Raw genomic sequence first — 49174 nt, 5'->3', positions numbered from 1 at the left:
CCGCCGTTGTAAAGCCATTCATCTAAGCTGGCTGCTTCCCAAATCGGGTAGAAGTGCAGGCCGATGGCGTTAGAGGAGGGCACGACTGCGCCGGAGATGATGTTGTTGCCGTATAGCAGTGAGCCGGCAACGGGTTCGCGGATGCCATCGATGTCCACGGGAGGGGCAGCGATGAAGGCGATGATGAAGCAGGTGGTTGCGGTTAGGAGGGTGGGGATCATCAGGACGCCGAACCAGCCGACATAAAGCCGGTTTTCGGTTGATGTGACCCACTCGCAGAACCGTTCCCAAACGTTGGCGCTTTCGCGGCGTTGAAGGGTTGTGGTCATTGATTTATGATTGCTATTGATTTTTCGAGGTACTTATGATGGGCAGGTGTTTGCCTGCTTGAATATCATATTACTCAGTTTTCTTTACATTTAGCAACATCCTGCTGATAATTTTTGTTTATCAAACAGTTCATGTAAACTGATTGCCTATCATTGATGCCGGCTAGTCCCCTGTAGCCGCTTGAGGGTGAGTAGCTGAATTGCCGGCAGCGCATGAAACGTTGATTGTATATAGATTGCCGTAGAATTTCTGGAGGCCGGCTCATAATAATGAAGGTTGAGGATTCTTAACAGTGACCCTCAACCGCATCTTCTTGATAAAAATAGCGCTTCATTCTTTTAGAAAACTGCCGCTTCAACAGCATCTCACCAATTCTCTTCTTCTGGATCAGTCGATTGACTCCAGATTTTTACATCCAATTGATTAAGGTAGATGAGAGCGCGTTGAATTTGCTTGTTCGTTCCCCGCAGTTCTAAATCAAACCAACCATCATTTGGAGCATTTGCCGCGAGTAGTGCTGCATTAACATTCACATTCAAGCTGTACTCAGAAATCAAGTGAGAAATCACCGGCTCGTGATAATATTTTTGAGAAACTCGAATGCGAATACGAATTTGAGTGGGTCGATTATCTCCAACCCCATTAACCAACTCGGCTGTTGATTGTGCCGGCTGCATCAGAGTAAATTGCGAATCGTCTTTAATTTCAGCAATCATCTAATTTTACCTTTTTACTCACCAACTATCGCCATCGGGATTAGGTTTTCCCCAAATCTTTACGTTGAGATCCTGAAGATATGCCAGAGCGTCTTGAATTTGTTGAGGAAGCCCGTGTAATTCTAAATCAAACCACCCTTCCTCATAGCTATGCGCTCCTAGCATCGCTCCAGTAATGTTCACTGTCAAGCCGTGTTCTGAAGTTAGCCTAGAAATCACCGGCTCTTTCATGCACCTTTTGGGAATTTGGATTTTAATTCGCGTCATGATGGGACTACTGCGACTTAATTGTTTACCAATCATTTGCATTGTCAGACTCATGCCAAACTTCGAGATCTAAATCATTCAAGTAGATTAAAGCACTGTTAATCTGCTGACTTGTTCCTTGAAGTTGTAAGTGAAACCAGCCATCATCTCTGGCGTTTGCTCCCAAAAGAGCAGCAGCAATATTGACCGTTAAGCCATACTCAGAAACTAACCGTGAAATGACAGGTTCTTGATGATATTTTTTAGAAATCCGAATTCTAATCCGGGTAAGAAGGATCGGATTATCTTCAGGATCGCTAGCTTCTGCTAGTTCCGGGTTTTCCTGTAACTCATTTAAACGCTCGCTATGGGAATCTGTGGGATTTTTAATAACCATGTAGCCCTCCTAATCCACGTTTTTAATGCGAGTTTTTTGTTCAAGAAGTTCCTTCAAGATAAGGGTGACAACGGCTAGAAACGCCAACAAAACCGCCGCTGAATAAGCAGCTTGTGTCTGGTATTGCTTGTAAGCTTCTTCAACAAATAAAGGCAGGGTTTGAGTTTTACGGGCAATATTTCCAGATACCACTGATACTGCGCCAAACTCGCCCATAACTCTGGCATTTGTTAAAATCACCCCGTAGAGTAAACCCCAACGGATATTTGGCAGTGTCACACGCCAAAATATTTGCCAATCATTTGCACCCAAAGTTTTGGCAGCTTCTTCTTGCTCTGAACCGGCTTCTTCTAAAACCGGAATGACTTCACGAGCTACAAAAGGTAAAGTGATAAATGCACTCGCCAGTACCATTGCCGGCATCGCAAAAATAATTTTTATGTTGGCTGATTCTAGAAGTGGGCCAAACCAACCATTCCGTCCGTAAAGTAGCACAATCATCAGTCCAGCGACTACAGGAGATACGGCAAAAGGGACGTCTAAAATGCTAATCAGTAAGGTTCGTCCCCGAAAGTGGTTCCGCGCAATGACCCACGCCGCACAAAGTCCAAACACTGTATTAATCGGCACAACAATTAAAGCGATTAAAACAGTTAGCTTGATGGCATGAATAAAAGCTGGTTCTGTTAGGTTCTTTAAAAATGGCCCCATACCAGCTTTAAACGCTTCCACAAAAACATTCAAAGATGGAATGAACATAACTAATGATAAGTAGACAATTGTCACGCTTATCAAAACTATCTTGACCCAGTTCACTTCATTTGCCGGTTTTGCGGGTGCCGATGGCTCAGAAGGTTGTAAATCTGGATAAAAAGACTTTCCCGCGACATTATAGTTCATACCGTCGTCCCCAAGCTTGTAATAGATTAATCGCCAGCAGAATTCCTAGAGAAATGAGTAACAGAACGGTGCCAATCACAGTTGCTCCAGAATAGTCATATTGTTCCAATCTTTGGATAATCAGAACTGAAGCAATTAAATCTTTAAACGGAACATTAGAAGCAACAATTACAACTGACCCATATTCGCCAACTGCACGGGAAAAACCTAATGAGATACCCGTCAAAATAGCCGGCAATAAAGGTGGCAGAACAACGCGCCAAAATGTTTGCCATCGAGAGGCACCCAATGACCACGCTGCTTCTTCTATTTCCTTCTCCATATCCTGCAATACCGGCTGCAAGGTTCGCACCACGAAAGGCAAGGAAATAAAAATCATTGCAACTCCCACCCCTAACCGAGTAAAAGCGACTTTAATCCCGAAGGGTGCTAGCAATGATCCAATCCAGCCGTTATTGCTGTAAACAGATGCGAGTGTCAAACCGGCAACGGAAGTAGGTAAAGCAAACGGCAAATCAATGGCCGCATCAATTACCCGCTTGAATGGGAAATCATACCGCACTAAAACCCAAGCAATTAAAGTGCCAAAAACTCCATTAATTAATGCTGCAATGAGCGAGGTAACAAAGGTGACATCATAAGTTGCAAGCGCAACAGGACTGGTGGCAATTCTCCAAAAATCAGCAGGATTTTCAGTGCTTGCTTTTAAGATCAGCGCGGACACGGGTAGCAGTAGCATTATCGTCAGGTAGCCCAAAGTAATGCGCCAAGGCCAAGACAGCTTGCTAATCTGATTCAGAGGATTTTTCTTAATAGGAGTAGGAGAGGAGGGAGTAGAGACAGTCATAAGCTGCTAGGCATTTAATTTCTTGTTGAGATTGAGAAAGAGTTGTAGGGGCGCAAGAGCGTGTACGCCCTATTTAACGGAGAGGGTGGCTCCTATTTTTGTCAATTTGTAGTGCGGGCATCTTGGGTGCTGGCTATTATCTCAGGAACCAAGATGCTGCCGCTACTCATATTTTTCCTAATGTGGGATGCAGTGAGAAATGGGCGATTTTTAGCTGCTCAACTACCATAATAAATAGATGCGCTTTAGCCTATCGCCCAGACGAGTTACAGTGTTCAAGCTTAAACTTGAATTAAGAAATTTTCAATTCTCAATCAAGGTTAATTGACTATTTCTTAGTGTCAGCCTGAACTTTGTCAAAAACTGCCCCATCATCAAAAAATTGTTTCTGGATAGTATCCCAGCCCCCTAAATCTTGCGCTGTAAAGAGGGTTTTGAGCTTTGTAAACTTATTAGCCGTTTCTTCGCCGACTGTGGCGTCAACAGGTCGGAATCCTAATTTAGCAAATTCTCGTTGGGCTTCTGGTGTGTAAAGAAACTGCACAAATGCTTCGGCAACTTCTCTAGTTCCGTGCTTATCAACGTTTTTGTCTACAACGGCAATCGGATTATCAATGGAAATGTTGACTTCGGGGATCACATAAGGCAACTTTTCGCCATTTAAACCCGCGAGAATCACTTCATTTTCGTAGTTGATTAAGACATCTCCCTGGCCTTGTTTGAAAAATACATCGCTTGCCTCACGGGCATCTTTAGGCAGCACCGGCACATTTTTAAAAACATTGGTAGTAAATTCCAGGGCTTTGGCTTCATCACCCCCAGTTTTGGTGATTGCACCCCACAAAGCCAAGAAATTCCATCTTGCTCCACCAGAGGTTTTAGGGTTGGCAGTAATAACGCTAACGCCTTCTTTTGTTAAGTCTGCCCAATCTTTGACGCCTTTGGGATTGCCTTCGCGAGTCACCAAAGCTGCAACAGATTTACTGACAATTGCACCGTTGGGCGCTTCATTTTCCCAACCCGGTTCAATCAAACCGGCTTTCTCAACTTTCTCTGTGTCTAGAGCAAGTGCCAAGTGTAGAACATCTGCTTCCAAACCATCAATCACAGCGCGGGTTTGGGAACCTGAGCCACCATAACTTTGGTTGAAGGTGACGGTTTGGTTATGTTCTTGCTTCCACTTTTCTATAAATTTGGGAATGATTTGCTCGTGAGCTGCACGGGTAACAGCAAAGGAAACGAGGGTAAGTTCAACATCTTTGGCAGCTGAGCTGGAACCGTTAGCCGAACCGGCATTGGAATTGCCCGCATTCCCGCCACCGCCGCCGGTATTCCCTCCGCCGGTGCAGGCAGCGATCGTCAAACTTAACGTTACCCCCATCAAGAAGAGGGACACCCAGCGTGTTAAAGAATCGCGTTGCCAGAGATGTTTCAAGGAGAGCCTAATCATAATCTACGGTTATTCGGTCGGGATACCGTTGTTTGTTTTTTCACATATTACACGGGAATCAATGAAAACGCAATTTTTTTCCTTGAAGCCGGTAACTCCCTTGGAGGCTGGGGTTAGGGCACCAACGGCAGGTTTACAATCCTTCACCGGCATTCAAAATTAAATGAGGGGTTTCACCCTTATTGACAGATAATGTATCTTGTGAAACTAAGACTTTTGCGGAAGGAACTTCTGTGATTGGCACAAGTGAGGGGAAAAGGACTGTGAAAACAAGATTCCTAGTAACCAGCGCACTGCTGCTTGCACTCTGCTCAGGCTGTTGGGCGCAGCCGGCACACATGAAGCGGTTGCTGAAAAATAAACAATGCCAGGGTTGCAGCCTAGCCGGTGCCAACCTCCAAGGGACGAGCCTAGGGGGAGCAAACATAAGGCGATCCGATCTTAGCCGTGCCGATCTCAGCAATGCCAATTTATTTTCTGCGGATCTCAGTGGTGCTGATTTGAGGAGTGCTAACCTGCGAGGAGCTGACTTGCGAGGAGCTGACTTGCGAGGTGCCAACTTGAGAGGTGCCTATTTAAAAGGGGCTGATTTGAGTGGCTCAGATTTAAAAGAAGCTGATTTTAAAGGAGCCGATTTAAGTGCTTCTGATTTATCTAATGCTAATTTATTAAATGCTCATTTAAGCGGTGCCAATCTTAAAGGTGCGAACTTAGTAAATGCTCAACTGGAGGGTGTGATTGGATTGGTCATAGAGACGCCGGCAGCCAAATAAACTAACTCCAAATAACTGTTCATCAGAACGCAAAATTTGCAAAGCTTGCCGGACTGTTGATTGCTCATTCCCTCCCTTCAACACCGGCACCAACAAAATCCGGGAAGGAAGCAGTTGTTGAAAAGCGATTTTAGCAGCGTGCCGGTGCCCGACTAATTAATCGCTTGCTGCCGAGAGCTGCTGCTTTTGCCATGAAAAATTGAATTTTTTTGATTGAGCAAATCTGATGCTGCCGGCATCCTCACACCCTCACCGCTACTTATGCCGGCACGCCAATCAAATCCCCATTACCCTCAACCACTTCCCCAATAACATAAGCAGAAGCAAACCGGCGAATTGTCTCCTCAGCTTGGGCTGCCGGCACTAATAGCACAAACCCAATTCCCATATTAAAAGTGTTATACATATCCGGCAAACTCACATCACCGGCATCTGCTAACCACTGAAAAACTGCCGGCACTTCCCAGCGGCTCACATCGATCTGAATCGATTGTCCCGCGCCCAAACAACGCGGCAAATTCTCTGGCAACCCGCCTCCTGTAATGTGAGCCATGCCGTGAATTTCTACACCACCTCGTAGCGCATCTAAAACCTCTTTCACATATATCTGTGTTGGTGTCAATAGCACATCCCCTAGATTGCCATTTAACCCCTCTGGGCAGTCATCCCAGCTAAAGCCACCATCGCTGACAATCTTCCGCACCAAACTAAACCCATTGCTGTGAGCCCCGGAACTCGGCAATCCTATCGCTAGATCCCCGACTCGCACCTGAGATCCATTTAGCAGTCGGCTTTTCTCGGCAATTCCCACACAAAAACCGGCTAAATCGTACTCACCAGGCTGGTAAAATCCCGGCATCTCCGCCGTTTCTCCCCCCAGCAGCGCACACCCTGCCTGCCGGCACCCTTCTGCAATTCCAGCCACCACTTGAGTTAACTGCTCTTGATTCAGCTTCCCCGTTGCCAAATAGTCCAAAAAGAACAGCGGTTCCGCACCAGATGTCAGTACATCATTGACACACATTGCGACTAAATCAATGCCAACCGTATCGTGCCGATTGAGGGTGTGAGCGAGCTTCAGCTTTGTCCCCACCCCATCTGTCCCCGACACCAAAACCGGCTCTTGATAACCAGCCGGCATCTGAAAACAACCACTAAAACCGCCCAAACCGCCTAAAACCTCCGGACGGTGCGTGCTCTTCACCAAACTGCGAATTCGCCCCACAAAAGCCCGACCGGCCTCAACATCTACACCCGCTTCCCGATAATCCATGCCTGAAAATCCCACAACAGCACTGATTGCAGGAAGTATTGTACTTGCCAATCGAGCGAGTTGATCCTGCTAGATTCCACAAGAGTGCCGGCAACAGCCAGCCGCAGAAGCCGATTTCTCGACGGCAAAGGGCAACACATCGCTCACATAAAGTTTATGTAAAATTTTGATAAAGTTTTAATAAAGTTTTGGGAAACCTAAAAAAGGCGAAAAACCTATATTTTAAAAGGTTCTTGGCTTTTTTTTAGCAACTTCAAAATTTAAATTTTACATAAAGTTACGGAACTTCTAAGTAAGTTCACGATCCGCAATTCAAAACCTTCATGGTAATCTGTTGCAGTTTCAAACTTTCAGCACGAACACAGAATGAGTATGAGTTATCCAGTCAATTCCCCACATAATGGCGGCACATTGACAGCTCAAATCTCAATTTGCAATTGCTCCTCACAAGTGGACGTATGAATCAAAGACTTTGGACTAGCCTGACGACAGCCTTGCTCATGACTGCCATCTGGCCAATGGCATATACTCGTGCGGCGCAAACTCAGACAGCTAACAAAGGCACCCAAGCAAATTACGCGCCGGCGCAGAAACGCACCCAACAAAACGCCGGCACTTCCCCTCAAGTCAATCAAGTCGCTCAGTATCAGCCTCAAGCAAACACAAAAGCCGGCACTGCCGCCATTGCCAAAATTTACCCTCATGAAGTGGCAGGGCGACAAGCCGCAACCCTTTATGTCCGCAACATTCCGATTTTGACATTCCTCAGTCCGAGTGCCGGCTCAAATAGCGCCTCCCCAGCCGGCAAAAGTGGAAGCAAAATGGGCGAGTCCAGCCCAAGCAAAACCACAGCGGTTCGCCCAGCCAATTCCGCTCAAAATAGCACTCAGCCTGGATCTGCAATTGTTGCAACCGGCAAGCAATCCGAAACTAACCGCAATCTAACAACAGCAGCCGGTCAGAGCCAGCAGAACGATCCAATTTTCCGGGCAAATGCCGTAGCAGCCAAGCTCAATCAGCTGAGTCGAAATAGCTTAGATGCCGGCAGCATCACCGTCACGCCGGATGAAGGCGATACCTACCTGATCAAAGTCAGCGGTAAAGATTTAGTCGCTATCGACGCAGTTACCATGCTCGCCAACACCACTGGCAACCGGGCAGAAGACGCACTGCAAGCCACAAATCGTCTGCGGCGACAAATGGGCAATGCAACCCCACTCGCCGAGATTCCCGGAATGCCCCGCCGCGTTGCCGTTGCTAAGCCCAAAGCTCCAGAAATTTCTACCAGGCCAATTTTATACCGGCTGACTGGTTGGGCCTCCTGGTACGGCCCTGGTTTTGATGGCAACACGAGCGCCAGTGGTGAAATATTTAACCAAAACGATTTAACCGCCGCCCATCGCGACTTACCCTTTGGCACCCGCGTGAAAGTGACCAATCTCGACAACGGTACATCTGTGATCGTCCGGATTAATGATCGCGGGCCATTCATCGAAGACCGGATTATCGACTTGTCTGCCGGTGCTGCTGAAGTCCTGGGGATAACGCACTCAGGAGTCGCCCCAGTCAGTTTAGAGGTGTTGGGATCTCAAAACACCGCCGCAGTCCAATAGGAACCAGAAAGAAGGGAGATGACTGAAGTGGCAAGGAGCAAGGCTGCGGCAAACTAAAGGAACAAGCTGAAGAATTAAGAATAGAAAGTTGAAAATTTTCTTAATTCTTGATGCTCTCCCAATTTCAGCACCCTCCCTCTAGCCAATCAATCGGGATTATCTAATCAACCTGCTAATTTGCTATCGAACACCCCCCGCCGTTAACCCCTCTATTTATGCCTGCGGCAGGCTACGCCATCATCTGTGGTTAAAAAAAAGACTTTTGCAACAAGTCTCATTAGTCCCTCGTTAAAAAAGACTTTTCCAAGAACTCTCGTGAGTCCCCACTCTCTGAGAATATACTGACGGTGAAGAGAGTTAAGCAAATACTTGGGGGATTTGGTGCGCCTGTTTACTACGGTCGCTGCATTGCGCTGCTACTTAGGTCTACACCGGCCTGAACAACATCTGGGCCAGGAAGTAGGCTTTGTCCCAACAATGGGAGCGCTGCATCAAGGCCATTTAAGTTTGATCCAGCGGGCCAGACAAGAAAATGAAATCGTTATCGTCAGTATTTTTGTCAATCCGCTGCAATTTGGCCCAACGGAAGATTTCCAAAAGTATCCTCGCACTCTAGAACAAGACCGGCAGTTATGCGAAGCAGCCGGTGTTGATGTGCTTTTTGCTCCCACGGTTGAGGAAATCGGAGTCAGAGGGCGAGAGAGCGGCAGATCTGGGGATTTAGCGCAAAATTTACCCTCTCACCTCCTTACTGAGGTCATTCCCCCAGCATCCATGACCTCGGTAATGTGCGGTCGCTCTCGAATTGGCCATTTCCAGGGAGTCACAACAATTGTCACCAAGCTTTTGAACTTGGTACAGCCGAATCGCGCTTATTTTGGCCAGAAAGACGCTCAGCAGGTCGCCATTATTAAACGGCTAGTGGCAGATTTAAACTTGCCGGTGGAGATTGTGCCCTGTCCGATTGTACGGGAGACATCCGGACTGGCAATGAGTTCTCGGAATAAGTACCTGAACTCAGAGGACAAAGAGCAAGCAACTGTGTTGTATCGCAGTTTACAAAAAGCCGAAAAAGCTTTTATTGCAGGGGAACGCACCGGCACTGTTATGATGGCATCTGTTAAAGCGGAGTTGGCAAAAGTGCCAAGCGTCCAGCTGGAATATGTTGAACTTGTCGATCCCACTACTTTGATGCCTTTAGATAAAGTTGAAGAGGTCGGGCTATTAGCCGTTGCTGCCCGCCTCGGTTCTACCCGCTTAATTGATAATATTGTCCTGCGTGATCGGCAGCCAATTGTCGCCATTGATGGGCCTGCCGGTGCCGGCAAATCTACTGTCGCAAGCCTTGTCGCCCAAGCTTTAGGGCTGCTGTATCTCGATACGGGCGCGATGTATCGCGCAGTAACGTGGCTCGTTTTGCAAGCCGGTATCCCGATTAACGACGAACCGGCTGTGGCAGAGTTGGTTGCCGACAGCGAAATTAGTTTTGCCGGTTTAGCAACTAACGACTGGCAAGCATCAAGAGAAACAGATGCTTCCCAATCTTCAATGCCCAACGCCCAAATTCTCATTAACGGTGAAGATGTAACTGGGTTCATTCGGAGTTTAGAGGTAACGGCTAATGTTTCAGCCATCTCTGCACAGCCGGCAGTGCGTCAGTTACTCGTTAAACAACAGCAGAATTTTGGCAACAAGGGCGGCTTAGTTGCAGAAGGGCGCGACATCGGCACTCAAGTTTTCCCAGATGCTGAACTCAAGATTTTTTTGACGGCATCCGTTCAAGAACGGGCACGACGCCGGCATCAAGATATTGAACAGCAGGGCGACAATATCATTAGTTTGCAGCAGTTGGAACACGACATCTCTGAACGTGATCGAAAAGACACTAACCGAGCAGTTTCACCCCTTCGCAAAGCAGCCGATGCCATTGAAATTCAAACAGATGGTCTTAGCATTGCTGAAGTTGTCGAGCGCATTGTTCGGTGTTATTACAATCGATTACCGGCATCTGTCTAAACAATTGCTTTTTTAAGTTCTATTTAATGCCAGGGAAAAATGAGCGGCAGGTATTGGGCGTAAAAAAATGGATGCCTGACTTAAAACCTTTCCGCTCTCCCTGCTTTAATAACAACGCTCATTAAACCCATTAATTCTAATCGGCTTATAAACAAAATAATTGCGGGAGAAATTACATGGCAAACCTTGCTTCCTTGGTTGGTCAGCAAAAAATATTTTTCATCATAGGGGCAGCCTTTGGGAGTTTTATGCTGGGTGTGATTATGCCGGCTTCCCCACCTTATACTGAAGAATTTAAGCTGCCGGCTCCTCAACTAACCAGTGTAGGGAAGAAAGAGAAGCAGGATTTACTTAATATAAAAACGGCTGTTAATCAGCGAATTGAAGGCTTCACCACCAAGGCTGCACAAATACAGGAACAATACAAAAAACGCTTCAATTTTTCAGTGCCGGCTCGATTTCAAGGCGCAATCACTTATGAAATAAAACTGAGCGGGAAAGAAAAAGTTGTTGCCCTGACGTTTGATGATGGGCCTTGGCCAGATACCTTACCGATTTTAAATATTCTTAAGCAGAATAAGATTAAAGCAACTTTCTTTTGGATAGGCCGGCATCTGCAAACTTATCCAGAAATTGGCAAAAAAGTTGTTGCGGAGGGTCATGCCGTTGGCAACCACACCTGGAATCACCAATATCATCAAGTGGATCACTTCACTGCCACCAGAGAAATTGAAGACACCGGCTCACTCATTTACAAAATTACAGGTGTTAAAACCGCAATGTTTCGCCCACCGGGAGGCATTTTAAATAATGGCTTAGCTGCTTACGCCCAAGCGCAAAAGATGGTAGTTGCTATGTGGTCTACGGATACTAAGGAGTCCTATTCTCCCAGCCCAGAGGAAATCATTAACACTGTACTTAGTAACGCGCAGTCAGGTGCTGTTGTGTTGATGCACGATGGCGGAGGCAATCACTCAAACACCCTAAAAGCTTTACCTCAAATCATTGCTGGGCTAAAGAAGCGGGGATATAAGTTTGTAACATTACCTGAACTGCTAGAAATGCAAGATAAGGAACTCGTAGCACAAGCAAAATCTGCCAATTTACCCACCGAGAAGCCGTAAAAATTGGGCTATGCCGGCAGCCGATGCAGCAGTCAAGTGTGGAATCCCCTACTTTAGTGCCTGGTTAACCGCCTATGCACAATCTTGAATCTTGTTAAAACTTTCGTTACATTTATTTACATAACTTAATGAATCTTTAGGAAAAACGAAAAATGGCACTACTAATTGCGCTATTTATCGTTGGTTGGGTTGCTGTAGCTGCGTTAGGGACTCAAGCTTATTTCAGAGGTGAACAGTCGAAGCCGATCCACGAACGTAACTGGAATTCTGACTCTTTTGAGCAGCTAGCTGAGTCTATTACTGCAACAAAAACCGATTACTCTGAACGAGTTCCCGGCTATCCAGTTGATGCTTTTGCTGCAACAAATCAATAAGCTGAAGTTCTCTATCTTTCTCCCCCTTCTTAGAAAGGCGAAAATTTAATAAGGAAAAAAGAGGCGATTTTTGTCGCCTCTTTTTAATTAATTCGTTACATTCCCTAGAGAATGGATTCCTAAATTATGCGTTGACCGCAACCTTCTCAGTTGGGGCTTCAGCACTTGCTTCAGGACTGTCAGCCTCAGAAGGCGGTACAACCTGATAGAACTTGGGCAGGTACTCTGACCAATTTTCCAAGATTGTCTTCGCCTTTTGACTGCCGGTGCGATCTGCGTGCAACTCAATCAATTCCTTGAGCTGCTGCTCACCGGCATCTGTGCAGATCCGCTGAATCTTAACAATTTCGTAATTGACTTTTTGTGGGAAGCTACCATCTTCATCTAAGAAGTAGCCCATCCCGCCTGTCATGCCGGCACCCACGTTGCGGCCAACCCTGCCGAGGACAACGATCGCACCGCCCGTCATGTATTCAGCGCAGTGATCACCGGCACCTTCAATCACAGCTTTCGCCATTGAGTTCCGCACCGCAAACCGCTCACCGGCTTGACCATTGGCAAACAAAAAGCCGCCGGTCGCACCATACAAGCAAGTGTTGCCAATAATCACATTTTGTGAGGGGTCATAGGTTGCCTCAGCCGGCGGCTTAATAATAATCTCGCCCCCGTGCAGTCCTTTACCCACATAATCATTGGCTTCACCCTCTAGGCTCAGCGTCATGCCGGGAAGATTAAATGCCCCAAAACTTTGGCCGGCACTTCCGGTGAAATTGAGTGTAATTTGACCCTCAAAGCCGGTGTTGCCGTACTTTTGAGCAATTGCACCCGATAGCCGTGCGCCCACGGTTCGGTCTGTATTCACCAGCCGGTAAGTTTTCGTCACGCTGCCCTGATTTTGGATTGCCCCTTGAATTTCCGAGTCTGCCAATAACTCATCATCCAAAACCGGCCCGTTGCTGTGAACCGGCTCATGGTGCAACCAGTCGCGATTTTCTCGGCTATCCGGTAACTTGAGCAGACAATCTAAATTCAGAGACTTGGTTTTCGTCAGAGGCACGCCTTCCTTCACCTTCAGCAGATCCGTACGCCCGATAATCTCATTGAGAGATCGGTAGCCTAACCGCGCCAGCAAAGAACGCACTTCCTCTGCCACAAAGTAGAAGAAATTGACAACGTGTTCGGGGATGCCGGTGAACCGCTGGCGCAGCTTTTCTTGCTGAGTCGCCACCCCAACCGGGCAGGTATTAGTGTGGCAGATCCGGGCCATAATGCAGCCTTCCGCAATCATGGCAATCGAACCGAAGCCATACTCTTCGCCACCCATCAAAGCGCCCATCAGCACATCCCACCCGGTTTTGAAGCCGCCATCAACCCGCAACAGAACGCGATCACGCAACTGGTTGTCCATCAGCACCCGATGCACTTCCGTCAGTCCCAATTCCCAGGGCGAACCGGCGTGCTTAATCGAACTCAGGGGAGACGCGCCGGTGCCGCCATCGTGGCCAGAAATTTGGATAATATCCGCATTCGCCTTCGCCACACCGGCAGCCACCGTGCCAATCCCGATTTCTGCCACCAATTTCACAGAAACCCCAGCCTTGGGATTAATTTGGTGCAGGTCAAAAATCAACTGGGATAAATCCTCAATCGAATAAATATCATGGTGAGGCGGCGGCGAAATTAGCGTCACTCCCGGCTTCGACCGGCGCAACATGGCAATATAGGGGCTAACCTTCTTCCCAGGCAATTGGCCACCTTCACCGGGCTTCGCACCCTGAGCCATCTTAATTTCAATCTGCTTGGCATTCATCAAATACTCAGGCGTCACCCCAAATCGGCCCGACGCCACCTGCTTGATTGCAGACGATGCCGTATCGCCATTCCGCAAACCCTTGAGGTGCGGCATTAACTGAGAATGCCCTGTCTCATCCACATCATCGAGTACCTTAAACCGCACCGGATCTTCCCCACCCTCACCGGAGTTAGATTTACCGCTGATGCGATTCATGGCGATGGCCAGCACCTCATGGGCTTCCGGGGACAGCGCCCCCAAGGACATCCCGCCGGTGCAGAAGCGGTTCATAATGTTTTCCACCGGCTCAACTTCGTCAATGGAAATCGAGGGGCGATCAGCATTGAAATCCAGCAAATCCCGCAAAGCTGTTACCGGGCGTCCTTGCAGAGATTTTTGATACAGCTCATAGTGGTCGTGCGCCTTATTTTCCACCGCCTTGTGTAGTGCCTTTGCCATTTCGGGGCTGTTCATGTGATACTCGCCACCGGGCCGGTACTGAACAAAGCCATAGTTTTCTAGCTTCTTGATATTCAGTTCTGGGAAAGCCTTGCTGTGGAAGGCCAAGACTTCCTGAGCCAGTTCGCTGACAGACAGCCCGCCAATGCGAGATGTGGTGCCGGTGAAGCCCAACTGAATTAAATCTGAGCCAATCCCGATCGCTTCAAAAATTTGCGCCCCTTGGTAGCTGGAAAGCAGGGAAATGCCCATTTTCGAGAGAATTTTCAGCAAGCCACCTTCTATTGCCTTGCGATAGTTCTCCTGAGCTTTGTCCACGCTCACCGAAGCAATCTTGCCCCGTTCCATCAGATTTTGAGTTCTGGGATTAAACACCCACTGCCGCACACTTTCCCAGGCTAAGTAGGGGCACACAGAACTCGCGCCGTAGCCGATCAGGCAGGCAAAGTGGTGGGTACTCCAGCATTGGGCGGTATCGACAATTAAAGAGGTTTTCATCCGCAACCCTTGACGTATCAAGTGGTGGTGGACAGCACCCACCGCTAACAGAGGAGGAATGTAGCTCAGCTCATCCGTAATTTTTTGGGTGCGATCACTGAGAATTAGAATCTTTTTCCCGGCACGTACCGCTTCTGCGGCTTCTTCCCGCAGCCGGTTAACTGCTTCAGCCAGCCCTGGAGGGCCGGCAGCGATCTCAAATAAAGTGGATAAGGTTGCTGACTCCAAACCCGATGTGCGAATCACGTCCAATTCAGCATCATTGATCACCGGCGTGGAAATCTTGAGCCGGCTGGCATATTCTGGCTTCGCTTCCAGGATATTTCCCCGTTCACCGAGCTGCATACTTAAAGACATCACCATCCCTTCCCGCAACGGGTCAATGGGAGGGTTTGTGACTTGGGCGAAGCGCTGTTTGAAGTAGTCGTAGAGCAAGTGAGGGCGTTCTGACAGTACAGCTAAGGGAATGTCATCTCCCATGCAGAACGTTGGTTCCTTGGCACTGACAGCCATTTCCTCGATCACCATCTCTACGTCTTCAGCGGTGTAGCCAAAGGCAGTTTGATAGCGCAATACCTCACAGGCCTCCATTTGGGCGGCTTCGGGGAACGGTTGCAGTGTTAATTCGCGGCGGTGTTGCTGCAGCCACTGTCCATAAGGCTGGGTTTTGGCAATGCGCTGCTTAATCTCCCAGTTCTTGATAATTTCCCCGGCTTCTAGGTCAACGGCAATCATTTGCCCAGGACCCAACCGGCCTTTTTCTACGATGTCTGCTTCCGGCAACTCCACCACACCGGCTTCTGATGCGACAATTACCATCCCATCGCGGGTGAGGGCGTAACGAGCCGGCCTCAGTCCATTGCGATCAAGGGTGGCTCCCACCAGCTTGCCATCACTGAATACCAGCAGCGCAGGGCCATCCCACGGCTCTTGCAAGCCGCTGTAATATTCGTAGAAATCCACAATTTCTGGATACTCATCCAAAGCCGGCTGATTTTTGTACGCTTCTGGCACCATGATCATCAGCGCTTCTTGAGGACTGCGTCCTGAGCGCACCAACAGTTCCATCACGTTATCCAGTGTAGCCGAGTCACTGTTATCTGGCTTCACTAACGGTTTGAGATCCTCAATCCGACCGTCCCAAAGCGGATGGGACAAGCTGCCTTCCCGCGCCATCATCCAGTTAATGTTGCCCAAGAGCGTATTAATTTCGCCGTTGTGACCTAACAGACGCATCGGCTGTGCTAGGGGCCAACGGGGCATAGTATTGGTGCTGAAGCGCCGGTGATAGACCGCAAAAACGCTCTTGTAAGCTGGGTTTTGTAAATCGAGATAAAACTCGCCCAGCACGGCTGAGCGCACCATGCCTTTATAAACGATGGTGCGGCAAGAGAAGGAACAGACATAAAAATCATCTCCCCATTTGCCGTCTTCCAGGCTGTGCAGGGTTTTGCCAAATGACCGGCGGGCAAGATAGAGTCGGCGTTCGAGTTCATCTCCGCGCCACTGCTTAGACTGAACAATTACTTGTTCGATATGCGGTTGGTTTTCCCGCGCTTGCATCCCCAGGATCTCTGGGCGCACCGGCACTGTGCGCCAGCCGAGCAGCGTCAGTCCTTCTTCAACTAAAACTTTTTCGACAACTTCGCGGCAAGCTTTTGCCTGGGCTGCGTCTTGGGGCAAAAATACCATCCCCACTGCGGTTTCTGCACTCGGATCGCGTTGAATACCCCCCTCGTTCATCCACCCATCAAACAGTTCCCAGGGGATTGCTGTCATCACACCCGCCCCATCCCCTGAATCTTGATCGGCGCTACAGGCTCCCCGGTGTTCCAAACAGGTGAGCGCGGACAAGGCGTTGGCCACAATTTCATGGCTCGCTTGCCCTTTTAAGTTGGCAATGAAGCCGACACCACAGGCGTCTCGTTCCTCTACTAGCCAGCGCTGCCCGAAAAGGCTTTTATCTTCGTCTTGATTTCCCTGATTTTGTGTGCCGTTGTGATTCACGCTCGAATTGTTCATGGGATGGATCATTCTTTTCCTTGTCTGATATTCGTAGATGGGTTTTACGGATTAATTTTGCGGGGCGTACCGCCCTAGTGCCGGTTGTAAAGGAGGGGAATTCCTTTATTTGCCAGAAAGTAAGTAAGTAAAAATTCTTATGGCTCGGCAAGTATCCTAGTCTTTGATCGTTAAAGAGGCGCTAAGGCTCATCTCTACTGACATGGCTCGCCGTATAATCGCTAACGACATAGCTTCATACCTGTCGATTTAAACCTTACGTTGCCATCCCCTCTTAATTGATAGATGGCTCTTTTCTGCCTCGATCTTAAGTCTCAGCCTTACAAAACTTTCCCTTAAAAACTAGAATTAGGCGGGCAGAGGTTAAACTCGAAACATCGCATAACGATCGCCAATCGATCGAGGTATCCGGTTTGCTTGGAGTTTGACCTACAGATAAAGAAACGCGCTCCTGGCTCTGATTCCCCAAAACGGTATCCTAGCAGGACGGCAGAAAAATCTTACAGAAAATCCTGTATTCTAGCAATCCCTATATCTACCACTTTGCCGTCTTGCCAGACGTAGCGAATCGGTGATTATGCTTTAGCCACCGAAGACCCTCATATCTAGGATAAACAAAAAAACCAACCTGGGTTCCACCATATCTGGCAAGCTTTAAGCAAGTTTTGGCAATTTTATCCTGTTTTAACCCAGGGGCCGAATCCACGCCGGCACTGGAATTGGCTAGGCTGTTCTTTGGGGAATCGCTCCGGAAGCGATGCAGCTAGGCATCAGTGACAAGTCATGGTTTCTTGATAGGGGCCACTTTCAACGGTGCTGAGTTCAGAGCAAAGCGCTGGAGGAGGAAGCCCAGTTTTAGCATTCCAACGAGAAAACCGCGCTCAGCTATGAGTCTATATTTTTAGATCCGGCTGAATTTGATGTGCCGGTGTAAGGAATCTTAAGGGCGAAGCCAGGATATAGAACCCTTACATTTTCGGGTTGTAACTACTTTTTGTCAGGTTTTCTCTTGTTGCGTCTGCTTAGGCTGCTTGTCAGTGTTTGCGCCTCAGGGGCGGCCATTTGTTGCAAATCGTCCCATTTTAGCGTTTAGGTGTGCGGATTTGGAAGGGTGAAATCCTTTCCAATCGGTCGTTTGAGAAATTCATTAGCAGTCGGCCTTTAAGAAAGATGTGCCTCCCCACAAATGTCCCCTCGTTTGATGATTGAGCTTATGCCTGCTTTTTTTAAACTTATTGCCTTCACTCCCCTTGTGGTTTTTACGGCTCTATGCTTAGCAACTGCTCACCCAGACAGCGCTCAAGCTCAAGCCATCAGCCAGGAAGTTGTGGAAGGTTTGGACTCTGACGTGCAGCAACAGTCTTCTATGACATCCGTTCAAGCGTTCGCTACGCAACCCCTGCTGCGGCAAGGGACTCAAATTTCCTTAAACGGTCGAACTTGGCCGGCAGCTTGGAGTCAGTGGCAACAGGATACGGCTGAGGGTGCCATTCGCACCGGCATCAGTGATGCTGGAGTTACCCAATTGCTAGGGGTGGAACTGTTAAGCACCGGCGATCTGGCAAAGCAGCCGGTGCGGTGGTTCTCTCAACTTGCACCTTTGACTCCTCAACTTGCCGGTTCGTACCGCTATTTGGACATGACTGATTTTGCCCAAGCAGCCGGCTGGCAGATGCAAGTGAGTGGAAACACACTCTCGATTTCTTCTCCTGCCGCAACAGTCCAGGCAATTGAGGCGACGATGCAAAGTTGGGGGGAAAAACAAGCAGCTGTCAGCCTGCCGCGCAGCGTTGTGATTGAGCTAGATCGCCCGACCCCCTGGCAAGTGAATTTTTCTGCCACCTTAACACCCCCAGAACCGGCTCCAGTTAAACCAAAAACACCTTCCGGTGAGGGTGCCGGCAACAACCGCCAGCAAGAAGCCGCTGATGATACATCCAAGCCGCAGGGGGAAACGCCTGAAGTGCAAAAACCGAAACCCCCCAAGCTGGATGAATGGGTGATTACTCTAGATGGCCAAATCGCTCCGGCTCTAGTACAGCGCTTAAACGCCCTGGAAGCGGGGGAGATTGCCTATCCGGGCTACCAACTGCCAGACGCCAAAGACAAGCCGGTGATTCCGCCAAAAGCCCGCCGGTTGAAAGTTGAAACGGCTGCAAATCAAACAACTGTCCGCCTGCTCGTTCCTCCGGGTTGGCGTCCTCAGGTTCTCACCTCACCCGACATTAATCACTTACAGATTGATATTCGACCCGACTCTCTGGTGGAGAAAGATATTCTTTGGGCACCAGGGGTGCGCTGGCATCAGCAGTATCTCGCCTTAGGTCAAGATCGCTTTCCGGTAGTGTGGCTGGAAGTTGATCTTCGCCAACCGGGATTACGTCTTAAACCGATCTGGAGCGAACCGGCTACTCAAGTGGGTACTGCCCCCCTGATCGCCACGGCAAATCGCTGGCAGGCTTCAGCGGCGATTAATGGGGGCTTTTTCAATCGCAATAATACGATGCCCTTGGGTGCGCTCCGCCGGGATGCTCAGTGGTTATCCAGCCCGATTCTTAACCGGGGCGCGATGGCATGGAATGATAGCGGCAGCGTTAAAATGGGCCGGCTGGCGCTGAAGGAAACGTTGATCGCCGCAGCGGAAGTGCGCCTGCCGGTGCTTTATCTCAACAGCGCTTTTGTCCAACAAGGGATTTCCCGCTACTCGCCTGAATGGGGGTTGACTTACACTCCCCTGAGTGACGGGGAAACGATTGTTACGGTTGAAAATAACGGAGTTACGGGCCAGCAGCCTGGAGGTGACGTGGGCAAAACTGCTTTTCCTATCCCCCGCAATGGCTACTTGCTAGTTCTTCGTAAGGTGGCATCTGACGCCCTACCTACCGGCACTTCTGTGGCTATCGAGAGCGTCACGGTGCCGGCTGACTTTAGCGATTATCCCCATATCATCGGCGCTGGGCCACTTTTAATGCAAAATGGCCAAATTATTCTGGATGCTAAGGCGGAAGGTTTCAGCGATGCCTTTGTTCAACAAACTGCGTCTCGGAGTGCGATTGGCACGACTGCAACGGGCACACTACTTATAGCGGCGGTTCACAACCGCGCTGGGGGTGCCGGTTCTACTTTGGCCGAATTAGCCCAACTGATGCGCCAGTTAGGGGCTGTTGAAGCCCTGAATCTGGATGGTGGCAGTTCTACAGGTCTTTATCTGGGGGGCCAACTCCTCGACCGGCCTGCGCGTACGGCTGCGCGGGTTCACAATGGTTTGGGAGTCTTCCTTGATCGCCCTCGCTGAGCAGTTTCTAGCTTGCTAAATTAGGGGAACGGGGATTTTTATGGATCTGGCTGTCTGCTTTGCTGGGGTTAAAGCTTATTTAAAGCATCGGTTGCCGACGTAAAGACTTGATGTAGATTGGCTGAATTTGCCGGTTTGTGGTGTCAGCCCCTAGGCTGAAGTTGTTATGGTTGATTTCAGCCCCCCTAATTGGCATATTCTCAGATTGAGGCAGATGAGTTCTGTTTAGGGATTTTGAGTTTTGCTAACCATTTTTCCAGGGTCTGCGTCACTGATGTTGCGGTATTTAGAAAAACTCTAGCCTGGGGATTTTTCGGCCAAGTAGAAGTTATGGAGTGCTGCAAGATTCAGCACTTCGCCCCTAAATGTCCTGTCACTCAGCTAGCCTAATTCGGAAGCAGCTATTAAGGAGAGAAAATCATGGTTAAAGTTAAAGAAATGTCTCAAGTTGCTACACTGTCTACATCTGCCGCTACGAATGGACTTGCCGCTACGGAATTGCGCCCTTGGGGTTCATTTACTGTTCTGGAAGAAGGGCGGGGATATAAAATTAAGCGGATTGAGGTCAAGCCTGGTCACCGCCTGAGCCTGCAAATGCACCACCACCGGAGTGAGCATTGGATTGTGGTTTGCGGGACGGCTAAGGTGACTTGTGGGGATGAAGTTCAACTTATTTTTACGAATCAATCGACTTATGTGCCTCAGTGTACGTCGCACCGGCTGGAAAATCCTGGCGTGATTCCGTTGGTTTTGATTGAGGTGCAAAATGGGGAGTACCTAGGCGAGGATGATATTGTCCGCTACCAGGATGACTATGCAAGGGCCGGAGCGAAGTAATATAAGCTCAGAAGTCGGGTTCGGAATTTCTGCATGATTCATCTGAGCAAAGCTGCTGTCCGCGAAGTCAACCGTCTAAAGTCTAAACAGCCAAACCCTCAGGTGTTCTTTCGCCTGGGAGTTCAACCTGGTGGGTGTGCCGGCCTGTCTTATACGATGGAGTTTGACGAAAATGCCGGTGAGAGCGATCACCTCTATGCCTGTGAGGGAATTCAAGTGCTGGTTAATGCTGAGAGCTTGAATTACCTCAACGGGGTGACTTTAGATTATTCAGAGGATCTTATGGGTGGCGGGTTTCGCTTCCACAACCCCAATGCACTACAAGGCTGTAGTTGTGGCCACTCGTTTTCCGGGCCGGCTTCTGCTAGCTAAAGACGCCGTCAGGTTTCTTAATTTTTATTTTCAAACATTTTTCTCCCACTCAGCACTCAGCCTGGTTTTGGCCGATTTCACTTCCTGGCAACCTCTGGCTTGGGGGCGGTTTTCTATAAAACTCATAAATTTATCCAGCGCTTTAATTGACAGAAAACGCTTAAAATCGATATAATCAGCTTTTGTTAAAACTTGAAACAGCAATAGAGCTGCACACGCTTTACTCATGCCCACTATTCAGCAACTCATTCGTGACGAACGCCAGAAAGCCAATAAGAAAACTAAATCCCCGGCTTTGAAGAGTTGCCCTCAGCGTCGTGGCGTTTGCACAAGAGTCTACACCACTACCCCGAAGAAACCCAACTCAGCACTGCGTAAGGTGGCGCGGGTTCGCCTCACTTCTGGATTTGAAGTGACCGCTTATATTCCAGGTATTGGCCACAACCTGCAAGAGCACTCTGTCGTGATGATTAGAGGGGGACGGGTAAAAGATTTACCCGGTGTGAGATATCACATTATCCGTGGAACTTTAGATACCGCCGGGGTCAAAGACCGTCGGCAAGCTCGCTCTAAGTATGGCGCTAAGCGTCCTAAAGCAGCAGCAGGCAAATAGATCGGAGGCTGCATCCCGCTAACAATTAAGTGGGAACATCCTCTCAAATCGCCTAAAAAGACCGACGATAATTCGCTAAGCCATTGGTGGCCGAACTTTTGATCGCGCTTAAAGCCTGCCGACCGAGGCAACTGCTTGGAAGCACTCATCAATTTAGAGCCTCCCGTGGGGCACGCGGGAAGTCAAAGCTCAAGGAATGAGCTGCAAAGCTCAAATTTTTCCACCAAATTTCATCTCGGCAGCGGGTAAGTTGAAGCAACTCCCCCTAGCTTAGGTGTGCAAATGCCAAAATGACCTAAATTGTCTCGCTAAAAACTGACTATGTCGCGTCGTACTGTTGTTCAAAAACGTCCCGTTCCTCCCGATTCAGTGTATAATAGCCGCTTGGTAAGTATGATGGTGCGGCGGATTATGAAAAGTGGCAAAAAATCTGTTGCCACCAGCATTATCTATGACGCCTTCAAAACCATTCAGGAACGCACAGGCGGCGATCCCTTAGAAACATTTGAAAGAGCGGTTCGCAATGCTACCCCGCTTGTAGAAGTCAAAGCTCGCCGAGTTGGCGGTGCAACCTACCAAGTGCCAATGGAAGTCCGTTCGGATAGAGGAATAGCCTTAGCACTTCGCTGGCTAATCCAATTTGCCAGAAGTAGAGCCGGTCGCACAATGGCAAACAAGCTAGCAAATGAGCTGATGGATGCTGCGAACGAGACGGGGAATGCAATTCGCAAGCGGGAAGAAACTCACCGGATGGCTGAAGCAAATAAGGCATTCGCTCACTACCGGTACTAAGAAAGTACGAGTTCCAAAGTTCCCGCAATTGGTGGCGATAAGGGAACAAAACTTAATGAAAAATATTAAAATATAATAACAAGGAACTCGGTAACCACCCAGTCGCCACCTTTGGCGGCAACATTAAGTGTGGAATCTTCCCCAAAATATGCCCATTGCTCCAAGCGATGGGCTAAAGGTTCTAGTGTGGGCTGTGATAAAGGACTTAACCAATATCTAGCCATTTTGAGAGCAACTCACTACTTCTCTCAAAGTTCGTTACACAGAATCTAGATACAGCGCTAGTGAAAATATCTGCGGCAGAGATTAAGGAGGTAGCTGTGGCACGGACGATCCCGCTCGAAAGAGTACGCAACATAGGCATTGCAGCACATATTGATGCAGGCAAGACAACAACAACAGAGCGAATTCTGTTCTATTCCGGTGTGGTTCATAAAATGGGCGAGGTTCACGAAGGAACCGCCGTCACTGACTGGATGGAGCAAGAGCGGGAGCGGGGCATTACAATTACTGCTGCTGCTATCACCACCAGTTGGAAAGATCATCAGATCAACATTATCGATACTCCAGGCCACGTAGACTTCACCATTGAAGTAGAACGTTCCATGCGGGTATTGGATGGGGTAATCGCGGTGTTCTGCTCAGTCGGAGGCGTCCAACCTCAATCCGAGACAGTGTGGCGTCAGGCAGATCGCTATAAAGTGCCTCGGATTGTCTTTGTTAACAAAATGGATCGCACGGGTGCAAACTTCTTCAAAGTTTATAACCAGATCCTTGACCGGATGCGGACGAACGCTGTACCGATTCAAATCCCGATTGGAAGTGAAAGTGATTTCCGGGGAATTATTGACTTGGTGCGGATGAAAGCCCGGATCTATACCAATGACATCGGCACCGATATTGAAGAAACGGATATCCCAGAAGACGTTCGCGCTCAGGCTGACGAGTTCCGAATCAAACTGGTTGAAGCCGTAGCTGAGACGGATGATGCTTTGATGGAGAAGTACCTCGAAGGCGAAGAATTAACCGAACAGGAAATTCGCAAAGCCCTGCGTCAAGGCACTGTCGATGGGACAATTGTCCCCATGTTATGTGGCTCCGCGTTTAAAAATAAAGGCGTTCAGCTGTTATTAGACGCGGTAGTTGATTACCTGCCGGCACCGATTGATGTGCCCCCAATTCAAGGCACCCTGCCAGATGGGGAAATATCTGTCCGCACTGCCAATGACGAAGCCCCGCTGGCGGCATTGGCCTTTAAGATTATGGCAGACCCCTATGGACGCCTGACCTTTGTTCGCGTCTATTCTGGCGTACTTAAGAAAGGCAGTTACGTCTACAACTCGACCAAAGGTAAGAAAGAGCGGGTGTCTCGCCTGATCGTTCTGAAAGCTGATGATCGAATTGAAGTCGATGAACTGCGTGCCGGCGACTTGGGCGCAGCCTTGGGTTTGAAAGACACGTTTACCGGGGATACAATCTGTGAGGAACACTCCCAGATTATCCTAGAGTCACTGTTCATTCCAGAACCTGTGATCTCGGTTGCGGTCGAACCCAAAACCAAGCAGGATATGGAGAAGCTATCCAAAGCCCTCCAATCGCTTTCAGAAGAAGACCCTACCTTCCGGGTTAGTGTCGATAGCGAAACCAATCAAACCGTGATTGCCGGCATGGGAGAACTTCACCTGGAAATTCTGGTGGATCGGATGTTGCGAGAGTTTAAGGTAGAAGCCAATGTGGGTGCCCCACAAGTAGCCTACCGAGAAACCATTCGTAAAGCCGTCCGCGCTGAAGGGAAGTTTATCCGCCAGAGTGGGGGTAAAGGTCAGTATGGCCATGTGGTTATTGAGTTAGAACCGACTGAACCGGGAACAGGCTTTGAATTTGTCTCGAAAATTGTTGGCGGCGCTGTACCTAAAGAGTACGTCGGCCCAGCAGAACAAGGCATGAAAGAAGCTTGTGAATCAGGCATCTTGGCCGGCTATCCGGTGATCGACTTGAAAGCCACGATGGTAGACGGCTCTTATCACGATGTAGACTCTTCAGAAATGGCATTCAAAATCGCCGGCTCGATGGCGATTAAAGAAGCTGTAATGAAGGCCACACCTGTGCTACTAGAGCCTATGATGAAAGTAGAGGTTGAAGTTCCTGAAGATTTTATCGGGAACGTTATTGGCGACCTCAACTCCCGACGAGGCCAGATAGAAGGCCAGGGAACTGAACAGGGAATTGCCAAAGTTACTGCTAAGATTCCACTGGCAGAAATGTTTGGCTATGCCACCGTAATCCGGTCTAAAACCCAAGGCCGGGGTATATTTTCGATGGAGTTTAGCCACTACGAAGAGGTGCCTCGCAACGTGGCTGAACCGCTCATCGCTAAGAGCAAAGGGAAATCATAATCGCTCGGTAGTCGGCGCTCAGCTGTCAATTGTTTCTCACAACTGACAGCTGACAGCTGACAGCTGACAACTGAACAACTGACAAAGGAACACATCATTCATGGCACGCGCAAAGTTTGAAAGGAATAAACCCCACGTCAATATCGGCACGATCGGTCACGTTGACCACGGCAAAACGACCCTAACTGCCGCCATCACAATGACCCTAGCCGCGCTGGGTCAGGCAAAAGCGAAGAAATATGATGAAATCGACGCTGCGCCTGAAGAAAAAGCGCGGGGGATCACCATCAACACTGCTCACGTTGAGTATCAAACCGAAGAGCGCCACTACGCTCACGTTGACTGTCCCGGTCACGCTGACTATGTGAAGAACATGATCACGGGAGCGGCTCAGATGGATGGTGGCATCCTGGTCGTCTCAGCAGCAGATGGCCCCATGCCTCAGACCCGCGAACACATCCTGCTGGCTAAGCAGGTGGGCGTTCCCAACCTCGTCGTCTTCTTGAACAAGAAAGACATGGTAGATGACGAGGAATTGCTGGAGCTGGTGGAATTGGAAGTGCGCGAACTGCTGAGTTCCTATGATTTCCCCGGTGACGATATTCCCATTGTGGCCGGATCTGCTCTGCTGGCACTGGAAGCGATGGTGGCTACTCCCACCACAAAGCGGGGCACCAATGAATGGGTTGATAAAATCTACGAATTGATGGATAACGTGGACTCCTATATTCCGACACCAGAACGGGATATTGACAAGCCGTTCTTGATGGCTGTGGAAGACGTATTCACGATTACTGGTCGGGGTACGGTGGCCACGGGCCGGATTGAGCGCGGTAAGGTTAAAGCCGGTGAAACCGTTGAGCTGGTCGGGATCAGAGATACCCGCAGCACCACGGTCACTGGCGTGGAAATGTTCCAGAAGGTCTTGGATGAGGGAATTGCCGGCGATAACGTTGGGGTTCTCTTGCGGGGTATTCAGAAGAAAGACGTTGAGCGGGGTATGGTTCTTGCCAAACCCGGTTCAATTACCCCTCACACCCGGTTTGAATCTGAGGTGTACATCCTGAAGAAGGAAGAAGGAGGCCGTCACACGCCTTTCTTCCCAGGTTACCGCCCTCAGTTCTACGTTCGTACCACCGATGTCACCGGCACCATCAGTGAATTTACCGCTGATGATGGTAGTGCCGCCGAAATGGTGATGCCGGGAGATCGTATCAAAATGACGGTTGAGTTGATTAACCCGATCGCCATTGAACAAGGGATGCGCTTCGCTATTCGCGAAGGTGGCCGCACCGTGGGTGCCGGCGTCGTCGCTAAAATCCTCAAGTAAGACAACGAGCTGACACAGCAAGAGCAGAAAAGCAACAAAATGTCAAGATGCTTTTCTGCTCCTTTTCTGTCTCTGCTTGATTCATCGGCTAATCGCAACGGATGGCAGTCGAGACCCCTATTTAACTGCTGACAACTGACAAACAGAACCTAGAAAACAAAAAAATGGCCACTCTACAGCAACAGAAAATTCGCATTCGCCTCAAAGCTTACGATCGCCGCTTGCTAGACACTTCTTGCGAAAAGATTGTCGATACCGCAAATCGCACCAACGCCACAGCAGTCGGCCCGATCCCATTACCTACTCGTCGCCGAATCTACTGCCTACTGCGTTCTCCTCACGTTGATAAAGATTCCCGGGAGCATTTTGAAACTCGTACCCACCGACGCATTATCGACATTCACCAACCATCCTCTAAAACGATTGATGCTTTGATGAAACTTGATCTGCCTGCCGGCGTAGATATTGAAGTCAAGCTCTAAAAACATTAATTAATGAGCTTGTTTTCGCTTTGAGTGGCTATTTACCGCCCTTTCGCCCTTTAGAATCCCTTCTAAAGGGTTTCATTGTTGGAAATCCAACGAATAGATCGGCTAAAGTAGGATAAGAAAAAGCGCAATTACTGAAGGTCAATGGCATCCGCATCGTCGATCGCTGTTCGAGAACTTCCCCTATTTCCTCTGCCTGAAGTCGTTCTATTTCCAGGCCGGCCCTTGCCACTGCACATCTTTGAATTTCGCTACCGGATCATGATGAACACGATCCTGGATAGCGATCGTCGCTTTGGGGTTTTGATGTGGGACCCAGTTCAAGGTCAACCCGCTGCTGTTGGTTGCTGTGCTGAAATCCTGCAATTTCAGCGCCTCCCTGATGATCGCATGAAAGTCTGGACACTAGGACAGCAGCGATTTCGGGTGCTTGAGTATGTGCGAGAAAAGCCTTATCGCGTCGGCTTGGTCGAATGGATCGAAGACCAGCCACCGGCAAAGGATATCAGAACCTTAGCAACAGAAGTAGAACAACTGCTGCGGGATGTTGTTCGTCTGTCCGCTAAATTGATGGATCAAAGAATAGAACTTCCTGAAGACATCCCAAGCCTACCGACCGAACTATCATACTGGGTCGCTAGCAACCTTTACGGGGTAGCATCTGAGCAGCAGGCGCTATTAGAGATGCAAGATACCGCTGCTAGACTGGAACGCGAAGCCGAAATTCTCACCTCGACTCGCAATCACCTGGCAGCTCGAACTGTTCTCAAAGATACGCTGCAATAAACCGAAGGATGAAGGATGAAGCGGGGGGATTTTAAACCTCACACTTCACACTTCAGCCTTTAGCGCTTAGTATCTTGCTCGATGCGATACCATCCGTACCAGTGGCGGACTGCAAGCCACACCACACACAGAAGGCCGGCCAAGCTGAGGGTGAGTCCACTATACGGCACGATTAATCCCAAAACAGGCACGATTCCACCGGCAATCGTGGCGATTACCGCAGCCAGGGAAGCCCGCAAATTTGATCCTAACCCCCAAACCAGGATGAGCATCACCGGCGAAAGCATTGCCCAAGCCAGCTGAACATCTACAATCCGGCTTAGGTAAGTTAAACTCAGCAGGCAAGCAAAAAAGATAGCGCCGGCAATTGCCACATCTCGCAAATTTAGCGGCAGCGACAAGTACAGCATCAAAATCCACCAGAGAAATAGTGCCGGTGCCAGTAACAGCAGCCGTGGAAGAATGCCCGTGTTGCGAATCGGGCCGGTGGATGTGAATAAACCAAAGGGATTACGAACAGAAACATTATCATCAAAAACCCAGGTAAAGCGAGTTCCTCCTCCCTCCTCTTTTTTCTGCGTGGGGACAATGCCACTGGCGAAATCAGCATTTGGAAAGTTAGCCAGTGCCGTTAGGCGAAAGTTGGACAATAGCTGACCCCTGGCATCATAAACCCAGCGTGGCCCCCCTTGAGCTTGATAAGTCACGCGAAAGCTGCTTTGTTGCCCCGCTTCCAGGCGAAACGGAAACCCATAATCCCCCGGATTCACCGGCACTAACCGAGTCCCGTCTTGGTCTACTTTAAAGTTTTGCAGCAAGGAGTAACCGTTCGGCGGACTTACTTCAAAGAAAAAGTCTTCCGCTTCTTTCAAGGGGTTAACAACTTTGTAATCAGCTTGAAGATTTACGCGATATACTGCCCGCGAATCTTGAACATCCTTGATTTGATCGATTTTTACGTCAATTTGCGAACCGGCAAGCGTCAGGAAACGGTTAATATCTCGCGTCTTCTGAACGCGGACAATCTTCCCCTCTACTTGAGTGTCATAAGTGTAAGGTTCTTGTATCACGTAGCGCACTTGCGGTGCAGTTTGTTCTAAGCGATCACCGGCAACACTGGCGGCAACTTTAGCGACCCGTGCTTGTTCCCAGTGATGGTAACGATTTGCCAACGTTGAAGATAGAAAGAAACCTCCGATTACCAGCGTCAGCACTAACAGCCCATGCGGTAACTTTTGCAACAATAAGTCGTAGCGATCTATCCATTGTCCAAGCCAGTGGTTTTGTTCTAACTTCGTTCGCCGCAGAGAAAAGCTGAGTAAAGCAAGGGCAATTCCCAAGACTGCCACAAGCAGGGCAAATTGTTGGGACACACTGATCAGCTTAGAGCCAAATTCTATGAGTTCATTGGGATGGGTAAGATCGGGCAGACCTGGGACACCTTGGGGAGATTGATACATAAAATTTCCTTATGAGCGTGTAGGGCGCGATTAAGCCTATCTTGCTTGTTTAATTCCAGACTAATCGAGCTGTTCAGGAGTTTCTTCAAGCCGGCTATCTGGCGGCGAACCTAAGAACGTAAGCCGATAGATTCTAACAAACACAGTCAAAATTTATGGAATTACTCCTGATATTCTTGAAAAACTTTGTTGTCTGCTGTTAATTTTATTAGATTTAATGGTTGGGGTTCCTAAATTGGTTACTTCTGAACAAAAAATATAGATATTGCCTCTGATGAATAGTTGAGTTTTTATCCCGATAAAATATGCAGTTCTATAAACTTAGATAAAAAAAGACAATTAAGCTTAATAATTATTTATTTCATCGCCGTACATATAATCAGACACATTAAAGAGTGCCGACAGCTAGATTTATTACAGTCACTAAAAATTTTTACTCAAACTCAAACTCACGCGAATAAATGTTAAGCCACATCTAGCCAAGACTTCAGCCACAGAAAGATGGGCCGGCTAAAAAATTAGACAGCTTCCTGAATTGTTCTTTTGCAAACGTGTGATCTTAAGTTAAACTTGTCTGACACAAAACTGAATAGACCCACTTAAGATTGCGCCATCAAGCTTCGCTCCCTCCAAATTGGCTGCACACAAAAAAGCCCCAGTGAGATTGCACTCGCGCAAGTCAGCCCCTCTTAAATCAGTCCCCTCAAGATTCGCTTCAGTTAAAGTTGCCCCTCTCAAGTTGGCAGCTTGAAGACTTGCGCCACGCAATTTTGCCTCGCATAAGTTAGCTCGACTCAAATCCGCCCTGTCCAAGCAGGCTCCTATCAGATTCGCCTCTTGAAGGTTAGCCCCTTGCAAGTTTGCCCCTCGCACATTGGCAGCAATTAGTTTCGCATCACTCAAGTTGGCTTCTGTCAGATCAGCCCCAATTAAATCTGTGCCGGTTAACCTCGCCCAAGATAGCTCTGCCCGACTCAGGCTGGCCCAATTGAGGTTAGCCATAGCCAGACAGGCATACTTAAGATCAGCCCCGATTAAGTTGGCCCAACTTAGGTCAGCCTCTGCCAGATTAACCTCTTTCAAATTGGCACACACCAGGCAAATATGACTCAAGAATGCCCTTTGGAGGGAAGCCTCTCTTAAGTTTGTTTCATGAAAATCACGCTCTCCGGCTGCATATCGCTTCAGTAATAAATCGGCATCCATTTCAAAAAAACCAGCGTAGTTTTACGGATAATTTTAGAATAACTCAACAGTTTTCCCGAAGATGGCTGTTGCCTCACAATGTTCATACTTTATTTGCCAAAATAACTGAGGGAGGCTGCAATGACAGCACACTGTAGCTGCCTAAAACTTTTAAAGTTTCCGTGTGAAGCGTTAATAATTGTAGCGCTGATTTTACAGGGGCTTGATTGATATCGCCTTCCAAATCAATAAAGAAAAGATACTCACCTAAAGACCGCTTCGTGGGGCGAGATTCAATGCGGCTCATATTAATGCTGAGCAGATCGAATACTTGCAAAGGTTTAAGTAACGCCCCTGGAACGTTAGCGGGAAGGCTAAAAGCGAGGGATGTATGCGATGTGCCGGCAGACATTTGTGACGGGAAGTTGCCTGAAATTTCACTACCTTCGCCCCTAGCCAGTACCCAAAATCGCGTGCAGTTATCTGGATAATCATTCAGCGGATGAGCCAACACCGGCAGCTTGTAAAGTTCAGCCGCCCGTAAAGAAGCAATCGCCGCCGCAGAGGGTTCTTGTTCGAGAAACTGCAACGCTTCCGTTGTGGAATTCGTCGGAACCGGCTGCACATTTGGCAGAAATTTTTCCAACCATCCCTGACACTGCGCCAACGCCTGGGGGTGAGAGTAAACCGTTTGAATCTCCTCTAAAGCTTGAGCTGTCGATAGCAACGCGTGAGAAATCGGCAACACGATTGCCCGCTGAATTCGTAGCGAATCCAACTGCCACAGCGTATCGAGCGTAACTACCACACTGCCTTCTATCGAATTTTCCACCGGCACCACTGCCAGATGCGCCTCCCCTTGCGCCACCGCCCGCAGCGTTTGAGCGATACTCGGATAAGGATATAACAAACATTCACAGCCAGTTTCTTGCTTGACTTGATAGACATAAGCAAGGGCGGCTGCCTCTGCATAAGTGCCGGGTGGGCCTAGATGGGCAACAGATACGGTCATGGAGTTCAATCCGCTGTTTACTCTCAAATTTTATATCTCAAATATTTTTATTACTTTTATCAGAAATTGTTCGCCGGCCTGACGGGTGAAATTCCATCAAAATACTTATATAGGATGATTTATGCCATTTTCTTCACCAAACTCTGTTTTTAATTATTTTAAAGATCGTAAACAATCATAAAATTAATTAACATAGTTAGATATTTATTACTTTTTACGTACCGCCCATGAATACCCGGTTTGTTGCCTCACAATCCGTCGAGATCGCTGTTCCAGAGCAGCCGGTGCCAATTCAGCACTATTTGCGTCAGCCCAAACGTCTCGTCTACGCTCTGGTAGACCCCAGCCGGATGGAGCAGCTCAGCCAGGATCAGTTTCGCTTAAAAATGCGCCCGTTGAGCTTTATGATGCTGAGCATTCAACCGACGGTAGACATGAAAGTGTGGGCGGATGCGGATGGATCAATTCATTTAAAATCCGTGCGATCTGAAATCCGGGGCGTTGAATATATCAATCAGCGCTTTGGACTCAATCTCATTGGCAAGCTTTATCCCGTCGAAATTAATGGCTTAACTTACCTCAAAGGCAAAGCAGACTTAGAAGTGAAGGTGGAATTGCCACCGCCTTTTTGGTTTACGCCACAAGCCATCCTAGAAGCAACCGGCAACGCGCTGCTTAAAAGTGTGCTGCTAACCGTGAAGCAGAGATTGATGCACCAGCTGCTATTAGACTATCGGCACTGGGCGTCCGAAGAAACAGAAGTGCCGGTGAGCGAGCGGAAAACGGGACTATCACCTAACCAACAGATCATCTAATACCTCATCTCTTACAAACAAGCTGAGGTTAACGCCCAGAAGCCGGTTTTTGCAGCAGCACAAACGAATCAAGAAATTTGGCAATATCCTCAGCTCCACTTGCTTGGTTGTTTTGACCGGCTCCCAAAATATACAAGCGCCGCCCCACCAAGAACAGCCTGAAAATCATCGGTTCACCCTCGCTTTCGAGTTTTACCTCTCTCCCAGGTTCGGCATCTAGAGATATTGGGCGTTCGTTCACCAACCGTGCCCCAACACGCCCTAAAATCTGATCGCGCACATTGGCTAAAACCGCTTCAGAATTGTCTAACTGAGCCGTCTGGGGATAATCTGAATAGGCCACAACAAACCTTGAACCCGATTGAGCGGAGCTAAAGCCCTTTAACTGAAGGTTTCCAGCAGCCGTTTCTAAAACTTCCGTCTCTTCAGCGGGAACCCCCGGCATCAAGACAGAAAAGTTTCCTTCTTTTGAGGTAAATTCTTGCCATTGCAATTCTTCACCTTCCACCGTCAGGACATCGGCTGGGGGTTTTTGGTTCAGCCTTTGAATTTCTCTTTCGAGCTGCCGCTGTCCATCCTCGTAAAAATCTGGGCGCTCTGGACGAAATTGAGCGAGAGTCGGTGTGACTGCACTGAAGGTGATAAGCGCTAACACTGCACTAAAAATTCTAAGTTTCATCACGGGCACCACAAGAACTAAAAGAAAGCCGGTGTAGGCGGGTTGCCCCATAACATTGCAGCGCTAGCAGATGCTTTTTAGTTCCATATCCTTTGTTATTTGTCAAGTCGTAGGCAGGATATTTAGCCGCTAACCGCACGATCAGCTCATCGCGCCAGACCTTGGCAACAATACTGGCAGCAGCGATAGATACAGAGAGACTATCTCCCCGTACCATCGTCTGTTGAGGCACCGGCAAGCCTGGAATGCGCTGATTTCCGTCAATTAAGCAAAGTTCCGGCTGCACCTTCAGTTTAACAATCGCCCGCTTCATTGCCAGCAGAGACGCCTGCAAAATATTGAGCCGGTCAATTTCACCCACTGAAGCGATACCAATTTTGCAATCAATCGCTACTTCGCGAATCATCTGGGCGAGCCGGCATCGTTGAACACTGCCCAGTTGCTTACTATCTTTAACCCCAGCCGCAACGAGATCCGCTTCAACCTGGGCCGGTATGATCACTGCTGCTGCCACCACCGGCCCGAATAAGCAGCCGCGTCCCACCTCATCCACACCGGCAACTAGCCGTGGCAGATCCGCTGATATCGGCGGCTCCCACAAGCTGAGCTGTTGAGGCAATTGAGATGGAAAATTCATGGTTTAAGGTTGCCCCCTCTCTAAAAAAAGAGAGGGGTTGCTTAGGTGAAATTATGACTCAGTGGCAGAAGACCGGCGGCGACGGCGGCGACTTCCAGACACATTATTGTCTGATTCACTCAGATCCGTGTTTTCTGGTTGATTGATCTCAATGTTTTCTGGTTCATTGATTTCAATGTTTTCTGCTTCTCTCAGCTCTTCTACAGAGATAGCCTCTTCCACCAGATTAAATTCAGCCATATCCGGGTCATGCCGGCTGCTGGGATTAAACTCAGCCATATCCGGGTCATGCCGGCTGCTGGGATTAAATTCAGCCATATCCGGGTCATGCCGACTATTGCGATTAAATTCAGCCATATCCGGGTCATGCCGGCTATTGCGAGAAGCGGCTGGGGTTGGCTTCACCGACATTCCTGTGCGGAGCATCGGCCCTGTAGCCGCAGCCATCGGCGGCTCTGGAGCGGTTTCTGGCGATTGACCAGGAGCGTACACGGAGATCACTGCTGATTTAGGATTTTTCACCTCTCGATTGGCCAGTACCAATGGAGAAATCCCCATCAAAGCGTAAACGTCCTGTTCCTCAGGCGTCATTTCCACCGCAATCACCTCTGGAGGTTCGGGCGGCGAAACCGGCTCGCGACTGATAATCCGAGTCCTCTCCGGAATTTGGGTACGGCTAGGAGTGGGGGGAAACTCTTCAGGCTCCTGCTGTATTTCTGGTTCTAGCATCACCTCCGGTTTGGCAGTTTTCACCGGCACAACAGGACTGATGCGAACTGGAGCTGCTTCTTCCTCAGCTGCACCGCCTTCACCAATACGCCGCCGCCGCCTGCGCCGGTTAACATCAGCCCCTCCTCGCTCTTGGTAGCTGGGATGATTCATCAGCCCCATTTCTTGGAGGTCATTGCCAGAATCTAGCTCGAACGCCTCAGGCTGGAGATCGGCAAGATCGGAAAAGCGGGGTTCTCTGACACTAATCGGTGAGGGACGCTCTACGATTTCGTTAGGTGCTTGTTCAACCTCGCCAGGGAGCCGGTGAAGGTGTCCCAATCCTCCGCAAGCAGGGCAAGTGCGACCGAACAATTCATAAATATTTTGACCTTGGCGCTTGCGGGTGAGTTCAACTAAGCCAAGTTCAGAAAGCTGGGCAATTTGAGGCCGAGCTTTGTCTGCTTTTAAGGCTTTGTTAAAGTGTTCCAATACTTGCAGCTGATCTCGCCGCGCGTCCATATCGATAAAGTCAACAATGATCACCCCAGCAATATTGCGTAAGCGCAGCTGGCGGGCAATTTCTGTGGCTGCTTCGCAGTTCGTCCACAATACCGTTTCTCTCGCAGTCGCAGAGCGGGTGAAGGAGCCTGAGTTCACGTCAATCACCGTCAGCGCTTCCGTTGGCTCAATGATGATATAACCGCCTGATGGTAAATCAACTCTCGGTTTCAGCGCTTCTCGAATTGCCGCATTGACTCGGAAGTATTCCAGAACCGGCGCACGTTCGCGGTGATGGTCAATCAAAACCCCCTGGGGTGTTTTGCCGCCACTCCAACTGACTAAGTGTTGCTTCACTCGCTTGATTGCGGTGTGTGAGTCCACCACAATTCGGTTCACGTCAGTGCTGTACATATCTCGCAGGACGCGCTGAATAAAATCATCGTCCCGATTCAACAGTGCCGGTGCCCGCGTTGAGGTGGTCTCTTGCTGAATGTTTTCCCACTGTTGCTGTAAAAAGTCTAAATCTTCCGTAATCGCCTTTTCTTCCATTCCCTCCGCTTCTGTCCGCACCAGCAGACCCATGCCTGCCGGTTTAATTAAAATAGCCAAGGCTCTTAGGCGGTTGCGCTCGTTTTCGTTGCGGATGCGCCGTGATAAATTCACACCCCGTCCAAACGGCATCAGCACCAAATAGCGACCGGGTAGAGTAATGTTGCCGGTGAGCCGTGGGCCTTTGGTTCCCGTTGGCTCTTTCATCACCTGCACCAAAACTTTTTGCTGCGGCACCAGCAGTTCGGTAATGGCTCCCGCCGAGCGCTTCAGCCGCAGTGGGCCAAGGTCGGTTACGTGAATAAACCCATTGCGTTCAGCATCACCAATATTAACGAAGGCGGCATCAATTCCCGGCAATACATTTTCAACAATGCCTAAATAAATGTCACCGACTTGATGCTGACCCGTCGCTACAACGAGTTCTTGGATTTGATCTTCGGAAAAAACGGCAGCAATACGATGCTGTTCTGCGATAATAATTTGCTTCGGCATTCAATTTCCTCAAAACTTGGTAGTGCGCTCAGGCACTTACGCCGCGTGTGCCTTTGTACGTGACGCGCAATTGATGCGCCCGGTACATCTGGACTCGATAGTTATACAAACAAGCCACTCCCAGAACTTCTGCTGGGAGCTTCAAACGCCCTTAAAGGCTCTCTAGTTGCGTGGGTATTACGGACAAGGGACTGACTTTACAATCCAAAGTGAGTCTGCCTTGGAGAATCCACCAATTGTTCGTACCGCCCCTGGTGACAACGAGCTTTTGGTTTAAGAGGTTGCCAAGAATATACAGAAAGTCTGGAAGTGTTTCAGGAGCCGGTAGTATCCAGCATCTGCTGCTGGTTCATGAGAGCTAAAACACGCTTAGACTCTACTATCACTACGGCTTCCCTTGAAACGTGTGTGCATTGTAAATTCCAATCCAAGCAATCAACTCAAGATCGAAATCTTTTGTCCGGGCGAGGAAGTTTTCCTTCCTGAAAAAGTGATTCCCGCAGAAAGGTCTTTAGGAATTCTACAGAGTGCTTTGGAGCAATTTGCTTCTCCGTTAGCGACTCTATTTTACGAGGGCCGCTGGGTCAGGCCGGCTCCGCGTATCCCCGCACGGAGTCTGAACCGTTTGCACCAGGCTCATTGCATCTATTGCATCTGAGGCCATGTTTAGTTCAATTGTACCTTTTTTGTTAATCAAGTTGGAGATGCAACCGAGGTCGAAAGCAAGCTGAAAAAGCCAAAAATTTTACAATTGTCTTTTTTGACTTTTCAGTGCAGCAAACGCCTTGAAATTTTCAATCTCACTCAGATCGAATGCTGGAAGGGTTAAGCTACAAAATTGCTCAACTTCCCAAAGCTTTGATTGAGCTGAGGTTTAGAAATTAGATACGTTTGTCCCGCACCTTTCACATTTTCTCTTGACAGATTAGCGTTTTGATGATAGTAAAGTCAAACCTTGACTTTAGGGGATGATGCCGATGACAGCATCAAAAAGTTCTGCACACAAAACTATTTACCCTCGTCACATCAAACAGATCGTGGCTAACCTCAGTCGCACTCTAGGAAATGCCAGATCCTTCCCTGCTGTCAGAACAAAAGAGCTATTGCTGACCCGTTTAGTTCCATGAGTCAACTGATCGCCGGCGACTCAGAGAACGAAGATTGCAGGGTCAGTTGATGCCGATGGGTGTGCAGCATCTGAAACTCCAAGCCGGTTACTTGCTCCAGCATATAGACCAAATGATCGGGTCGCAAGAGGGTGCCGTCATTGCGACCACTGCCGGTGTAACGCACAACAGCCCAGTTCCGCGCAAAGATGGCGTTCTGCTTCAAGACAGGAATTACCGATGGTAACTCAGGATGGTCTTGGCGCTCTTGGCATCTTGCCGGTTCAGAGCTTCTACCTTTTTGAGATTCTACCAGTTTCAGCTCAAACAAGCGCTCGCGCAAATTGACAAGTTTCTTTTTGCCAGACTTGGTTGTTTGTTCCCACTCAATGGATTCACTTGTCCAGATAGACTCCAGCCAAGCTGCCCATTGCTGGGGATTTATGGGTGGGTTGTGTTCTGAATCGAGCAGACACAGGGCTATTGAGTATTCTGCACGATCTAGCAGGTGGGTTGCAGAGGGCGCTTTTAAGTCAACCGCTTCAACATGGTAGATGGGAATATCTGCCGGCATCTGAGCCGCCAATTTTTCACGGAAGGTGTCGATATCAACTGCTTCCGCTAGCTCAAAGTCTACAATCTCGCCACTGCTGGTTGCACCTAGTGTCAGAGCACTCGCGATGGAAATTCGAGGTTGGGGATGAAATCCCCCGGTAAAGGCAATCGGAAGAGACGCCCTTCGCACGGCACGCTCAAACAAGCGGACTAAATCTAAGTGACTAAGAAGCGCCATATCACCTTGTTTGCCAAACCAAATACGCCGTCGCGCGAGCCGATCTTGGTTGGGGGTAAAGTGGCCGCTAAATTTGGGGATTGGCAGCGCTTCGATGACCGTATTGTGGCCGAAATCGGGGGTACACACCCCGCAATGAGAGCAACCATCGAAGGAGCAATCCGGCACCGTTGCGGCGTCTAGCGCCCGTTGCAAGTCGGCTTTAAGCCACTGTTTATCGATGCCGGTGTTGATGTGATCCCAAGGCAACGGTTTGTCGAGAGCGGGGTTTTGAGAAACCGGCATTTGGGGGTTGGGAGATTGAAAAGCGTCTGCCTCATTGCCAGTTGCCGACTCTGCGTTGCTCTTGATCCATTCGCCGTTCTCGACTTGCCGGTATTTCCAGGTTAAACCGGCTTCGGCAATGGCTTGTCCCCAAGCCGCAAAGGCTCGTTCCGCACTTTCAAACCAAGCATCCATGCCGGTGCCAAGTTCCCATGCCCGACGCAAAACCGCTGCTAGCCGGCGATCTCCCCGTCCCACGAAGTCTTCCATCGCTGAGATTCGGATATCGGTGAAGTTGGCTTTGATGCCTTTCATTCGGCCAAATTCTGACCGCAGCAGTTTTTGTTTGCGCTTAAATTCTGCTGTGGAAACTGAATGCCACTGGAAGGGGGTGTGGGGTTTGGGTGTGAAGTTGGAAATGGTGAGGTTGAAATTCAAACGTTTTCTACCAGAGGCTTGGCATTCTTGCTGCAACCACCGGACTGTGTCGGCAATGCCTAAAATATCCGCGTCTGTCTCTCCTGGCAGGCCGATCATAAAGTAGAGTTTGATTTTATCCCAGCCTTGCTCAAAGGCGGTTTTGACACCTCTCAGGAGTTCTTCGTCGGTCAAACCTTTGTTAACGATGTCGCGCATTCGCTGGGTGCCGGCTTCTGGGGCGAAGGTTAAACCGCCTTGCCGAGTGCCGCCGATAATGTTGGCGATGTTTTCATCAAAGCGATCAACGCGTTGGCTGGGTAGGGCGAGGGTAATATTTTCGTCTTTAAGCCGGTTTTTGATTTCTACTCCAACTGCCGGCAGTGCGAGGTAGTCGGAACAACTGAGGGAAAGTAGGGAAAATTCGTTTTGGCCGGTTGCTCTCATGCCTTTTTCGATGGCATCAACGACTTTTTCTGGTTCTACGTCTCTTGCCGGTCGGGTAAGCATTCCCGGTTGACAAAACCGGCATCCTCTGGTGCATCCGCGCCGAATCTCTACGGTGAGCCGATCGTGTACGGTTTGGACGTAGGGAACCAGCCCAATCGAATATGTCGGCATTGGGGTTGCCACCCGCCGCAGAATTTGTTTTGGCACGTCAAGCCGGTTGGGATGAACCGATCCATCCTCTGCCATGTCATAAAATTGCGGTACATAAACGCCGGGAATTTGTGCCAAATCGAGGAGTAATTCTTCTCGGCTTAGTCCGGCGGCTTTGCCTTCTTCCAACACTAAGCCAATTTCTGGCAGCAATTCTTCCCCATCTCCAAGGGCGATGAAGTCGAAAAAGTCTGCGTAGGGTTCTGGGTTGGAGGTTGCTGTCTGCCCGCCGGCAAAGATTAAGGGACTGTTGCCCCCAGTTGCCCTTTCTTTCCATGTCAGAGGAATGCCGGCTAAATCCAGCATTTCCAGAATATTTGTCGCACCCAGTTCATAGCTGAGACTGAAGCCTAGAATATCGAAGTCGGTGACGGGACGGCGAGATTCAACGGCAAATAGGGGGGTTTGGGTGGTGCGAAGCTTTGTGGCAAGATCCGGTGCCGGTAAATAGGCGCGATCGCATAGTTGCCTGGGCTGGGTGTTCAGGATGTTGTAGAGGATGATATGACCCAGATTTGAGGCACCCACTTCATAAATTTCTGGGTAAGTTAGCACCCAACGGACGGCGGCGGACTCCCAGGGTTTATGTGCTGCACCTAACTCATTACCGAGGTAACGAGCCGGCTGCAAGATTTCTGGTGTTAATAATTTTTCTAGTGCAACTGCCACAGCAAATCTCTACTTCTAGCTTCCAGTGACTAGGACGGTTTCTTTTATCCTTTTACTATACTGGAGGTCTTCAAAGTCAGTCGCTAGCTGGGGCGAGAAGTGTGCGCGATCTTCAAACTAAAGTTCTCCGCCGCAATTAAGCCGTTGCAAGGGTATGGAGTTTTTCTATCAATTAAAGCCGGCTAAAAATGAAGGGGGTTGCATGACTCCCCAGATTGCCGGTGCCGGTTCCTCTATTTCAAGTGAGAAGAGATGGGGCGAGGCCGGCAGCTTGCTTCACATCAAGCGGGATACAATGACAATTGGCTATGGGAAGCCGCTGCTAGCCAAGCATGAATTGGATAGACAGGGGATAACACTAGGCTAGGGTTGCTTCAAAAGCAGCACGATTTTCAAAAATTTCAAAGACTCTATCCAGTTGGGTCAATTCAAAGATAATTCTGATGGAGGGCGAAACACAGCAAAGGCTAAAGCGTCTATTCAGGTTTTGTGCTCGTGTCAGTGCGGAAACCAAAGCCATTAAGCCGGCGCTATCTAAGGATTCTACTTGCTCCATATCAACCAGAATGACTGAAGCATCTTGTGAGCCTACCGCTGCAACCAGTTGGTTCTGCAGTTCTGGGGCGTTGGATGCATTGATATGGCCTTGCGGTTGAAAAACTGTAATTTGGGGGGAAACGATAAGTGTCTGCATAAATGACTCCTCTTGACTAATAAACTGAATAACTGTTTGAGATGTCTTGACCTTAAAACCTAAACCCTGGGTTCGCCCACGCTAGTTCAGTAGTTTTACTGAATCTTCACAAGTAAACCCCTCTTCTGTAAAGTTTTCGTTAAGTTTTTATAAAATATTGTATGTATTTATACAAATCTCCAGTAAGTCACAAGTTAAGACGGCTGTGGGTTTGGTAGTTTTTCAGTAAATTCTCGGTATTGTTGCGCTCGGCATAACAGACAAGTGATGAGTATCATAAATTTTAGAGATCCTAATCACTGCAACGGCTAGAGGCTAATCAAGTCGTTGGGACGCTAATCATCCTAGATCGGCTTGGTGATTGAGATCATTACAAGTGAGAGTCCTGTATCACTTTCCCTTTTGTCCCTTCAACAGACAATAGATGGTGTACGGAATTCTACTGATCTACCATGAAAGGGACTGCCGTGATTCGTCATCTTGTGGAGAAAGCTTTACACTTTAAGCGACTGACGCCTGATATCGAAAATGAAATCAACTATGAGCTGACCCGCCAAGGGTATATCTCTGATGTTGATTACGAAGCGCTTGAGCTATTAATGGACGAGATGGATGCCGGTCGCATTCAATTAGTCCCTAGCCTGTAATGTTGGGAAAGAAACCAGAATCAATGGCCATTCTGGAAGTCGGTTGTATGTTTAAGGGTAGCGCTCGTAACTGTTTTGCATCTGCTGTAGAAAGTCAAATTTGCCATAACTGCTGCTGTTAGGGTGCATCAGGATGGCATGGAATTATTCAGCGATTATTGGCATTATTTAAAATAACCTTTCAGGCCCAAAAGGGACCATGACAGCTTGAACAGTCTTTGTGCTGCTGTAACTCGGTGACTCTATATTTTGTCTAACTTCAGAATAAGAGCGACAGTTGCACACGAGAAGACTGTGGGAGATTTTCAAGTTAAGTTCCCAGATGAGGGCGTTACAGAAAGCGGGAAACTGTCGGATGGTTTTTCTAATTGTGCCGGCTCGATTGACGAGCTACCATGAAGTTTGCCTAACGCTTTAGCAAAATTCCCTTTTATCTGTGGACGGAAATCCTGCGCCAACGAGTTCATCTCGTTGCAAAAGTGGCTGACATCTTTTAACCTAGGCATAATTATCTGCCTTACAAAAGAATGTCGGAAAGCGAAAGAATGTCAGAAAGCGGCGGTTGCGTAAATGCACTCTCGGATGAAGAAAAATCAAGTATATCTAGACATTCGCTTGTTAGCAAGCGAGGTAAATACACCTTAAACTTGAAACTCTGTTGGGTAAGCTTGCCAGATTTGGTGGATGAATTCTCGAAGCTGCCGATGGGCAATTTTCGGTGCATCCACCGGCTTGTTTTCGGGGGGTATATCTAGCTGAGGCAGGAGGGGAATTAGTTCTGTATCGAGTGCTGGACGGAATAAACTAATGGGTAAGAGAAAGTCCGCCCCGTCGCGCAAGTCATACAATTCGGGTAATTGCTCGAACAGCCCCTCACTCGGTCGATCAATGCCGGCAAGCCATACTGCTAGCATAATAGGCCGCCCCCAACACATCTGACGCGCTTCGATAATATCGATAACTTCGGCGTACAGGTAGCTGTTTTGATGTTCTAGGCAGATAATTTGGCTAGGTTGAAATGGGCCGGCACAGTTTATGGATGCTGGCTTCATAGAATTAATCTAAAAATTTTACGTTTTCCTTTATTCTAAGAGCCGGTTGTTGCATAAGCGAGAGCGAGATTGCCTCACAATCGGTAGGGATAATCCCCTGTAGTGGCGCTGAGGGCGGTTTGGTGCCGGCATCCTTCCCACCTAAAAGTTAGAAAAAACTTTACTAATTATATTAGTTCGCCATAATAAAAAAATCTTGGTGAATGGTTAAAATTTGGTTTGTATCTGTATTAATCCATGAGAAAGAGAAGGCGATAATCTAAAAATTGATTGTAAAACAACGGGTCTTTGCTTGAACCTATAAAAAAATTTATGAAAATAATTATTTTGGAACGGGGAATATTTTACTTAAAGTCAACGATGAGAATAACGATAAGCGGATCAGTATAGCGAGTATTTGGAAAATGGCGATTAAGTAAAGCATCAGCAAGCTGAATTTTGGTGGGCACTTTAGGGAGTTTATACAGCAGCAGTTCAGTCTTAATGATTTCAATCTGCTGAATATCAATTTCGACTACCATGAGGCTGTTAGCACCCTTCCCCTGCATCACCGCGATCCATTTGACCGGCTGATCATTTCACAAGCGATGGTTGAGCAGATACCTGTCCTGAGTGCTGATTCTGCTTTTGAGGCTTATCCGGTTCAGCGGTTGTGGTAAAATAGCGGACTAATACTTGACTTTATTAAAAAAATATGAATTAAAAAGTTCTCACACTCAAGGGAGTTGACGAACTTGGATTTATACAAGAATCTTATTACTATAGAGTAAACAATTGTAAATATCTGACTAGAGAGGATAGAGATAGTGTCAGTCGAGACCATTGAAAAGAGTTCAACGGTCCGCAAGCTTGCACCTCGTTATCGTGTTCTGCTCCATAACGATGAGTTCAACTCGATGGAACACGTGGTGCAGGCGTTGATGAAGACCGTGCCCAGCCTGACTCAGCCGCAAGCTGTCAGCATTATGATGGAAGCCCACACCAATGGGCTTGCTTTAGTGATCACCTGTGCGCTGGAACACGCTGAATTTTACAGCGAAACCTTAAAAAATCATGGACTCACCAGCACCATTGAGCCTGATGAATAGGAGCGAATCTGAAGCTGTAACGCATTTAAATACTTGTTCTGGGGGCGGTAGACACTCCGCCCTTGCGGGACAAGGTTCTATCTAAATTTGACACCGGCAGTTGAAACTCCACCCCGATAGACTCGCTCACTACCCAGCACCCGCACGGCTGGGAATTTTTGTGCTGACGTTACTTTGCCTCTGGCTGCCCTTCTGCGTCCCTATTTACTGGCTTGTCAGCGATCAAAACTTGGTCAATATTCTGACGCTCGTTATTTTGTACGTGGAATTTATCATCCTCGTGCGATTATGGGGGCGTTATGTTTACCGGCAACCCCATCTTTTAAGCAACTATGGCTTAGAAAGAACGCGGCAGAATGCGATAGACCTCTTAAAAGGTTTATCCACAGGAATTTTAAGCCAACTGGGGCTGTTTGTGCTGCAAGGACTGCTAGGGTGGGTAGTCTGGCAACAACCGGCTTCTGTTGTTTTCTTACGCCAAGTTATCCTAGAAGGCTTAATCGTTTCTCTCGGTATTGGTTTTGCCGAAGAATTGTTATTTCGCGGCTGGCTACTAGATGAATTGCAACGGAATTACAGCCTCAAAGTCTCTCTATGGGTGGATGCAATCTTATTTGCATTGCTGCACTTTATTAAACCCCTGGAAGCCATTCTCAAAACGTGGCCGACATTTGTCGGACTGCTGGTGCTGGGTTTAACCTTAGTTTGGGCAAAACGCTCTCGAAACGGACGCCTCGGCTTACCGATAGGACTTCATGCCGGCCTTGTTTGGGGCTTTTACATTATTAACGTTGGGCAATTGGTGCGATCTTCAGGCAACGTCCCAGAATGGGTGACAGGCATTGACCGAAACCCTTTAGCCGGCGTCATGGGAGTGTTATGTTTGGGCACTCTCGCCGTGACAATGTGGACACTTTCCAGAAAAAAAACCGCAGATGAACACAGATGAATTGCATATTATCTGCGTTCACCTGCGGAATCTGCGGTTAAAAAATCTTTATCTAGATACCGGCTGTGCAACCGCAGTTCCCACAAGACAGGCACCCGTAAGCACAACACCTTCCAAGTTCGTATCCTGCAACTCAGCACAGAGTAAATTTGCCCCCGAAAGATTTGCACCTGAAAGATTTGCACCTCGCAGATCCGCCTCTTCCAGATTTGCATCACTTAATAATGCGCCTTGCAGATCAGCGCGACTTAAATTAGCGCCGCTAAGATTAGCGCCGGTGAGATTGGCACCTCGTAAGTCTGCACTCCGCAAGTCTACTCCCTGCAAATTCACATTCATCAAATTTGCCCCGCTTAAAAAAGCGCCGGCAAAGGATGCTTCTGTGAGTTTAGCGGCCATTAAATTGGCACCTCGGAGATTGCTACCGCGCAAGTCAGCGCCGGTTAAGTCCGCTTGCATCAAATTTGCTCCTAACAAATTTGCCCGCAGATCAGCTCTCACAAGCTGTGCACCGAGCAAATTCGCGCCATCTAAACGCGCTCTTTCCAGATTGGAACCGGCAAAATTAGTGCCAACTAAATTAGCACCGGCAAGATTAATTCCACTCAGCGTTAAATCCGAAAGGTCTTCATCTTCCAAATCTGCCCCTGGAAACTGTTTGGCTTTGCCTGATCGCAGCGCTTCAAGATTCATAGCGTCCTCCGCTGCTGTAACTGCTAGTGGCTTCGCCGGCTTTTGCTTCACTATCGACCCGGAAATCTAACAACCACATCCCGGCTGTCATGTTAGGCGCACTCACCGGCAGGGTTAAACCTTGTTGTAAACCCATCACCAAAAGCGCCAAGGTATCAACAAGTTTGGGGTCCCAGCGTTCGCCTTGCTGCGCCTGACACTCTGCTAAAGCTTGCGCCGCGTAATTCCCTCCCGAACCGTCATCAGGTTGATTGGCTCGGTGAAGGGCCACTCGCTGTTGAAAGTCTGCCGCTAAGGCTAAAATTCGCGATTCTAAAGGAATTTCTTCGCCGGCCATTCCACCAGGTAAGCCGGTTCCATTCCACCACTCTGCCTCATGGGTAAGGATTCGCGCAACGGCTCGTAATTGCGGCATCCTTCGCAACACCTGTGCTCCCTGTACCAAGGGACAGCAAGGCCCGTCGTTCTCCTCATCAGAGGAAGATCCACTGCTGAGAACACTTTCAACGCCTTGTAAAGGTTCAAGCCGGTGGAGTAAAGCAGCCAGATGCAGCCGCTTCATTTGCCATGCCGGTAAATCCAGCAGTTGCCCGATCATTTCTGCCAGCGCTACGACTTCCGCTGCTGCCATTGGGTTCGTAGTGTCAGCCAGATCCATCAATTGCGCCATTCGCAAAAATGCCTGGATTTCATTAGAAACCAAGTTCCGATCTAGCGCTTGTTGGCTAGAGAATGAATGAGCGTCCGGGATGCTGCCGGTTAATTCAAGCTGGCTCGTCTGCAAGTATTCCACGACGCGGGAGACAATTTCGCTCAGGTCATCTCGCTCCTGGGCAACGGCTTCCTCGGTAATGGCTTGGACTTGAGCGGTTAAGGCTTTCCCCAGTTCTGGGTTATATCGACCGATATGCTCGATTGCTAATTCTACGGTTTCTTTTACGAGTTCTGGTTCAAAAGTCCACAAGCCATAAAATTTCCGATCTCGGTCTTCTGTGGGAAAGCCTGCCGGCCCATAATCTTCCTCAGACAGCTCTTGACAAAGCACAACTGCTGTGTAGGTTGGCGACAAAATCATCAAATGCCACTCTTGAGCCACCGGGTCAGATGGATCTAAGCTGACTAAATTAACGTTTGCCATTTCGCTGGTGGGATGCTCAGCAAAGCCGCTCTCCGCTGCTGCCATAATCACGACGTTGCGAGACTTTTTCGCCAAATCGTTATAGCGATCAGCCTCCTGCAAATACCATTTGCCCCGTTGGAATGCGGCGATGACGATGGGTGAACTGGCGGAGTTCAATATCCAGTCCTCTAGGGCGTGGCAAAGGGCAACTAGAGTGTTTTTGTAATAGACCCCGAATCTTATAGGTCTTTTGCCGGTTCGATGTGCGGCGTCGAGCTGCTGCACAATAGAGCCTTTTAACATTTATTTACACAAATGAGAAAACATTATTGCATAAAAAAAGTATACTATCGTATTCTGAATTATGACGGGATCGTCTAAATTTAAGTCTTTTAGGGGTGAACCGGCTCTTGAGAAGGTTGGGGACACCCAAACTCGGGAATGATGAAATTCTCAGATAATATAGGCAGATGTGCCGGCTTCTCATTTAAGTGCAGGTAGGCTTAACGATTCGTTCCAAGATGAGAGCCGGTGTGCTTTGCTGAGGGTGAGCCGTTCAATAATCGGTAGAGTCCGGTTATTTTTGCCTCTCGATCTGATTACTTTTGTTCCAGTGTGAGCACTACTCTCGAAATTTCGGAAAGCTTTTATCTCGACATTAAAGATAATCCAAACTTTTAACCGGCTTCATCCACTCCCGGATATTAATCTAGGGGTTTAATTGGCGGCTGATGGCTGATACCCGCGCATTATTAAACCATCGGCACTCTTTTAATCAATAAAAAATCTGAGAATCAGCCGGTTTGAATCAGCTTAAGCGATTAGCCGGGAAATTAAACGACGGGCAAAATGCCGGCTTTGGCAAAAAATCTATTTGAACGGTAAATACAACTAATAATTTACGGTTTGCCGCACCCTATATTAGCAAGTAGTGCTATTGAAGAAATAAAAGGGCCGGCAAGACAAGCAGATTCCCACAACCTTGCCACCTAGCAGCAGGATTTGTATAACCTCAGAAGCACAATTTTAGGGGCTTAGGCAATCGAGCGGCAAATACAACTAATATTTTACGGTTTGCACCAATTCTTTAAACCATTAGCTTCCGTAAGATGGAATTCAGTAGAGGACAGCAGTGAAGTGAAAACCTCAAACAAGCCTGTCCCTTTATCTAAGTTACCCAGCAGCACGACTGCAACATTTTGAAACTTAAGCTTTCACCTTCTAACCTGATTCAAGCAGGCTGAAAGAAAGCACATCTTTTTAACAAAGGTAACCCGAAGATGACACGGATGTATATGCAACCTTGGCACGAACTTGCTACGATGCAAAATCAACTAGAGCGTATGTTCGGACTTCCTCAAACCAGGAATTGTGCTGCCGTTAACTCCTCACAATCGGGTATTAGCTGGGCACCGGCAATAGAATTGCAAAATACAGAAACCGCCTTAATTTTACGTGCGGAAGTTCCCGGTGTCGAAGCCAAAGATTTGGATGTGCGAGTCAGTCGGCAAGCTGTCGAGATCAGCGGTCAATATCAGCAAAAACAAACGGATAATCAAGGACGTTACCGCACAGAATTCCGGTATGGCAATTTCCAGCGCGTGATTCAATTGCCGATGCCGGTGCTTAATGAGCAACTGCAAGCGGAACTCAAAGATGGCATTCTCACCTTAACTTTGCCAAAAGAGTCTTCTGTACGTCCGAAGGTGGTTAAAGTCAATATTGTTGACGCAACAGATGCCACTCCCGCACCGGCAGACAGTGGGAATGAAGTTGAAACAACGATTCCAAGCGACACCCCAGCGACTCCTGAGAATAACAAAGTCGTGGTGCCGGCAGATGCAGAAGTCACCGGAGATGTCTGGAATGCCGCTTAATCTACCGCACTTGTGGGCATTTATTGCATAAGCGTCTCACAGGGCAAAACAGGACTTACGCAAGCAGTTGGGGAAATAAAGAATTTTTCTCCCCTTCTCCCCCTTAATCCCAACCGTGATTGAAAAGCGTAAGTCCTGTAGGATTAAACCGCCCTATCTCAGGTACGGGAACCCCCCCTTCATCAGAAGCCTAACCGCGCTCAGTATATAAATATGTGACTTTCTAAAGTGTACTGAGCACAGATTGACTGCTGATTGAACCAAAAGCGATTTAATTCGTAGTCATTTGTATCCCTAAATAAACAGGCTGATACAAGCCAAAGTTTTTGTAGTCATTGGAGCGAAAGCACCCCTATGGGAAAAGTTGTTGGAATTGATTTAGGAACGACGAACTCTTGCGTCGCCGTTATGGAAGGTGGCAAACCCACCGTAATTGCGAATGCAGAAGGTTTCCGCACGACACCGTCAGTTGTCGCCTTTGCGAAAAATGGTGATCGCTTGGTTGGCCAAATTGCCAAGCGCCAAGCGGTGATGAACCCTGAAAATACTTTCTACTCCGTCAAGCGCTTCATCGGGCGTCGCTTTGACGAAGTCACCCACGAATCAACTGAAGTTTCTTACAAAGTCCTGCGGGATGGCAACGGCAACGTCAAAATTGACTGCCCGACTGCCGGCAAACAATTTGCCCCAGAAGAAATCTCGGCGCAAGTTTTGCGGAAACTGGTTGACGATGCCAGCAAGTACCTCGGTGAAACCGTTACCCAAGCCGTAATCACGGTGCCGGCTTACTTTAACGACTCCCAGCGTCAAGCAACGAAAGACGCGGGTAAGATTGCCGGTTTGGAAGTTCTGCGGATTATCAACGAACCGACTGCCGCTTCTCTTGCCTACGGGTTAGACAAGAAGAGCAACGAAACCATCTTGGTGTTTGACTTGGGTGGTGGTACGTTCGACGTATCGATCTTGGAAGTGGGCGACGGTGTGTTTGAAGTGTTGGCAACCTCTGGTGACACTCACCTGGGTGGTGACGACTTCGACAAGAAGATCGTGGATTACCTCGCCGGCTCATTCCAAAAGGCTGAAGGCATCGATCTCCGCAAAGACAAGCAAGCGCTGCAACGTCTAACGGAAGCGGCTGAAAAGGCCAAGATTGAACTTTCTAGCGTCACTCAAGCTGAAATCAACCTGCCGTTCATCACAGCAACCCAGGAAGGGCCAAAACACCTGGATATGACCCTGACACGGGCTAAGTTTGAAGAACTGTGTGCCGATTTGATTGATCGCTGCCGCGTGCCGGTGGAAAACGCAGTGCGCGATGCAAAAATCGATAAGAGTGCCCTTGATGAAGTGGTGCTCGTCGGT

General features: G+C 48.5%; 45 protein-coding genes and 2 pseudogenes (1 of these 47 cut by a window edge). 22 read left to right on the top strand and 25 right to left on the bottom strand.

The features are described from left to right. From H6F56_RS11920 to H6F56_RS11890, 7 genes and pseudogenes are all read right to left on the bottom strand, one after another. Positions 1 to 329: pseudogene (locus H6F56_RS11920) on the bottom strand (photosystem II q(b) protein); the annotation flags it as partial. A gap of 366 nt (positions 330 to 695) precedes the next feature. Continuing rightward, on the bottom strand, positions 696 to 1046 hold the full coding sequence (locus tag H6F56_RS11915; protein ID WP_190668141.1) for an NIL domain-containing protein: 351 nt from the start codon (positions 1044 to 1046) through the stop codon (positions 696 to 698). A gap of 18 nt (positions 1047 to 1064) precedes the next feature. After that, positions 1065 to 1367 carry an NIL domain-containing protein gene (locus H6F56_RS11910; protein WP_242031957.1) on the bottom strand — a complete coding sequence of 101 codons (303 nt, stop codon included), beginning with the start codon at positions 1365 to 1367 and terminating at the stop codon, positions 1065 to 1067. Beyond that, positions 1339 to 1689, bottom strand: a complete 351-nt coding sequence (locus H6F56_RS11905) for an NIL domain-containing protein (protein WP_190668137.1) — start codon at positions 1687 to 1689, stop codon at positions 1339 to 1341. The genes H6F56_RS11910 and H6F56_RS11905 overlap by 29 nt, the downstream gene beginning before the upstream one ends. 9 nt (positions 1690 to 1698) lie before the next feature. Then, entirely contained in the window at positions 1699 to 2589 is an 891-nt protein-coding gene (gene cysW / locus H6F56_RS11900) for a sulfate ABC transporter permease subunit CysW (protein ID WP_190668135.1), read from the bottom strand. Next, positions 2579 to 3436, bottom strand: coding sequence for a sulfate ABC transporter permease subunit CysT (gene cysT, locus H6F56_RS11895; RefSeq protein WP_190668132.1), 858 nt, complete (start codon positions 3434 to 3436; stop codon positions 2579 to 2581). The genes cysW and cysT overlap by 11 nt, the downstream gene beginning before the upstream one ends. A 328-nt stretch (positions 3437 to 3764) precedes the next feature. Then, positions 3765 to 4886, bottom strand: a complete 1122-nt coding sequence (locus H6F56_RS11890) for a sulfate ABC transporter substrate-binding protein (protein ID WP_190668129.1) — start codon at positions 4884 to 4886, stop codon at positions 3765 to 3767. Between the two features lie 263 nt (positions 4887 to 5149). Between H6F56_RS11890 and H6F56_RS11885 the strand changes: the two genes are divergently transcribed. Beyond that, the gene (locus tag H6F56_RS11885) at positions 5150 to 5659 is read left to right on the top strand and encodes a pentapeptide repeat-containing protein (RefSeq protein ID WP_309236500.1); all 510 of its coding nucleotides are present in this window, start codon (positions 5150 to 5152) and stop codon (positions 5657 to 5659) included. Between the two features lie 259 nt (positions 5660 to 5918). Here the strand turns inward: H6F56_RS11885 and purM are convergent, their stop codons facing one another. Beyond that, a complete protein-coding gene (purM, locus tag H6F56_RS11880; protein WP_190668127.1) occupies positions 5919 to 6932 on the bottom strand; it encodes a phosphoribosylformylglycinamidine cyclo-ligase in 1014 nt (337 codons plus the stop codon). After that, positions 6908 to 7072 carry a hypothetical protein gene (locus H6F56_RS11875; RefSeq protein WP_190668124.1) on the bottom strand — a complete coding sequence of 55 codons (165 nt, stop codon included), beginning with the start codon at positions 7070 to 7072 and terminating at the stop codon, positions 6908 to 6910. The genes purM and H6F56_RS11875 overlap by 25 nt, the downstream gene beginning before the upstream one ends. A gap of 318 nt (positions 7073 to 7390) precedes the next feature. On the opposite strand from H6F56_RS11875, the gene H6F56_RS11870 reads away from it, so the two are divergent. From H6F56_RS11870 to H6F56_RS11855, 4 genes are all read left to right on the top strand, one after another. Then, entirely contained in the window at positions 7391 to 8545 is a 1155-nt protein-coding gene (locus tag H6F56_RS11870; RefSeq protein WP_190668119.1) for a septal ring lytic transglycosylase RlpA family protein, read from the top strand. 381 nt (positions 8546 to 8926) lie between these two features. Then, complete coding sequence (locus H6F56_RS11865; RefSeq protein ID WP_190668116.1) at positions 8927 to 10561, top strand: bifunctional pantoate--beta-alanine ligase/(d)CMP kinase; 1635 nt, start codon at positions 8927 to 8929, stop codon at positions 10559 to 10561. A 176-nt stretch (positions 10562 to 10737) separates the two neighbouring features. Continuing rightward, positions 10738 to 11685 (top strand): polysaccharide deacetylase family protein, encoded by a 948-nt coding sequence (locus H6F56_RS11860; RefSeq protein WP_190668113.1) that lies wholly within the window; start codon positions 10738 to 10740, stop codon positions 11683 to 11685. A gap of 152 nt (positions 11686 to 11837) precedes the next feature. After that, a complete protein-coding gene (locus H6F56_RS11855) occupies positions 11838 to 12059 on the top strand; it encodes a photosystem II protein, Psb35-related (protein ID WP_190668110.1) in 222 nt (73 codons plus the stop codon). A 124-nt stretch (positions 12060 to 12183) separates the two neighbouring features. Here the strand turns inward: H6F56_RS11855 and H6F56_RS11850 are convergent, their stop codons facing one another. Next, positions 12184 to 16830: a glutamate synthase-related protein gene (locus H6F56_RS11850; RefSeq protein WP_190668107.1), complete on the bottom strand. Its 4647-nt coding sequence runs from the start codon at positions 16828 to 16830 to the stop codon at positions 12184 to 12186. Positions 16831 to 18043: 1213 nt separating this feature from the next. Here H6F56_RS11850 and H6F56_RS11845 point away from each other — a divergent pair. The 5 genes from H6F56_RS11845 to rpsG all read left to right on the top strand — a co-directional run bounded on the left by H6F56_RS11845 (position 18044) and on the right by rpsG (position 22739). Continuing rightward, positions 18044 to 20125 (top strand): phosphodiester glycosidase family protein, encoded by a 2082-nt coding sequence (locus tag H6F56_RS11845; protein ID WP_190668105.1) that lies wholly within the window; start codon positions 18044 to 18046, stop codon positions 20123 to 20125. 420 nt (positions 20126 to 20545) lie between these two features. After that, positions 20546 to 20962, top strand: a complete 417-nt coding sequence (locus tag H6F56_RS11840; RefSeq protein ID WP_190668102.1) for a phosphomannose isomerase type II C-terminal cupin domain — start codon at positions 20546 to 20548, stop codon at positions 20960 to 20962. A gap of 33 nt (positions 20963 to 20995) precedes the next feature. Beyond that, on the top strand, positions 20996 to 21334 hold the full coding sequence (locus tag H6F56_RS11835) for a HesB/IscA family protein (protein ID WP_190668098.1): 339 nt from the start codon (positions 20996 to 20998) through the stop codon (positions 21332 to 21334). Positions 21335 to 21560: 226 nt separating this feature from the next. After that, positions 21561 to 21947, top strand: coding sequence for a 30S ribosomal protein S12 (gene rpsL, locus H6F56_RS11830; protein ID WP_190668097.1), 387 nt, complete (start codon positions 21561 to 21563; stop codon positions 21945 to 21947). A gap of 321 nt (positions 21948 to 22268) precedes the next feature. Further along, the gene (rpsG, locus tag H6F56_RS11825; RefSeq protein WP_190668094.1) at positions 22269 to 22739 is read left to right on the top strand and encodes a 30S ribosomal protein S7; all 471 of its coding nucleotides are present in this window, start codon (positions 22269 to 22271) and stop codon (positions 22737 to 22739) included. Between the two features lie 65 nt (positions 22740 to 22804). Here the strand turns inward: rpsG and H6F56_RS11820 are convergent, their stop codons facing one another. Then, positions 22805 to 22963, bottom strand: coding sequence for a hypothetical protein (locus H6F56_RS11820; protein ID WP_190668091.1), 159 nt, complete (start codon positions 22961 to 22963; stop codon positions 22805 to 22807). Positions 22964 to 23059: 96 nt separating this feature from the next. On the opposite strand from H6F56_RS11820, the gene fusA reads away from it, so the two are divergent. The 4 genes from fusA to H6F56_RS11800 all read left to right on the top strand — a co-directional run bounded on the left by fusA (position 23060) and on the right by H6F56_RS11800 (position 27739). Continuing rightward, positions 23060 to 25135: an elongation factor G gene (gene fusA / locus H6F56_RS11815; RefSeq protein WP_190668088.1), complete on the top strand. Its 2076-nt coding sequence runs from the start codon at positions 23060 to 23062 to the stop codon at positions 25133 to 25135. A 100-nt stretch (positions 25136 to 25235) separates the two neighbouring features. Next, complete coding sequence (tuf, locus tag H6F56_RS11810; protein ID WP_190668085.1) at positions 25236 to 26465, top strand: elongation factor Tu; 1230 nt, start codon at positions 25236 to 25238, stop codon at positions 26463 to 26465. Positions 26466 to 26629: 164 nt separating this feature from the next. Further along, entirely contained in the window at positions 26630 to 26947 is a 318-nt protein-coding gene (rpsJ, locus tag H6F56_RS11805; RefSeq protein ID WP_190668083.1) for a 30S ribosomal protein S10, read from the top strand. A 150-nt stretch (positions 26948 to 27097) separates the two neighbouring features. Beyond that, complete coding sequence (locus H6F56_RS11800) at positions 27098 to 27739, top strand: LON peptidase substrate-binding domain-containing protein (protein ID WP_190668081.1); 642 nt, start codon at positions 27098 to 27100, stop codon at positions 27737 to 27739. Between the two features lie 59 nt (positions 27740 to 27798). Here H6F56_RS11800 and H6F56_RS11795 read toward each other — a convergent pair whose 3' ends face one another. From H6F56_RS11795 to pheA, 4 genes and pseudogenes are all read right to left on the bottom strand, one after another. Beyond that, positions 27799 to 29199 (bottom strand): hypothetical protein, encoded by a 1401-nt coding sequence (locus H6F56_RS11795; protein ID WP_190668078.1) that lies wholly within the window; start codon positions 29197 to 29199, stop codon positions 27799 to 27801. Between the two features lie 564 nt (positions 29200 to 29763). Next, on the bottom strand, positions 29764 to 30201 hold the full coding sequence (locus tag H6F56_RS11790; RefSeq protein ID WP_242031966.1) for a pentapeptide repeat-containing protein: 438 nt from the start codon (positions 30199 to 30201) through the stop codon (positions 29764 to 29766). Continuing rightward, positions 30202 to 30405: pseudogene (locus H6F56_RS26295) on the bottom strand (pentapeptide repeat-containing protein); the annotation flags it as partial. Between the two features lie 82 nt (positions 30406 to 30487). Next, positions 30488 to 31396 (bottom strand): prephenate dehydratase, encoded by a 909-nt coding sequence (gene pheA, locus H6F56_RS11785; protein ID WP_190668072.1) that lies wholly within the window; start codon positions 31394 to 31396, stop codon positions 30488 to 30490. Positions 31397 to 31623: 227 nt separating this feature from the next. Between pheA and H6F56_RS11780 the strand changes: the two genes are divergently transcribed. After that, on the top strand, positions 31624 to 32211 hold the full coding sequence (locus tag H6F56_RS11780) for a DUF1997 domain-containing protein (protein WP_190668068.1): 588 nt from the start codon (positions 31624 to 31626) through the stop codon (positions 32209 to 32211). Positions 32212 to 32239: 28 nt separating this feature from the next. Here the strand turns inward: H6F56_RS11780 and H6F56_RS11775 are convergent, their stop codons facing one another. The 4 genes from H6F56_RS11775 to H6F56_RS11760 all read right to left on the bottom strand — a co-directional run bounded on the left by H6F56_RS11775 (position 32240) and on the right by H6F56_RS11760 (position 39692). Next, complete coding sequence (locus tag H6F56_RS11775) at positions 32240 to 32890, bottom strand: hypothetical protein (protein WP_190668066.1); 651 nt, start codon at positions 32888 to 32890, stop codon at positions 32240 to 32242. Further along, complete coding sequence (locus tag H6F56_RS11770; RefSeq protein WP_190668063.1) at positions 32880 to 33527, bottom strand: ribonuclease HII; 648 nt, start codon at positions 33525 to 33527, stop codon at positions 32880 to 32882. Before H6F56_RS11770 ends, H6F56_RS11775 begins: the two co-directional genes overlap by 11 nt. A 51-nt stretch (positions 33528 to 33578) precedes the next feature. Next, positions 33579 to 35783 carry an Rne/Rng family ribonuclease gene (locus tag H6F56_RS11765; RefSeq protein WP_190668060.1) on the bottom strand — a complete coding sequence of 735 codons (2205 nt, stop codon included), beginning with the start codon at positions 35781 to 35783 and terminating at the stop codon, positions 33579 to 33581. A gap of 1128 nt (positions 35784 to 36911) precedes the next feature. Continuing rightward, positions 36912 to 39692 carry a TIGR03960 family B12-binding radical SAM protein gene (locus H6F56_RS11760; RefSeq protein WP_190668057.1) on the bottom strand — a complete coding sequence of 927 codons (2781 nt, stop codon included), beginning with the start codon at positions 39690 to 39692 and terminating at the stop codon, positions 36912 to 36914. Between the two features lie 202 nt (positions 39693 to 39894). Between H6F56_RS11760 and H6F56_RS11755 the strand changes: the two genes are divergently transcribed. Further along, the gene (locus tag H6F56_RS11755) at positions 39895 to 40059 is read left to right on the top strand and encodes a hypothetical protein (RefSeq protein ID WP_190668054.1); all 165 of its coding nucleotides are present in this window, start codon (positions 39895 to 39897) and stop codon (positions 40057 to 40059) included. Here H6F56_RS11755 and H6F56_RS11750 read toward each other — a convergent pair. Next, entirely contained in the window at positions 40051 to 40386 is a 336-nt protein-coding gene (locus tag H6F56_RS11750) for an STAS domain-containing protein (protein WP_190668051.1), read from the bottom strand. The genes H6F56_RS11755 and H6F56_RS11750 overlap by 9 nt on opposite strands. A gap of 452 nt (positions 40387 to 40838) precedes the next feature. Here H6F56_RS11750 and H6F56_RS11745 point away from each other — a divergent pair, with 452 nt between their 5' ends. After that, positions 40839 to 41033: a hypothetical protein gene (locus H6F56_RS11745; RefSeq protein WP_190668047.1), complete on the top strand. Its 195-nt coding sequence runs from the start codon at positions 40839 to 40841 to the stop codon at positions 41031 to 41033. Positions 41034 to 41338: 305 nt separating this feature from the next. Here H6F56_RS11745 and H6F56_RS11740 read toward each other — a convergent pair whose 3' ends face one another. The 3 genes from H6F56_RS11740 to H6F56_RS11730 all read right to left on the bottom strand — a co-directional run bounded on the left by H6F56_RS11740 (position 41339) and on the right by H6F56_RS11730 (position 42606). After that, positions 41339 to 41539 (bottom strand): hypothetical protein, encoded by a 201-nt coding sequence (locus H6F56_RS11740; protein ID WP_190668044.1) that lies wholly within the window; start codon positions 41537 to 41539, stop codon positions 41339 to 41341. 135 nt (positions 41540 to 41674) lie between these two features. Further along, complete coding sequence (locus H6F56_RS11735) at positions 41675 to 42085, bottom strand: hypothetical protein (RefSeq protein ID WP_190668041.1); 411 nt, start codon at positions 42083 to 42085, stop codon at positions 41675 to 41677. Between the two features lie 344 nt (positions 42086 to 42429). Further along, complete coding sequence (locus H6F56_RS11730; protein WP_190668038.1) at positions 42430 to 42606, bottom strand: hypothetical protein; 177 nt, start codon at positions 42604 to 42606, stop codon at positions 42430 to 42432. Between H6F56_RS11730 and H6F56_RS27190 the strand changes: the two genes are divergently transcribed. The 3 genes from H6F56_RS27190 to H6F56_RS11720 all read left to right on the top strand — a co-directional run bounded on the left by H6F56_RS27190 (position 42547) and on the right by H6F56_RS11720 (position 44122). Further along, on the top strand, positions 42547 to 42744 hold the full coding sequence (locus H6F56_RS27190) for a type II toxin-antitoxin system VapC family toxin (protein ID WP_323798425.1): 198 nt from the start codon (positions 42547 to 42549) through the stop codon (positions 42742 to 42744). The two genes, H6F56_RS11730 and H6F56_RS27190, sit on opposite strands and share 60 nt — an antisense overlap. Before the next feature lie 147 nt (positions 42745 to 42891). Then, positions 42892 to 43173 carry an ATP-dependent Clp protease adapter ClpS gene (gene clpS / locus H6F56_RS11725; RefSeq protein WP_190668035.1) on the top strand — a complete coding sequence of 94 codons (282 nt, stop codon included), beginning with the start codon at positions 42892 to 42894 and terminating at the stop codon, positions 43171 to 43173. Positions 43174 to 43273: 100 nt separating this feature from the next. After that, positions 43274 to 44122 carry a CPBP family intramembrane glutamic endopeptidase gene (locus tag H6F56_RS11720; protein ID WP_190668032.1) on the top strand — a complete coding sequence of 283 codons (849 nt, stop codon included), beginning with the start codon at positions 43274 to 43276 and terminating at the stop codon, positions 44120 to 44122. A 48-nt stretch (positions 44123 to 44170) separates the two neighbouring features. On the opposite strand, the gene H6F56_RS11715 is transcribed toward H6F56_RS11720, so the two are convergent. Next, positions 44171 to 44815, bottom strand: coding sequence for a pentapeptide repeat-containing protein (locus H6F56_RS11715; protein WP_190668029.1), 645 nt, complete (start codon positions 44813 to 44815; stop codon positions 44171 to 44173). Beyond that, the gene (locus H6F56_RS11710) at positions 44805 to 46238 is read right to left on the bottom strand and encodes a DICT sensory domain-containing protein (protein ID WP_190668025.1); all 1434 of its coding nucleotides are present in this window, start codon (positions 46236 to 46238) and stop codon (positions 44805 to 44807) included. Before H6F56_RS11710 ends, H6F56_RS11715 begins: the two co-directional genes overlap by 11 nt. Positions 46239 to 47215: 977 nt before the next feature. On the opposite strand from H6F56_RS11710, the gene H6F56_RS11705 reads away from it, so the two are divergent. Beyond that, on the top strand, positions 47216 to 47812 hold the full coding sequence (locus tag H6F56_RS11705) for an Hsp20/alpha crystallin family protein (protein ID WP_190668023.1): 597 nt from the start codon (positions 47216 to 47218) through the stop codon (positions 47810 to 47812). Positions 47813 to 48166: 354 nt separating this feature from the next. Continuing rightward, a protein-coding gene (dnaK, locus tag H6F56_RS11700) for a molecular chaperone DnaK (protein WP_190668021.1) crosses the window boundary here: on the top strand, positions 48167 to 49174 show its 5' portion. It continues 906 nt past the right edge of the window; only the first 1008 of its 1914 coding nucleotides appear in the window; it begins with the start codon at positions 48167 to 48169; its stop codon lies off the right edge, out of view.

This window comes from Microcoleus sp. FACHB-672 (genome assembly GCF_014695725.1).
In the GTDB taxonomy this organism is placed as follows: domain Bacteria; phylum Cyanobacteriota; class Cyanobacteriia; order Cyanobacteriales; family Oscillatoriaceae; genus FACHB-68.
The sequence above is the reverse complement of the archived record's forward strand: the minus strand, read 5'-3'. Positions and strand labels throughout refer to the sequence as shown.

Coding starts and splice junctions, on each gene's coding strand:
- H6F56_RS11915 (WP_190668141.1), bottom strand. CDS start 1,046: ATGATTGCTGAAATTAAAGACGATTCGCAATTTACTCTGATGCAGCCG.
- H6F56_RS11910 (WP_242031957.1), bottom strand. CDS start 1,367: ATGAGTCTGACAATGCAAATGATTGGTAAACAATTAAGTCGCAGTAGT.
- H6F56_RS11905 (WP_190668137.1), bottom strand. CDS start 1,689: ATGGTTATTAAAAATCCCACAGATTCCCATAGCGAGCGTTTAAATGAG.
- cysW (WP_190668135.1), bottom strand. CDS start 2,589: ATGAACTATAATGTCGCGGGAAAGTCTTTTTATCCAGATTTACAACCT.
- cysT (WP_190668132.1), bottom strand. CDS start 3,436: ATGACTGTCTCTACTCCCTCCTCTCCTACTCCTATTAAGAAAAATCCT.
- H6F56_RS11890 (WP_190668129.1), bottom strand. CDS start 4,886: ATGATTAGGCTCTCCTTGAAACATCTCTGGCAACGCGATTCTTTAACA.
- purM (WP_190668127.1), bottom strand. CDS start 6,932: ATGGATTATCGGGAAGCGGGTGTAGATGTTGAGGCCGGTCGGGCTTTT.
- H6F56_RS11875 (WP_190668124.1), bottom strand. CDS start 7,072: ATGTGTTGCCCTTTGCCGTCGAGAAATCGGCTTCTGCGGCTGGCTGTT.
- H6F56_RS11870 (WP_190668119.1), top strand. CDS start 7,391: ATGAATCAAAGACTTTGGACTAGCCTGACGACAGCCTTGCTCATGACT.
- H6F56_RS11860 (WP_190668113.1), top strand. CDS start 10,738: ATGGCAAACCTTGCTTCCTTGGTTGGTCAGCAAAAAATATTTTTCATC.
- H6F56_RS11855 (WP_190668110.1), top strand. CDS start 11,838: ATGGCACTACTAATTGCGCTATTTATCGTTGGTTGGGTTGCTGTAGCT.
- H6F56_RS11850 (WP_190668107.1), bottom strand. CDS start 16,830: ATGAACAATTCGAGCGTGAATCACAACGGCACACAAAATCAGGGAAAT.
- H6F56_RS11845 (WP_190668105.1), top strand. CDS start 18,044: ATGCCTGCTTTTTTTAAACTTATTGCCTTCACTCCCCTTGTGGTTTTT.
- H6F56_RS11840 (WP_190668102.1), top strand. CDS start 20,546: ATGGTTAAAGTTAAAGAAATGTCTCAAGTTGCTACACTGTCTACATCT.
- H6F56_RS11835 (WP_190668098.1), top strand. CDS start 20,996: ATGATTCATCTGAGCAAAGCTGCTGTCCGCGAAGTCAACCGTCTAAAG.
- rpsL (WP_190668097.1), top strand. CDS start 21,561: ATGCCCACTATTCAGCAACTCATTCGTGACGAACGCCAGAAAGCCAAT.
- rpsG (WP_190668094.1), top strand. CDS start 22,269: ATGTCGCGTCGTACTGTTGTTCAAAAACGTCCCGTTCCTCCCGATTCA.
- H6F56_RS11820 (WP_190668091.1), bottom strand. CDS start 22,963: ATGGCTAGATATTGGTTAAGTCCTTTATCACAGCCCACACTAGAACCT.
- tuf (WP_190668085.1), top strand. CDS start 25,236: ATGGCACGCGCAAAGTTTGAAAGGAATAAACCCCACGTCAATATCGGC.
- rpsJ (WP_190668083.1), top strand. CDS start 26,630: ATGGCCACTCTACAGCAACAGAAAATTCGCATTCGCCTCAAAGCTTAC.
- H6F56_RS11800 (WP_190668081.1), top strand. CDS start 27,098: ATGGCATCCGCATCGTCGATCGCTGTTCGAGAACTTCCCCTATTTCCT.
- H6F56_RS11795 (WP_190668078.1), bottom strand. CDS start 29,199: ATGTATCAATCTCCCCAAGGTGTCCCAGGTCTGCCCGATCTTACCCAT.
- H6F56_RS11790 (WP_242031966.1), bottom strand. CDS start 30,201: ATGGCTAACCTCAATTGGGCCAGCCTGAGTCGGGCAGAGCTATCTTGG.
- pheA (WP_190668072.1), bottom strand. CDS start 31,396: ATGACCGTATCTGTTGCCCATCTAGGCCCACCCGGCACTTATGCAGAG.
- H6F56_RS11780 (WP_190668068.1), top strand. CDS start 31,624: ATGAATACCCGGTTTGTTGCCTCACAATCCGTCGAGATCGCTGTTCCA.
- H6F56_RS11775 (WP_190668066.1), bottom strand. CDS start 32,890: ATGAAACTTAGAATTTTTAGTGCAGTGTTAGCGCTTATCACCTTCAGT.
- H6F56_RS11770 (WP_190668063.1), bottom strand. CDS start 33,527: ATGAATTTTCCATCTCAATTGCCTCAACAGCTCAGCTTGTGGGAGCCG.
- H6F56_RS11765 (WP_190668060.1), bottom strand. CDS start 35,783: ATGCCGAAGCAAATTATTATCGCAGAACAGCATCGTATTGCTGCCGTT.
- H6F56_RS11755 (WP_190668054.1), top strand. CDS start 39,895: ATGACTCCCCAGATTGCCGGTGCCGGTTCCTCTATTTCAAGTGAGAAG.
- H6F56_RS11750 (WP_190668051.1), bottom strand. CDS start 40,386: ATGCAGACACTTATCGTTTCCCCCCAAATTACAGTTTTTCAACCGCAA.
- H6F56_RS11745 (WP_190668047.1), top strand. CDS start 40,839: ATGAAAGGGACTGCCGTGATTCGTCATCTTGTGGAGAAAGCTTTACAC.
- H6F56_RS11740 (WP_190668044.1), bottom strand. CDS start 41,539: ATGCCTAGGTTAAAAGATGTCAGCCACTTTTGCAACGAGATGAACTCG.
- H6F56_RS11735 (WP_190668041.1), bottom strand. CDS start 42,085: ATGAAGCCAGCATCCATAAACTGTGCCGGCCCATTTCAACCTAGCCAA.
- H6F56_RS11730 (WP_190668038.1), bottom strand. CDS start 42,606: ATGGTAGTCGAAATTGATATTCAGCAGATTGAAATCATTAAGACTGAA.
- H6F56_RS11715 (WP_190668029.1), bottom strand. CDS start 44,815: ATGAATCTTGAAGCGCTGCGATCAGGCAAAGCCAAACAGTTTCCAGGG.
- H6F56_RS11710 (WP_190668025.1), bottom strand. CDS start 46,238: ATGTTAAAAGGCTCTATTGTGCAGCAGCTCGACGCCGCACATCGAACC.
- H6F56_RS11705 (WP_190668023.1), top strand. CDS start 47,216: ATGACACGGATGTATATGCAACCTTGGCACGAACTTGCTACGATGCAA.